We start from the raw sequence: 56672 nt of genomic DNA, 5'->3' as shown, positions 1-56672 counted from the left end.
ACTTGACCGACCCGGCTCCGGCGACCTCGTTCGCCCACCTCGACGCAACGACCGTTCTGTCGCGCTCGATTGCCGAAAAGGGCATTTACCCGGCCGTGGACCCGCTCGACTCGACCTCGCGCATGCTGGACCCGATGATCGTCGGCGAAGAGCACTACGAGGTTGCCCGCAAGGTCCAAGGCACGCTGCAGCGTTACAAGTCGCTCCAGGACATCATCGCCATCCTCGGCATGGACGAGCTTTCCGAAGAGGACAAGCTGACGGTTGCCCGCGCCCGCAAGATCGAGCGCTTCCTGTCGCAGCCGTTCTTCGTCGCCGAAGTCTTCACCGGCTCGCCGGGTAAGCTGGTGGCCCTCGAAGACACGATCAAGGGCTTCAAGGGTCTCGTCAACGGCGAGTACGACTACCTGCCGGAAGCTGCGTTCTACATGGTCGGCTCCATCGAGGAAGCCATCGAGAAGGCCAAGAAGCTGGCTGCCGAAGCCGCCTGATCTTGAGATCGTGAACCGTGGCGCCTGGCGCCACGGTTTTCATTCTGCCGCGGCGTCAGCGGTTGAGAACATGCACAGCCGCCGTTCGTCGCGGTGCGCTTACCAGAAGTGAATGGTCATGGCCGACAGTTTCAATTTCGAACTTGTTTCCCCGGAGCGCCTGCTGCTTTCCGCACAGGTGATCGAAGTCGTCATCCCGGCAACCGAGGGTGAAATGACCGTGATGGCCAATCACGCGCCGACCATGACGACCGTCAAGCCGGGTGTCGTCACCGTCAAGATGGCCGATGGGAAGAACGAGCGTTTCGCCGTGTTCGGCGGTTTCGCCGATATCCTGCCGACCGGTTGTACGCTGCTTGCCGAATCGGCGGTCCATGTCGACGAACTCGACCGCTCGGTGCTCGAGAATCGCATCGCCTCGGTTCGCGCCGAGCTCGAAGGTGCCGGCGACGAGAAGAAGACCCGTCTCGAACAGTTCATTGCGGAACTGACCAAGCTTGGCGAGGTCGTCATCCCCGCCTGAAAGGGTCATCCCGACAAGGGAAACGAAGAGTAGAACTTCAGACCCCGCCTCAGTTCGCAGGCGGGGTTTTTTGTGGGTCGGCGAAACCGCTTTAGCGCGGCGGAATTGCCCCTCACCCTGGCCCTCCCCGCCCGCGCGGGGAGAGGGGATGAGCACTGCCGCGACCGCCCTCTTCATGGCAGAGGAACGGGCGGGGCGTTGCGAGTCACCTTCGCCCCGCTTGGGGGGAGAAAGGTGGCCGGCAGGTCGGATGAGGGAGACGCCTGGCTCCAGGAGAGTTCGCCGTCAACGCAAATACCCGGACCATGTCCGGGCATTTTCCGTATTCTGTTCCGAGGACGCGCCGGGAATGCGCATCATTCGATCGCCCAAGGGGCACCGCTTCAGCTTGCAGCCCTTTCCGTGCCGTTCCGCTGCGCGTAGTAGTGGCCGAAGCGGTTGGCGAGGAAGGTGTCGAGCGCAATATCTTCCTGGCGAACGAAACCCCGGTTCGGGATCTTGTCCTCCGCCAGCAGGTCGAGCACGGCGCAGATGCTTCCGGCCGTGGTGATCTGGATGGCGCTCTGCATCCGCCCGGCGACGACACCGCTATAGACCTTGTTGGCATAGGTTTCCTGAACGAGGTGTCCGTCGCGGAAGCCAGAAACGGTTACGAAGATGACCACAACGTCCTGGGTGGTGGTCGGCAAGGCGTTTTCCAGAATGTCCTTCAGGACCTCGCGGCGATGGCGCAGGCCGAGATCGTTCAAGAGCGCCTTGAAGATCGCGGCATGGCCGGGGTAGCGGATCGTCTTGTAGTTCAGCGTGCGGACCTTGCCCTCGAGCGTTTCGCAGAGCGTGCCAAGTCCGCCCGATGTGTTGAATGCTTCGTAGGTAATACCGTCGAGCGAAAACTCCTCGCGCCCTTCCATGGCGGGGACTTCGACCAGCGTGCCTTCGACGATGGCCTCGCAGGGCTCGATATATTCGTTGATGACCCCGTCCGTGCTCCAGGTCAGGTTATAGTTGAGCGCGTTCGAAGGATATTGCGGCAAGGCGCCGACGCGCATGCGCACGCTTTCGAGCTTGTCGAAGCGCCCGGCGAGATCATTGGCGACGATCGAGATGAAGCCGGGCGCAAGCCCGCATTGCGGGATGAAGGCGGAGATGGCCTTTGCGGCGATCGCCTTGACCCGCCGGGTCGATTCGACGTCTTCCGTCAAGTCGAGATAATGTATTTCCGCCTCGGCGGCAGCCTCGGCGATCGCTACCGTCAGGTGAAACGGTGCGGCGCTCAAGACGGCAAACTTGCCCTTGAGCAGATCGATAAGCGCTTTTCTGTCGGTGATGTCGATGGCGGTTGACGAAATGGCGTCGTGCTTTTCGATTTCCTGCAGTTGCTCGGCGCTGCGGTCGACGACGCAGACACGATAATCGCCGGAGTGGGCGAGCATGCGCGCGATCGTCGATCCGATCTTGCCGGCACCGATGACAACGATCTCTTTCATTGTTCTTCCCCTGATATGAGCTCTTCAATGTCATTGTCCTCCTTTCGGCCATTGCTTTAAAGCGCCGAAATGACTAAATCGACGAACACATTCGGCATTTCGCCGATCAGGATCGACATTATGCAGGTTTCCGATAAGGACCGTGAACTTCTCGCCATCCTTAGCGACAACGCCCGCATGCCGACGGCGACGCTCGCGCGCCGGCTCGGCCTCTCGCGCACGACCGTGCAGGCGCGTATCGAACGGCTCGAACGCGACGGCGTGATCGCGGGCTACGGCGTGCGGCTTTCGGAGAATTACGAAAAGGGCCTGGTGAAGGCGCATATGCTGATCACCATCGCGCCGCGGGCGTTGAACCGCGTTACGCCCGAGCTTGCCGCTATCCGGGAAATCCGGACGCTGCATTCGGTCAGCGGCAGTTTCGATCTCATTGCAATCGTCGCGGCAAGCTCGATCGGCGAGCTGGATCTGTTGATCGACCGCATCGGCGAAATCGAAGGCGTAGAAAAGACGCTCTCCTCGATCATCCTCTCGACCCGCATCGATCGCTGAGATTCGCCCTCAGCGTCGATCGATCCCTTTGATGGCATCGGCATTCCAGGCCGTGGGGCCAAGGATAAAGGAAACCGGCAAGCCGTCGCCCGGGGTCAGCCATTTCTCGCGATCGAAATAGGCTGCAGCAATGGTCTTCGGCTGCGTTCTGGCTGCCCGATTGGCAAGAAAATTGTAACGCGGCGTCGCGCCGGATTCTTGGCTGAACCGGATTCGGCTGCCGAAGCGCTTGAGATCGAACTCGTCGAGCGCCTGGATCTTCAGCGCGATGCTCTCGCGGTCGGCCCAGCGGACATGCGTGAGAAACACCGATGCAGCTCTTGCCGCAGCGCTGGTCACGGCCTGGGCGTCTTGGGGGTGTTCGATGTTCAACTTCACGCGGAAAGAGGTGATTTCGTCCTCCCCGCTGCCTTTGACAAAGATGAAGATCGACGAGCTTTTCTCCTCCCCTGGCCGGGGGAAGGGGACGAGCGACGAGCACTCCCAGCGGCTGCTCTCGGCTGCTTTCCATTCGAGATCGCTGAAGCCGGCCTCGCGCAGGCCATCGCAAAGCGTGCGCGGATCGCTGCGGATCTGTCGGTGGAACTGCTGTCCCGGCGCGTCGAGGTCTGCGAAGATCCGCTCCGGGAGCATCACTTCCAGCGGCTGTGGCTCACGCGGCGGTGGCGCACGCGGCGGGGGGCGAGGCGACTCTTCCGGTTTCGGTGCGCTTTCCGGCAGTCCCAGTGCCGCCAGAAGCTGCTTCAGATTGCGATGCTCGTTTGCAAGAAGCACGGTGGCGAGGATCGCCGTGAAGATCAGCACGACGGTACCCATGAAGAAAGCAATGCCGGCGCGGCCCCTATGCTTGCTCTCCATCGACCTGCAACTCGCTTTCACCCAATTGGAAGGGCGCACAATACGGGACGAGGGTGCCGCTCTCCAAGAGGCTTCTCGCAGCTAGTGAATTCGACCGCGCTGCGCTTCTATCCGTGCTGTCTTCCAAGTGGAATAGCCGAAGGCGAGAAGAAATATCGCCGTCATCAGCAGCACGATGGTCGGCGCCGGTGCGCTGTCGATGAAGAAGGAGATGTATACGCCGGAGAAGGACGCGACGACGGCGATCAGGACCGCGGCAACGAGCATGCCGCTGAAGGTGCGTGTCAGGAGATAGGCAATCGCGCCGGGTGCGATCAGCATGGCGATTGCGAGGATCAGCCCGACGGCTTTCAGCGCGCCGACGATCGTCAACGACAGGATCGCAAGCAGGCCGTAATGCAGCCACGCGACCGGAAGCCCGACAGCACGCGCCTGGGCTGGATCGAAGGCGTGAAGCAGCAGGTCGCGCCATTTGAACGCGAGGACGCCGGCGGAAAAGACGGCTATCGCGCCCGTCTCCAGGATATCGCCCCAGCCGATGCCGAGCATATCGCCGAAGAGGATGTGATCGAGATGCACATCGCTCTGGATCTTCACGTAGAGCACGAGCCCGAAGCCGAACATGCCGGAAAAGACCACGCCCATCAACGTGTCCTGCTTGATGCGACTGTTTTCCTTGAGATAGCCGGTCAGGAGCGCGCAGCACATGCCGGCGGCGAAGGCGCCGACGGCGAGCGGCAGCCCGACGATGTAGGAGACGACGACGCCCGGGAAAACCGCATGCGAGATCGCGTCACCCATCAGCGACCAGCCCTTCAGCACGAGATAGCAGGAGAGCATGGCGGTGGGGATTGCCACCAGCACCGAGATGATCAGGGCGTTACGCATGAACTCGAATTCGAAGACGGCGGTCAGCATGTCGAGAGATATCATCGCTGAGCCTCCAGGGCTGCGGATGCGCGGCGGCGGGCGGCAATGAGGCCGTGCTTCGGCGCGAAGGCGAAAGCGAGAAAGAAGATCAGCGTTTGCAGCACGATGATGATGCCGCCGGTGGCGCCGTCGAGGAAATAGCTCGCATAGGCGCCGACGAAGCTGGTGAGCGCGCCGATGGCGATGCTGATCAGGATCAGCCGCGGGAATCGGTCCGTGAGCAGATAGCCAGTCGCGCCGGGCGTCACGACCATGGCTATGACGAGAAAGGCGCCGACGGTCTGTAGTGCGGCAACGGTGGAGGCGGACAGCAGGGTGAAGAACAGCACTTTCAGGAGTGTCGTGTTGATGCCGATCGAGCGGGCATGGCTCTCGTCGAAGAAGGTCACCATCAGATCCTTCCATTTCGCCGAGAGGATCGCGAGAGAGACGAAGCCGATGATCGCGAGCTGCAGCGTGTCGGCGGGGGTAATGGCGAGGATATTGCCGAGCACGATCGTCTGGATGTTCACTGAAGTCGGCGACAGCGAGACCATGAAAAGCCCGAGGCCGAAGAAGGAGGTGAAGATCAGGCCGATGATCGTATCCTCCTTGAGCCGCGTCCGCTGGTTGAGGAACAGCATGGCCCCGGCGGCAAGCGTGCCGGAGAAGAAGGCGCCCAGCGAGAAGGGGAGGCCGAGCATATAGGCGCCGGCGACGCCGGGCACGATCGAATGGGAGAGCGCGTCGCCGATGAGTGACCAGCCTTTCAGCATCAGATAGGCCGAGAGGAAGGCGCAGACGGCGCCGACCAGCGCGCTGACCCACATGGCGTTCACCATGTAGGAATAGGTGAACGGCTCCAGGAGCGTCACGATCATTCGGCGTCCGTCTCCGCTTCTGTTTCGGGCTTCGCCGGTTGCGGCACCATCTGGCCTTTCGCGCCATACATGACGAGCGGCCGCTCGTCGTCGCTGATGACCGAAAGCTGCCGCGGGTCCGCATCCTCATGCAGGCTTTCGCCGCCGAGCACGAAATGGCGCAGCACGCCGCCGAAGGCGAGTTCGAGATTGTCGCGGGTGAAGGTGGACTCGGTCGGGCCGTAGGCGAGCACGGTGTTCTTCAGGAGCACGGCCCGGTCGCAGAATTCCGGCACGCTGCCAAGATTGTGGGTGGAGACGAGCATCACCCGCCCCTCATCGCGCAGGTCGAGGAGCAGTCGGATGATCGCGTCCTCGGTCCTGACGTCGACGCCAGTGAAGGGCTCGTCGAGCAGGATGACCCGGCCATCCTGCGCGAGCGCCCGGGCGAGGAAGACGCGCTTCTTCTGCCCCCCGGAAAGCTCCCCAATCTGGCGCTTGCGGAAATCGCTCATGCCGACGCGTGCCAGAGCCGCTTCGACCGCTTCGTGGTCCGCCTTTTTCGCCATGCGCAGCATGTTCATATGGCCGTAGCGGCCCATCATGACGACGTCTTCGACGAGGACCGGGAAGTTCCAGTCGACTTCCTCGGCCTGCGGCACATAGGCGACAAGGTTCTTCTTGAGCGCCTGCGGCACGGTCAGGCCCAGAACGGAGATATCGCCCTTGGTGAGGCGGACGAAACCCATGATCGCCTTGAACATCGTCGACTTGCCGCTGCCATTGACCCCGACCAGGGCGGTGATCGTCCCGGTCGGAATCGCGAAGGAAGCATCGCTGAGCGCCCGGTGGCCATTGCGATAGATGACGGTCGCGTCGCGGACGCGAATGCCGCTTCCCTCGTCTTGGGGTGCCGGCCGCGTTAGCGGCCGAGCCTTTGTCTGAAGGTTCATTGCGAAAGACCTTTCGCGATGGTTTCGGAGGTGACGCGCAGCAGGTCGATATAGGTGGGAACGGGACCGCCGGCCTCACTCAGAGAATCCACATAGAGCACCCCGCCATATTTTGCACCCGTCTCGCGCGCCACCTGCATGGCCGGATCGGGCGAAATCGTGCTCTCGGAGAAGATCACCGGTATGTTGTTGGCCCTGACCGCGTCGATCACCTTGCGCACCTGCTGCGGCGTACCCTGCTGGTCGGCATTGATCGGCCAGAGATAGAGCTCCTTCAGGCCGAAATCGCGGGCGAGATAGCTGAATGCGCCCTCACTCGAGACGAGCCAACGCTTTTCGGCAGGAATCCTGTCCAACTCCGCGCGGATCGGCGCGATCGTCGCCTCGATCTCTTTCTTGTAGGCGTCGGCGTTCGCCTTGTAGGTCTCCGCGTTTTCGGGGTCATGTTCGACGAAGGCATCGCGGATGTTGTCGACATAGATCAGCGCCGCCGTCGGCGACATCCAGGCATGCGGGTTCGGCTTGCCGGTATAGGGGCCTTCGGCAATGCCCATGGGCTCGACCCCCTCGGAGACCACGACGCCCGGAATATTGTCGAGGTTCTGGAAGAACTTCTCGAACCAGAGTTCGAGGTTGAGCCCGTTCCAGAAGATCAGTTGCGCGTCGTGCGCCTTCAAGATGTCGCGCGGGGTCGGCTGATAGTTGTGGATCTCGGCGCCGGGCTTGGTGATCGATTCGACGATCGCCGCATCGCCCGCGACGTGCTGGGCCATGTCGGCGATGACCGTGAAGGTGGTGACGGCCTTGAATTTTTCCGCCGCCGTCGCGCTGGCGGGAGCGAGCGATAGGGTAGCAATTGCCGCGGCGGCCACCAGCGCCGCACGCCTCGTCAGATCGATCATTCGTATCTCCATTCGTTAGCTCCCATTATGGGTAGGCGAATAGCCTGAATAAGTCAATGCAAATGAGAACCATTTGCAACTAGCTATTTTCAATTTCGCGGCCCTTGGCTAGTGTCGGCGGATGACAAAGACGAAGAATAAGGTCGAGGAACTGGAGGGAATCCTGCGCGATGGGGGCGTGCGCGTGACACGCCAGCGGGCCGCCATCCTGAAGATCCTGGCCGAAGCCGAAGACCATCCGGACGCAAGCGAGTTGCACAGACGCGCCAAGGAGATCGATGCGACCGTGTCGCTCTCGACCGTCTACCGGACGCTTTCGGCGCTGGAGCAGCAGGGCGTCGTGCAGCGGCACGCCTTCGAGAATGCCACCGCTCGTTTCGAGACTGCCGACGCCCCGCATCACGACCACCTGATCGACATCGACACGGGCGCGGTGATCGAGTTCCGCTCCGACAAGATCGAGCAGTTGCAGGCGGAGATCGCCGCAGAACTCGGCTACGAGCTCGTGCGCCACCGGCTGGAGCTCTATTGCCGCAAGCGCAAGGATTGAGTTGGACGCTTCGTGGCGGCGATGCCTCGATCGCAAAGAAGGGCCTGCCTAATGGCTCTTGTAAGGGACGCACTCCGCCTCAATTCCGCCGTTTCCGATCGTTCCATACCAACGACGAAAACCGGGGCTGTTTCCAGCCCCGGCGCCGCATCTCCGCTTCTCTGGCGCCGCCCCAGAGCCCGGGCGGCGCCTTTGTCGTGGCTTAGTTGGTCTGCCAGCTCTTGACCAGCTCGTCGTAATTGACGGTGATCGGCTTTTCCTTCTCGTTCTCGATCTTCAGCTGCGGAGCGAGATTGCCGGCCTTGACGGCTTCCGCGTTCCAATATTCGAGATCGTGCTCTTCGGCGAGCTTCGGTCCGATATCACCCTGGATGCCGGCGCGTTCCAGGCGCTGCAGCACCTTCTCCTGCTCGGCGCAAAGCGAGTCCATCGCTTCCTGCGCGGACTTGGCGCCGGAAGAGGCATCACCGATCGCCTGCCACCACAGCTGCGCCAGCTTCGGATAGTCAGGCACGTTGGTGCCGGTCGGGGTCCACTGCACGCGGGCCGGCGAGCGATAGAACTCGATCAGGCCGCCGAGCTTCGGAGCGCGCTCGGTGAAGCTTGGATGGTCGAGCGTCGACTGGCGGATGAAGGTGAGGCCGACATGGCTCTTCTTCACGTCGACGGTCTTGGACGTCACGAACTGGGCATAGAGCCAAGCGGCCTTGGCGCGATCTTCCGGCGTGGACTTCAGCAGCGTCCAGGAGCCGGCGTCCTGATAGCCGAGCTTCATGCCGTCCTTCCAGTAGACGCCGTGCGGGGAGGGCGCCATGCGCCACTTCGGCGTGCCGTCGGCATTGACTACGGGCAGGCCGTCCTTGACCATATCGGCGGTAAAGGCCGTGTACCAGAACATCTGCTGGGCGATCGCACCCTGGGCCGGAACCGGGCCGGCTTCGGAGAAGGTCATGCCCTGGGCTTCCGGCGGCGCGTAGTTCTTGAGCCAGGTCAGGTACTTGTCGATCGAGTAGACTGCGGCCGGGCCGTTGGTGTCGCCGCCGCGGGCGACGCAGGAGCCGACGGGCCTGGAGTTCTCGTCGACCTTGATGCCCCACTCGTCGACCGGGCGGCCGTTCGGGATGCCCTTGTCGCCATTGCCGGCCATCGACAGCCAGGCGTCGGTGAATCGCCAGCCGAGCGACGGGTCCTTCTTGCCATAGTCCATATGGCCATAGACCTTCTTGCCGTCGATCTCGCGGCCGTTGAAGAACTCGGCGATATCCTCATAGGCCGACCAGTTGACCGGCACGCCGAGGTCGTAGCCGTACTTGGCCTTGAACTCTTCCTGAATCTTCGGATCGCTGAACCAGTCGTAGCGGAACCAATAGAGGTTGGCGAACTGCTGGTCGGGAAGTTGGTAGAGCTTGCCGTCCGGAGCGGTGGTGAAGGACTTGCCGATGAAATCGTCGACGTCGAGGTTGGGGTTGGTGACGTCCTTGCCTTCGTTTTCCATCCAGTCGGTGAGGTTACGGGCCTGCTGGTAACGCCAATGGGTGCCGATCAGGTCGGAGTCGTTGATATAGGCGTCGTAGACGTTTTCGCCGGATTGCATCTGCGTCTGCAACTTCTCGACGACGTCGCCTTCGCCGATCAAGTCGTGGGTGATCTTGATGCCGGTGATCGCGGTGAAGGCCGGCGCCAGCACTTTCGATTCGTATTCATGGGTGGTGATCGTTTCGGAGACGACCTTGATCTCCATGCCGGCGAAGGGTTTCGCCGCATCGACGAACCATTGCATTTCCGCTTCCTGGGCGCCGCGGTCGAGCGAAGAGAGGTCGCCGACCTCCTTGTCCAGGAACTGCTTTGCCTCATCCATGCCGGCAAAGGCCGAGCCGGTAATGGCCAGCAGCATGGCTGCCGTCGTTGTCAAAAGGTGCCTTCGCATTAAGTCCTCCCTTGGGTTTTGCGATTGCGTTGCCTTGCAGTTTCGAAGGGCGCCCCGAGGCCTACCCTTCATTCCGGTGCCTCAGACGTAGCGGAACACGCCGATGGCGTAGATCACCGAGAGGGCAATCGCCCACCAGAGATTTGCGCCGATCAGCCCCAGCCAGGCGAGGTGAATGAATGCGCTTCCGAGGAGCGACACGAAGAGACGGTCGCCGCGCGTCGTTTCGAAGCGCAGGATGCCGACGCGTGGGTTTCCGCCGGGCCGGGCATATTCCCAAACAGCCATCAGCGACAGCAGCGCGAAGATCGTCAGAAAGAACATGGCGGTCGGGAAGGACCAGGCCATCCAGCCGCCGGGGATCAGTGGGGCGAACCAGTCGCGCTCGCCGTCCTTGACCGGCAGAGCGGAAAGCAGCAGGCCCGCGGCGACGATATAGATGACGAGCACGGCGACGAGTGCGACGGGCCAGCGGTTCTTGCGAGTGGCGATGGTTGCCATCAGACCCTCCCCAGGGCAAAGCCCTTGGCGATGTAGTTGCGGACGAAATAGATCACGAGCGCGCCGGGAATGATCGTCAGCACGCCGGCGGCGGCGAGCACGCCCCAGTCGAGGCCGGAGGCCGAGACCGTGCGCGTCATCGTCGCGGCGATCGGCTTGGCGTCGGTCGTCGTCAGCGTACGGGCGATCAGGAGTTCGACCCACGAGAACATGAAGCAGAAGAAGGCGGCGACCCCGATGCCCGAGGCGATCAGCGGCACGAAGATCTTCGCGAAGAAGCGCGGGAAGGAATAGCCGTCGATATAGGCGGTCTCGTCGATCTCCTTCGGCACGCCGGACATGAAGCCTTCCAGGATCCAGACGGCGAGCGGCACGTTGAACAGGCAGTGCGCGATCGCGACCGCGATGTGGGTGTCGATCAGGCCGAAGGCGGAATAGAGCTGGAAGAAGGGCAGGGCGAAAACCGCGGGCGGCGCCATCCGGTTGGTCAAGAGCCAGAAGAACAGGTGCTTGTCGCCGAGGAAACGATAGCGCGAGAAGGCATAGGCCGCCGGTAGTGCCACGGACACCGAGATGATGGTGTTCAGGACCACATATGTGATCGAGTTGATGTAACCGTTGTACCAGGATGGGTCGGTGAAGATCACCGTGTAGTTGCGGAGCGTGGGGTTCTGCGGCCAAAGCGAGAACGTGCTCAGGATCTCGCTCGTTTCTTTGAAGCTCATATTGACGAGCCAGTAGATCGGCAGCAGCAGGAAGACGATGTAGAGCGTCGGCACCAGCCAGGAGAGGCGCTGCGACAGCGGTTGCTTGGTAGTGATCATGGTTTTCTCCTCCCTCCTTCGCTCAGCCCTTTGCGTCGCTCGTGGTCATCACCGTGTAGAAGATCCACGAGAGCAGCAGGATGATGAGGAAGTAGATGATCGAAAGGGCCGCGGCCGGGCCGAGGTCGAACTGGCCGATCGCCATTTTGACGAGATCGATCGACAAGAAGGTCGTCGAGTTGCCGGGACCGCCGCCGGTGACGACGAAGGGTTCCGTATAGATCATGAAGCTATCCATGAAGCGCAGCAGGAAGGCGATCAAAAGCACCCGCTTCATCTTCGGAAGCTGGATATAGCGGAACACGGACCAGCGTGATGCGCCGTCGATCTTGGCGGCCTGGTAATAGGCGTCCGGGATCGAGACGAGGCCGGCATAGCAGAGCAGCACGACGAGGCTCGTCCAGTGCCAGACATCCATGACGATCAGCGTCACCCAGGCATCGACCGGGTTCTGCACATAGTTGTAATTGATGCCGAGCGAGGCGAGCGTGCGTCCGAGCAGGCCGATATCGACGCGGCCGAAGACCTGCCAGATGGTGCCGACGACGTTCCACGGAATGAGCAGCGGCAGCGCCATCAAGACAAGGCAGATCGGCACGCCGATGCCCTTTTTCGGCATGTTGAGCGCTATGACGATACCAAGCGGGATTTCGATCGCAAGGATGATCGCCGAGAATATGAGGTTGCGGGTGAGGGCGTCCCAGAAGCGGCCGGATTCGAGCACGTCCTGGAACCAGTCGGTGCCAGCCCAGAAGAACTCGTTGTTGCCGAATGTATCCTGCACGGAATAGTTGACCACGGTCATCAGCGGGATCACCGCCGAAAAGGCGACGAGCACCAGCACCGGCAGGACCATGAACCAGGCCTTGTTGTTCCAGGTCTTTTCCATGTCAGGCCTCCTCGCCGACGCGCCAGGAATCGGCATAGATATTGATCGCCTTCTGATCGAAGGTGACGCGCGGCTCGGCGGGGATCTCGCCGTCCTCGTCGACGATGATCGAGATCGGCCGGTCGGCGAAGTGGGCGCGCACGACCTTGTGACGGCCGATGTCCTCGACCTTGGTGATCGCGACGGGCATGCCTTCGCGGCCGAGCGAAATGAATTCCGGGCGGATGCCGAGTTCGGTGGTGGCGCCGGCCTTGATCCTCGGCTGGAAGCCGAGGGCGATGCTTTCGCCGCCGACCGCCGCCGTGGCTCCATCGATCTGGGCCGGCAGCACGTTCATGCCCGGCGAGCCGATGAAATAGCCGACGAAGGTGTGGCTCGGCCGTTCGAAGAGCTCGGCCGGCGTACCGATCTGGACGATCTGTCCGTCATACATGACAACGACCTTGTCGGCGAAGGTCAGCGCTTCGGTCTGGTCGTGCGTGACGTAGACCATGGTGAAGCCGAAGCGTTTGTGCAGCCGCTTGATCTGCGAGCGCAGCACCCATTTCATTTCGGGATCGATGACGGTCAGCGGCTCGTCGAAGAGAATGGCGCTGACGTCGGAGCGCACGAGGCCCCGGCCGAGCGAGATTTTCTGCTTCTGATCGGCCGTCAGCCCCCGCGCGGTCTTCTTCGCCCAGCCGCCAAGGCCGATCATCTCGATGATCTCCTTGACCCGGCGATCGACCTCCGCCTCCGGCACATGGCGGTTGCGCAGCGGGAAGGCGAGATTGTCGTAGACCGTCATCGTGTCGTAGATGACCGGGAACTGGAACACCTGCGCGATGTTGCGGTGCTGGGTCGCGAGATGCGTCACATCTGTGCCGTCGAAAAGGATGCGGCCCTCCGACGGGTTGATGAGCCCGGAAATGATGTTGAGCAGCGTCGTCTTGCCGCAGCCCGAAGGACCGAGCAGCGCGTAGGCGCCGCCGTCGTTCCATTCGTGATGGACTTCCTTCAGCGCATAGTCGGCTTCCGATTTCGGCTTGGCTCCGTAGGCGTGACGGATATGCTCGAGATTGATACGTGCCATGGTCCCCTCCCCGCTCAGGCCCTGCCGCCGGTCGCCCGGCCGTCCGGCCCGAAGGCCATCAGATGGCGGGTGTCGACGAAGACCTCGAGGTCCGCATCCGGTTCGATATCGTGGACGCCCGGCGCCAACATCACCCAGCGAGCATCGGCAAAGCCGACGTGAATGAAACTCTCCGATCCGGCGATCTCCGATATCGCCGTCTTGACGGTGAGCGAATCCCCGCTGCCGTTCTGCCGCCTGAAGGAAATGTGGTGCGGCTGAAAAGCCACCGTGCAGGGCCCGTCCGCAACGGCCGCCAGATGCTGCGGAACGGAAAGCACCGGCTTACCGTCCAGCGTGAAATGCAACCCCGATTTGACAAGGTCGATCGTGTTCAGCGGCGGATCGGCGAAGGTCCGGGCGGTGACTATGTCGGCCGGGCGGCGATAGACGTCGATGGTGCGGCCGAACTGCGTGATGCGGCCCTTGCTGAGGGTGGCGGTATTGCCGCCGAGCAGCAGCGCCTCCGACGGCTCCGTCGTGGCATAGACGAAGATTGCGCCGGACGCGGCAAAGATCTTCGGCAATTCCTCCCGCAGCTCCTCGCGCAGCTTGTAGTCGAGATTGGCAAGCGGCTCGTCGAGCAGCACCAGATCCGCATTCTTGACGATGGCGCGGGCAAGCGCTGTGCGCTGCTGCTGGCCGCCGGAAAGGTTGAGGGGCGTGCGGTCGAGATAGGGGGTGAGCTTCAAGAGCTCGGCTGCCTTGCGCACGTCCCGGTCGATGGTGGCGTTGTCGAGGCCCTTGATCCGCATGGGCGAGGCAATGTTGTCGTAGACCGTCATCGCCGGATAGTTGATGAATTGCTGATAGACCATTGCCACCGAGCGCTTCTGCACGGGCAGGCCGGTGACATCGGCGCCGTCGAAATGGAGCGAACCGGAGGCGGGCTTGTCGAGACCGGCCATCAGCCGCATCAGCGAGGTCTTGCCGGAAAGCGTCGGGCCGAGCAGCACGTTGAGCGACCCCCTCTCCAAGGCAAGGTTGGTCGGGTAGATATGCGTCTCCCCGCCCACGACCTTGGATATGTTCTTCATTTCAAGCATTGAATTCTCCGGTGTTCCACCCAGCCATCGGCAGTTCAATTGCGGGATCGGCGGGATGGGGGAAGCAGTTGTGGGCTTCGTCCCGCCACTCTCCTCTAGGCGGCGGCGTTGACGGCGCCGCGCATGTAATCCTCCAGTTCCGCGGCTTCAGCCCGCGAGAGCTGCAATCCCAGCTTCGTGCGGCGCCACAGCACGTCCTCCGCGCGCCGCGCCCATTCCCGTTCGATCAGCCAGTCGACCTCGACCGCGTAAAGATCGCCGCCGAAGTGCTTGCCGAGGTCGGCCCTGCTTGCCGCTTTGCCGAGGAGCCGCGCCGCGAAAGTCCCATAAAGCCGGACAAGCCGGCGAGCGTGCGACGCGGTGAGAAAAGGGTAGCGTCGTTTCAGCTTCTCCACCTCCGCCTCGTAGGCGGTCGGAGGGAAGTCGCCGCCCGGCAGGTGCGACGAGGCGGTCCATTTCCCGCCCCTGACGCCGATCGCCTCGCCGATCTTGTCGAGCGCGGATTCGGCAAGCCGCCGATAGGTCGTGAGCTTGCCGCCGAAAACGTTGAGAAGCGGGGTCGCTCCGGGCTCGCCCTCGAGCCGCAGCACATAGTCGCGGGTTGCTTCCTGTGCCTTGCTCGCGCCGTCATCATAGAGCGGGCGCACGGCCGAATAGCTCCAGACGATGTCGTCGCGGGTCACCGGGCCGGCGAAGTACTCGCTCGCAGCCTTGCAGAGATAGTCGATCTCCGCATCGCTGATACGCGCTTCCGCCGGATTGCCGCCGAAGTCCCGGTCGGTCGTTCCGATCAGGGTGAAATCGCCCTGGTAAGGGATGGCGAACATGATGCGCCCGTCCGGATTCTGGAAGAAATAGGCGCGCGGGTCGTCAAACTTCTTCTTCACGACGATATGGCTACCCTGGACGAGGCGGACATTGTGCACGTCCTTCTTGTGCAGCGCGTCGCTAAGCACCCGGTCCACCCAGGGGCCGGTGGCATTGACGAGCATGCGGGCGCGGAGCGTTTCGCGGGTGCCGGTCACTGCGTTTTCGACCTCGATAGCCCAGACGCCTCCCTCGCGGCGGGCCGAGACGACGCGGGTGCGCGCCATGATGCGTGCGCCGCGGTCGGCAGCGTCACGCGCGTTGAGCACCACGAGGCGGGCGTCGTCCACCCAGCCGTCGGAATATTCGAAAGCCTTGGTGAAGAGGCGCTTCAACGGCTCGCCGGCGGGATCGCGGGTCATGTCCAGCGTGCTCGTTGCCGGCAGCAGCTTGCGGCCGCCGATATGGTCATAGAGAAACAGCCCCAGCCGTATCAGCCAGGCCGGGCGCGGTCCGCCCTTATGGTAGGGCAGCACGAATCGCATCGGCCAGATGACATGCGGCGCCATGGCCCAAAGCACTTCGCGCTCCATCAGCGCCTCGCGCACAAGGCGGAACTCGTAATATTCGAGATAGCGCAGGCCCCCATGGATGAGCTTGGTGGAGCCGGACGAGGTGCCGGAGGCGAAATCGTTCATCTCGGCCAGCGCGACGGAATAGCCCCGGCCGGCCGCATCACGCGCGATGCCGCATCCGTTGATGCCGCCGCCTATGACAAAGACGTCGAAGACTTTCTGGTCTGACACTGCGATTGCCCCTCCGCTTTTCGCGATGCACAAAGTGAGTGCTGATGCGAAAGTGATGGTAGTTAAAACGAAAATATTTCGAATGTCAAACGAATGTTCAGCGAAATCTTCGCGGAAGCGAAACTGTGTGCGCTCACGCCTCGGTCTCGATCAGTCTCACACCTTGTTCGGCGCAAATTTTTCGAACATTTTCAAGGAAACAGCGGTCGGTGATGAAGGTCTTGACTTGGGAGATATGGCCGATTCTAACCGGTGCGGTGCGTTCGAATTTGGTCGAGTCCGAGACCAGGATAACGTGCCGTGCATTGGCGATGATCGCCTGCGCCACCTTCACTTCGCGATAATCGAAATCGAGAAGCGCGCCATCGTTGTCGATTGCCGAGGCGCCGATCACGGCGAAATCCACCTTGAACTGCCGGATGAAATCGACGGCCGCCTCGCCGACGATACCGCCGTCCGAACCGCGCACGACGCCGCCGGCGATCACCACCTCGATCGACGGATATATCCGCAACCGGTTTGCAACATTGATGTTATTGGTGATGACCATCAGTTCCTTGTGGTCGAGCAGCGCCTCGCCGACCGCCTCCGTGGTGGTGCCGATATTAATGAAGAGCGAGGCGCTATCGGGGATCAGGGCCGCTGCCGCGCGGCCGATCGCCTGCTTCTCCGCAGCGGCAATCTGGCGCCGGGCATCGTATTTCACGTTCTCCTTGCCGCTCGGGAAGATGGCGCCGCCATGAATGCGATTGAGGACGCGTGCGTCGCAGAGGTCGTTCAGATCCTTGCGGATCGTCTGCGGCGTCACCGAAAAGCGCTGGGCGAGTTCCTCGACGAGCACCCGGCCTTCGGTCTTGGCGAGCGCAAGGATTTCCTCCTGCCTTCCGGTGAGATACATGTTTCGCTCCCTCTGTTTTCGTTTGCTTTCATAATATGCAAAAACGAAAACTGCGCAATTTCAGAATCGGCGCAATTGCGCAGAGTCCACTTTCGCTCGACATGGGCACCGATGTAGCCGTTGCAATCCGTCACGCGATGCGCCAGCCTCGCCTGCTATGGGAAGGGATGCGAGACAATGTATCATCCGGCCTTATTCAGGGGCATGAATGTGGTGGTGACCGGTGGCGGGCGCGGCATCGGTCTCGAGGTTGCACGGCAGTTCCTCGATTGCGGCGCAAGAGTGGTCGTTCACATGGGGCGGGCGATGCCCCGCGACCGTCCCGATTTCCTCGATCTCGCGACGAGCGAGGGCAGGGCCTTTCTCCATGAGGCGGATTTTCTCGAAGCCGGCAGCGTGGATGGTCTTGCGGACGAGGTGCGGAGCCGCTTCGACAGTCTCGATGTGCTTGTCAACAATGCCGGCACGATGGTCGGTCGCTTCCCGGCCGCGGAACTCACCGACAAGGAATACCGCACCATCCTTCAGCTCAACCAGACCTCGGTCGTCGAGATGACGCGCACCATGCTGCCGCTGTTGCGCAAGGGTCCGCATCCGGCGATCGTCAACACCGTGTCGATCTCTGCGCGCACGGGTGGCAGTGCCGGTTCGTCGATCTATTCTGCCACCAAGGCCTTCGTCGCCACCTATTCGAAGGCGCTGGCGCGCGAACTGGCGCCGGAAGGAATCCGGGTCAATTGCGTTTCGCCCGGCACGATCGCCACCGATTTCCATCAGCGCTATTCCACGCCGGAAAAGCTGGAGGCGACACGGAAATCGATTCCGCTCGGGCGGCTCGGGACAGCCGACGATTGCGCGCCTGCCTATCTCTTCCTCGCCTCGCATGCGCTTTCGGGCTATATCACCGGCCAGGTGCTGGAAGTAAACGGCGGTCAGCTGATCTGCTAGGGCGGCTGCCACCGGAAACTCTGTGCTGCTTCTGCCCCTCATCCGCCCGCTGGCACCTTCTCCCCGCAGGCGGGGATGCTGGCACCTTCTCCCCGCAGGCGGGGATAAGGAGGTTGGCTGCGGCGCTTCAATCCCTCTCCCGGCCTGCGGGGAGAGGGCCAGGGTGAGGGGCGAAATCTCCGCGTCAGGCGAGTGTTAGAGTGAGGGGGCGACACGAATTCGTCCTGAGGGGCTGAAACATGATCGACAAGCTGGAATTCTTTCTCGCGCTCGCCCGCGAGCGGCACTTCGGTCGGGCGGCCGAGGAATGCGGCGTGACGCAGCCGACGCTGTCGGCGGCGATCCGGCAGCTCGAGGATCAGCTCGGCGTGATGCTTGTCAATCGCGGCTCGCGCTTTCAGGGGCTGACGCCCGAGGGCCAGCGGGTGCTCGAATGGGCGAGACGGATCGTCGGCGACACCCGCACCATGCGCGAGGAGATGCGGGCGGCGCGCAAGGGATTGTCCGGGCATATCCGGCTTGCGGCGATCCCGACGACCCTTGCAATGGTGCCGATGATCACGGCTCCCTTTCAGGAGAAGCACCCGGACGTGACTTTCTCGGTTCTCTCGACGACGTCGCTGCAGATCCTGGCGCTTTTGGAGAATCTCGAGATCGATGCGGGGTTGACTTACCTGGAAAACGAGCCGCTCGGTCGCGTCACCAGCGTGCCGCTGCAGATGGAGCAATATCATCTGGTGACGGCCGCCGGGGCGCCGCTTGCGGATCGCGAAAGCGTGACATGGAAAGAAGTTAGCAACATTCGGCTTTGTCTGTTGACTGCCGACATGCAGAACCGGCGGATCATCAATCAGCACTTCGCCGAGGCGGGAGCCGTCGCCAGCCCGACGCTCGAGTCCAATTCGATGATCGTGCTTTTCTCCCATGTCCGCACCGGCCGCTGGGCGAGCATCATGCCCTATAACGTCGCGAAATCCTTCGGTTTTCACGAGGACATACGGATGATTCCGATCGTCGAGCCGGATGTGCGGCATACCGTCGGACTGGTCGCCACCTATCGCGAACCCTTTACGCCCTTGGTGTCGGCGCTGCTGCATGAGGCGCGCATCCTTGCCGAGCGCAACGCAGCTTGATAGGCTTTTTCTATCACCCAACGGAACAGCATTATTGACCCATTCGGCTATAAGCGCGAAGCTTGTCCGACGTGCAGGGCCGATGAGGCTCCGGCCCCTGCCGGAATGTGTTGGAGACATTCGGTGCGGAAAAGCGATCGGGCCTTAAGGTCTGGAGCGCGCCGCGCCGTGAGCCGGGAGGGCTCTTGGCGTGAATATCCATCTGCCGCGCGCGGACGTGGCCGAGCAAACGCTGGCGATCATCGACGAGCTGAAGGGGCTTGAAGGCCCGTTGCTCCCGATCCTGCACGCCCTGCAGGACGAGTTCGGCTATGTGCCGCAGGAATCCTTGCCGGTGATTGCGCGCGAGCTCAATCTCTCGCGCGCCGAGGTCTACGGCGTCGTCACCTTCTATCATGACTTCCGCGAGCACCCGGCCGGGCGCCACGTGCTGAAGCTCTGTCGCGCCGAAGCGTGCCAGTCGATGGGCGGGGACAGGCTGGCCGACCGGGCGAAGGCCCTGCTTGGCATCGATTTCCACGAAACGACACCCGACGGCGGGGTGACACTCGAACCCGTTTACTGTCTGGGGCTCTGTTCCTGTTCGCCATCGGCAATGCTCGATGGCGAGGTGCATGGCCGGCTCGATGATGCAGCGCTTGAGGCGCTGGTCGCGGAGGCACGCCGATGACCGTCAAGATCTATATTCCTCGCGATGCGGCCGCGCTGGCGCTTGGCGCCGAAAAAGTGGCGACGGTGATGGCCGAGGAACTGGCGGCCCGCGGTCTCGATGCGACGATCGTTCGCAACGGGTCGCGCGGCATGCATTGGCTGGAGCCGCTGGTCGAGGTCGAATCCCCCGAGGGCCGTATTGCCTATGGCCCGGTGAAGGCGCGCGATGTCGCATCACTCCTCGATGCCGGTCTCGTCACCGGCGGCCCGCACCCGCTCTGTCTCGGGAAGACGGAGGAAATTCCGTTCCTCAAGCGCCAGGTGCGGCTGACCTTTGCCCGTTGCGGCATTACGGATCCGCTGTCGCTTCACGACTATCGCGCCCATGGCGGCTTGCGCGGCCTTGAGAAGGCGGTCGTGATGGACCCTGCGGCAATCGTCGCCGAGGTCACTGAAAGCGGCCTGCGCGGCCGCGGCGGCGCGGGCTTCCCGACCGGCATCAAGTGGAAGACGGTGCTCGAAGCGCAGGGGCCGCAAAAATACATCGTCTGCAATGCCGACGAGGGTGACAGCGGCACTTTTGCAGACCGGATGATCATGGAAGGCGATCCCTTCGTGCTGATTGAAGGCATGGCGATCGCCGGCATCGCGACGGGCGCCACCAAGGGCTATATCTATACGCGCTCCGAGTATCCGCACGCGATCGCGGCGATGACGCAGGCGATCGAGGTTGCGCGGGCCGCCGGCGTGCTTGGCCGCTCTGTTCTCGGGTCCGCCCACGCCTTCGACATGGAAGTCCGCACCGGCGCCGGCGCCTATGTCTGCGGCGAGGAGACGTCGCTCCTGAACAGCCTCGAAGGCAAGCGCGGGCTCGTGCGCGCCAAGCCGCCGCTTCCCGCCCATAAGGGCCTGTTCGACCAGCCGACGGTGATCAACAACGTCATCTCGCTCGCCTCGGTGCCGGTGATCCTCGATCAGGGGGCCGCCTATTACCGCGATTTCGGCATGGGGCGCTCGCGCGGCACGATCCCGATCCAGATCGCGGGCAACGTCAAGCATGGCGGACTGTTCGAAATCGGCTTCGGCCTGACGCTCGGCGAGATCGTCGACGACATCGCCGGCGGCACTGCAAGCGGCCGGCCGGTCAAGGCCGTGCAGGTCGGCGGTCCGCTCGGTGCCTATTTCCCGCGGACGCTGTTCGACACGCCTTTCGACTACGAGGCCTTCGCGGCGAAGGACGGCCTCATCGGCCATGCCGGAATCGTCGTCTTCGACGATACGGCCGACATGCTGAAGCAGGCGCGGTTCGCCATGGAATTCTGCGCGGTCGAGAGCTGTGGCAAGTGCACGCCCTGCCGCCTCGGCTCGACGCGCGGGGTTGAAGTTGCGGACAAGATCAGAGACGGGATCGAGCCGGAGAAGAACCGCGAGCTGCTCGCCGATCTCTGCAACACGATGAAATTCGGCTCGCTCTGCGCCCTCGGCGGCTTCACGCCCTATCCGGTGGTGAGTGCCATGACTCACTTTCCGGAGGATTTCGAGCCGGCGCCGGTGAGGGAGGCGGCGGAATGACATTTACGCGTCGAGATTTGCCCCTCTCCTCGGGTTTAACCCGAGGACCACCAGCCCTCTCCCCTCGCGCGGGGAGAAGGTGGCGGCAGCCGGAGGGCCAGGCGCCGGCATCGAGGGCGAGGGGTAAATCAACCGCCCTGAACGCAAATTCCCAGGAGGCCCAGTAATGTCCCTCATTCATGAAATCGACTACGGCACTCCTGCTTCTAACTCCGAAAAGCTGGTGACGCTGACGATCGACGGGTGCGAGATCACCGTGCCGGAGGGCACCTCGATCATGCGCGCGGCGATGGAGGCGGGCATAGAAGTGCCGAAGCTCTGTGCCTCCGACATGATGGACGCGTTCGGCTCCTGCCGGCTGTGTCTCGTCGAGATCGAAGGGCGTGCCGGCATGCCCGCCTCTTGCACCACTCCGGTGGCACAAGGCATCAGCGTCTCCACGCAGACGCAGCGCCTCAAGGATGTCCGCCGCGGCGTGATGGAGCTCTATATCTCCGATCATCCGCTCGACTGCCTGACCTGTGCGGCCAACGGCGATTGCGAACTGCAGGACATGGCGGGCGCGGTTGGCCTACGCGACGTGCGCTACGGTTATGACGGCGCCAATCACGTCACGGCGCGCAACAATGGCGATATCAACGTCAACTGGGTGCCGAAGGACGAAACCAATCCCTATTTCACCTTCGATCCGGCGAAATGCATCGTCTGCTCGCGCTGCGTGCGCGCCTGCGAAGAGGTGCAGGGCACCTTTGCGCTGACGATTAGCGGCCGCGGCTTCGATTCGCGTGTCTCCGCCGGCATGAGCGAGGATTTCATCTCCTCCGAATGCGTCTCCTGCGGCGCCTGCGTGCAGGCCTGCCCGACGGCGACGCTGACTGAAAAATCGGTGATCGAAATCGGCCAGCCGGAGCATTCAGTCGTCACCACCTGCGCCTATTGCGGCGTCGGCTGTTCGTTCAAGGCGGAAATGCGCGGCGAGGAGCTGGTGCGCATGGTGCCGTGGAAGGACGGTCAGGCGAATCGCGGCCATTCCTGCGTCAAAGGCCGCTTCGCCTATGGCTATTCGACCCACAAGGACCGCATCCTCAATCCGATGATCCGCGAGAAGATCACCGATCCTTGGCGCGAGGTCACCTGGGAGGAGGCGTATGCGCATGTCGCTTCCGAGTTCCGCCGCATCCAGTATCAGTATGGCCGCGATTCGGTCGGCGGCATCACCTCGTCGCGCTGCACCAATGAGGAGACCTATCTGGTGCAGAAGCTGGTGCGCGCCGGCTTCGGCAACAACAATGTCGATACCTGCGCCCGCGTCTGCCATTCGCCGACCGGCTACGGCCTCAACCAGACCTTCGGCACTTCTGCCGGCACGCAGAATTTCGACAGCGTCGAACATACGGATGTCGCCGTCATCATCGGCGCCAATCCGACCGACGGCCACCCGGTCTTCGCCTCGCGGCTGAAGAAGCGGCTGCGCCAGGGCGCGAAGCTGATCGTCATCGATCCGCGGCGGATCGACCTCGTCCGCTCGGCCCATGTCGAAGCCGCCTACCACCTGCCGATCAAGCCGGGCACCAACGTCGCCATCCTCACGGCGCTCGCCCACGTTATCGTCACAGAGGGACTGGCAAACGAGGCCTTCATCCGCGAGCGCTGCGACTGGTCGGAATTCGAGGATTGGGCGGCCTTCGTTTCCGAGCCCTATCACAGCCCGGAGGCGACCGAATCCTATACCGGCGTTCCGGCGGAACTGGTCCGCGGCGCGGCGCGGCTCTATGCCACCGGCGGCAACGGCGCGATCTATTACGGCCTCGGCGTCACCGAGCACAGCCAGGGCTCGACCACTGTCATGGCGATCGCCAACCTCGCGATGGCCACCGGCAACATCGGCCGGCCGGGCGTCGGCGTCAATCCGCTACGCGGCCAAAACAACGTGCAGGGCTCCTGCGACATGGGCTCCTTCCCGCACGAGCTGCCCGGCTACCGGCATATCTCGGACGACGCCACGCGCGAGACCTTCGAGAAGCTCTGGGGCGTGACGCTCAACAACGAGCCGGGCCTGCGTATCCCCAACATGCTCGATGCTGCCGTCGACGGCACCTTCAAGGGCCTCTACATCCAGGGCGAGGACATCCTGCAGTCCGACCCGGATACGAAGCACGTGGCCGCCGGACTTGCCGCGATGGAATGCGTCGTCGTGCAGGATCTCTTCCTCAACGAGACGGCCAACTACGCCCATGTCTTCCTTCCGGGCTCGACCTTCCTGGAAAAGGACGGCACCTTCACCAATGCCGAGCGGCGCATCAACCGTGTGCGCCGCGTGATGCGGCCGAAGAACGGCTATGCCGACTGGGAGGTGACGCAGAAGCTCGCCCAGGCGATGGGGCTCGACTGGAACTATGGGCATCCGTCCGAGATCATGGATGAGATCGCAGCGACGACGCCGACCTTCGCCATGGTTTCCTATGATTATCTCGACAAGATGGGCTCCGTGCAGTGGCCCTGCAACGAGAAGGCGCCGCTCGGTTCGCCGATCATGCATGTCGACGGCTTCGTGCGCGGCAAGGGCAAGTTCATCCGCACGGAATATGTGGCGACCGACGAGAAGACCGGCCCGCGCTTCCCGCTGCTTTTGACGACGGGCCGAATCCTCAGCCACTACAATGTGGGCGCACAGACGCGGCGTACGGAAAACGTCGCCTGGCATCCCGAAGACCTGCTGGAGATCCATCCTCACGATGCCGAACAGCGCGGCATCCGCGACGGAGACTGGGTGAAGCTTGCCAGCCGTTCGGGCGAAACGACGCTTCGGGCGCTGATCACCGATCGCGTCGCGCCAGGTGTCGTCTACACCACCTTCCATCACCCGACGACGCAGGCCAACGTCATTACCACCGATTTCTCGGACTGGGCGACGAACTGCCCGGAATACAAGGTGACGGCGGTGCAGGTAGCGCCCTCTAACGGCCCGACCGACTGGCAGCGCGACTATGACGAGCAGGCCCGCCAGTCGCGGCGCATTGCCGGCAAGCTGGAGGCGGCGGAATAGGGGGCGGGATGGCGGACAAGCAATCTACCCCCTTTCCGGCCGCCCCGATCAGGGCGGCCGACATGACCCGCTTCCGCACGACGCAGACGGTTCCCGAGAGCGCGCGGCGTGTTGGCGTGCGGGTCGGTCAATCGCGCGTGGTGCCGGAAGAAGTGCCGGTAGCCCTGACCTATGGCGGTTCCACGCATGCGGTGATGATGGCGACGCCCGCCGATCTCGAGGATTTCGCCGTCGGCTTCAGCCTGACGGAGGGCATCATCTCCGATCCTGATCAGATCGACGCAATCGATGTCGTGGCCGAGGAGAAGGGCATCGATCTGCAGATCACTCTCAAGGACGAGGTGAACGAAGCGTTGCGGCTGCGCCGCCGCCACATGGCCGGGCCGGTCGGCTGCGGCCTTTGCGGTATCGAATCGATCGAGGAGGCCGTGCGCTCCACGCCGAGTGTTTCGGCTTCGCCGCTAAGACTCACCGATGAGGACGTCGTACAGGCCGTCGCGCTTCTCGACGGCAAGCAGCCTCTGCACAGCGAAACGCGCGCCGTGCATGGCGCGGCATTCTATGTGCCGGGAAGCGGATTGATCGCCGTCCGCGAGGATGTCGGTCGACACAATGCTTTGGACAAACTGACGGGGGCGGCCGCGCGGGCCGGTTTCAAGGGCGTCCAAGGCGCCGTCGTCGTCACCTCGCGCGTCTCCCTCGAGATGGTCCAGAAGACGGCGATCACCGGCAGTCCGGTGATCATCGCCATTTCCGCCCCGACGGCTCTTGCGATCCGCACCGCTGAAGAGGCGGGGATAACGCTGGTCGCGCTCGTGCGCGGCGACGAATTCGAAATCTTCACCCACGCCGAACGCATAGAGTGGGACGGGGGTAGCGCTCGGCTTTCCGCCCGCATGCCGCTCTGATTCTGGAAACCGGAGTTTTCCGATGTCGACTGAAAGCACCAATGCCAAGCTCATCTATATGGCGAACCAGATCGCCACGTTTTTCCAGAGCCAGCCGGCAAACGAGGCGGCGCAAGGCGTCGCCACTCACATCAACAAATATTGGGAACCACGCATGCGTCGCAAGCTGTTCGAGCATATCGACCACGGCGGCGAGGGGCTGAAGCCTCTGGTGCTGGAAGCGGCCTCGAAGATCAGGCGGCCGGAAGCGGCCATAGATCCCGCAGCATGCCTTTAATCTCAGAAAATGCCGGCGCGAGGGAGAGCGGCCATCGCCGTCCTCCCTCGGTCCTACTTTATGGCGTGCCGTAAGGGCTCAGAAATCCGCCCACTGGTTGCCGGCCGGAACGAGGGCAAGGTTCGATCTTGTCCCGCTGCGCGCCGCCTTGCCGGTGGCGTGCAGGGGTGCGGCCGGCTGGTATGCTTCTGCTGTAGCCGGTCCGATCCGGAACTGGCGAAGCAGGGTGTGCAATGCATCAGCCTCCAGCGACATCCTGTGGCTCGCGGCAGTGCTTTCCTCCACCATGGCCGCGTTCTGCTGCGTCGTCTGGTCCATGGCATTGACGGCCTGGTTGATCTCCCGCAGACCTGTTGCCTGCTCACGCGCCGCTTCGACGATCGCCGAGACGTTGACATCGATATCATTGACCTGGGCGATGATTGCTTCCAGTTCGGTACCCGTCTGGCCGACCAGCGAAGCGCCGCTCTTCACATGCTCGCCGGAGGTCGTGATCAGCGTCTTGATTTCCTTCGCCGCGTTTGCCGAACGCTGTGCCAGTTCGCGCACCTCCTGTGCCACGACGGCGAAGCCCTTGCCGGCCTCGCCTGCGCGGGCCGCCTCGACCCCTGCATTGAGCGCCAGGAGGTTGGTCTGAAAGGCGATCGAATCGATCACGTTGATGATGTTGCTGATCTCGCGGGAGGATTGCTCGATCTGGCCCATCGCGTTGATCGCGCTCTTGACGACGAGACCGGAGCGTTCCGCGCCCTCCTTGGTCTTGGCGACCAGATTGCCCGCATCCTCCGCTCGGCGGCTCGTGTCGGTGACGGTGGTGGTGATCTGGTCAAGTGCCGCCGCCGTTTCCTCGACCGAAGCCGCCTGTTGTTCGGTTCGTTTTGAAAGATCGTCGGCGGCCGATCGGATCTCGCGCGCTCCGCCTGCGATGCCGCTGGCGTTTTCACCGACCGTCTGCATGGCCCGACGGAGGCGGGCCAACGCCTCGTTGAAGTCCTTGCGCACCAGTTCCATACTGGGCACGAAGGGTGCATCGAGCGACAGTGTCAGATCGCCCTCGGCAAGGGCCCGTAAGCCGGCCCCGAGTGCGTTGATCGCGCCCATCCGTTCGGTGACGTCGGTCGCATACTTCACGACCTTGTATACGCGGCCATTCGGATCGCGAAGGGGGTTGTAGGCTGCCTGAATCCAGACCTCCTTGCCTCTCTTCCCGTAACGGACGAACTCGTTGGCAATGAATTCGCCCTGAGCCAGCCTCTTCCAGAAATCCGCGTATTCGGCCGTGCCCGCATAACCGGGCTCGCAGAACATGCTGTGGTGCCGACCGACGATTTCGGTGAGTTCGTAGCCAAGCGCATTGCAGAAGTTTTCATTGGCCGCGAGCACCTCGCCCGTCGGGGTAAATTCGATCACAGCCTGGGAGCGGGAAATGGCATCGAGCTTGCCGGCATCTTCCGTGGCCCTCATCTTTGCGGCGGTGATGTCCGTCGCAAATTTCACGATCTTGCATGGCTTGCCGTTGCGGAAGACCGGGTTGTAGGTCGCCTGGATCCATATCTCCCGGCCCCCCTTGGCAATGCGCCTGAAGGTGTCGCTCTCGAACTCGCCGCGGCCAAGTCGCAACCAGAAATCGCGATATTCATCGGTCGAGACGTATTCGGGGGCGCAGAACAAACGATGGTGCCGGCCGGTGATTTCCTCCGGGCGGTAGCCGAGCGCCTTGCAGAAGTTGTCGTTCGCGCCGAGGACATTGCCGGCGAGATCGAACTGAACGATTGCTTGCGACTTGGACAATGCTTCAATGATGTGGTGCGCATCCGCGCTTTTCGCGAAAGAAAACATGATTCTCCTCTGAAATCCGTTGCTTGAAAAAGAGGCTGGTCATTGGCAGCGGAGTACGGGATACGACTCAACTCAGCGGGACCAAGGCCAAGCGGTCGACTCGTGGATGCTTTCTGTTCTATTGCGCCGCCCTTGAGGAGGCAGTTATGCTCATATGGAAGATATCGAACTCGGAGACGTCAAATCCGAGTACAACCTAAATTAGAGCTATACTCTTAATGACGCATTAAAATAGCAGTGGCGTACATTGAACGCCAGGGTTGTCTCCGAACAACGCAGCGTCCACGGTTCAGTCCGCACAAAAAAGCCGCCATGACGAGGCGGCTTTTTCTCATCCTGCATCGAAGCACCGCGCATCTTCTGCCATTGGCACTACAGCGCCGTGCGTCCTTCAGGCGATTCAGGCCGCACAAAGGGCGCTGCAAGACCTTGAATCTGCGCATCTTGCTTTCCACAGCGACATCCTGTGGCTCGCGGCAGTGCGTTCCTCCGAAAATCGGTTCTGATTTTCGGGCCGATGCACTATGCCGCGAGGTCCTCGATCTCGCGCTCCTTGAACATGCGCGACAGGTTGAGGAAGCAGATCATGCCGGTCTCGTTGGCGATGATGCCTTCGGCGAAGCTCTTATCGAAGGAGGCGGTTACTTCCGGCACCGGCTGCACCTGGCTGCCCTGGACGGTCAGGATGTCGGAGACGCGATCGACGACGAGGCCGATTACCATATTGTGGACTTCCGCGACGACGATGGCGCTGCGCTCGTTGGCGACGGTCGATTTCATGCCGAGCTTGTGGGCAAGGTCGATGATCGGGATCACCGTGCCGCGCAGGTTCATGACGCCGATCACTTCCGGCGGCGAATGCGGAATGGGCGTCGACGGCGCCCAGCCGCGGATCTCGCGGATCGTCGTCGTCTTGACGCAAAATTCCTGGTCGTGGAGGCGGAACGCGATGATTTCCAGCGTTTCGCCGTCGAAGCCAGCCGTTTTCAATGTGCCTGTCATCGAAGGTCCTTCAAACTTTTCGGTCGACGCCGCCGGCGCCGACTTCGCCAAATCCGTGAGGCTCCCTTCGACTGCGCGCCGCGCCGGTTCGGTCGGGAACCATGGTCCGCCGATGGCATTCGGCCAAGCGCAAGCTGCATCATGCGCGGTAATCCGCTTTGCGCGTCAGAGATTACTCTAGCGCGGGAATCGTTAAGACTTGCTTTTTCCGTAATCGGGATCCGTTCGGATCTGTGGCTGCGGCCGCCGCGGCCGGCGTTGCACCGCCCTCAGGCGCCGCGGGTTGGGCGGTCGAGGACGCGGCGGCCGAACAGGCTTGCCGTAAGTTCCACCAGAATGCGGGCGCTCTTGCCGCGGTCGTCGAGGAAGGGATTGAGCTCGACCAGGTCAAGCGAGGAGACGAGGTCGCTGTCGTAGAGCATCTCCATGATCAGATGGGCTTCGCGGAAGGTGGCGCCGCCCGGAACCGTGGTGCCCACACCCGGCGCGAGCTCCGGATCCATGAAATCGACATCGAGGCTCACATGCAGGAGGCCGTTTGCAGCGCGCACCTCATCGAGGATCTGGCGCATGATGTAAGCCATGCCCAGTTCGTCGACGGTCCGCATATCATAGACGTTTACCCCATGTTCGGCGATTTCGTCGCGTTCGCGCGCATCCACCGAGCGGATGCCCACCTGGAAGACCCGCTTCGGATCGACCAAGGGCCGGTCTTTCGGGAGGATAGGAGCGAATTCAGCCTCACCGCAGAAGAATGCGACAGGCATGCCATGCATGTTACCCGAGGGAGAGGTGGCCGGCGAATTGAAGTCGGCATGGGCGTCGAGCCAGAGCACGAAGAGGGCTCGGCCGACTTCGTCGGCATAACGCGCCATGCCGGAGACGCTGCCCATCGAGAGCGCATGGTCGCCGCCGAGAATTATCGGGACATGCCCCTTGCGGGCGGTGTCGCGCACCGCGTCGTTGAGCGCACGGGTGAAGGCGGCAACCATCTGCAGGTTGTTGGCGCCCGGGTGGTTGGCGAGATCGCTCGCCGCCGAAGGCCGGAGATCGCCTTCGTCCTCAACCCCGTGGCCGAGTCCCGCAAGAACCGTATCGATGCCAGCGATCCGGAGCGCCGTCGGCCCCATGGCCGCGCCGCGGCGGCCGGAGCCTTCCTCGATGGGTGCGCCGATCAATGCGATGGTTTTCATCTCCGCCTCTTCCTCTATTCGGTTCCCTGGAGTCGCGCGGATTATCCTCAAAAGCGACGACGGCAAAAAGATGGAAAACTGTCGATCAGAAAGCTATTCTTTACAGATTGGCAACCTCGCTTTACAAAGTGATGTGTATGGACGATCTCGATCAGACGCTCATCAGCGCGCTGCGACAAAATTCGCGAATACCGGTGTCGACGCTTTCCGCCTTGACCGGCGTTTCGCGAGCGACGATTGCCGCACGGATAGAACGGCTGGTGGCAAATGGCACGATCGCCGCCTTCACCATCCGCACCGGATCGGAAATCCCCGCTTCCGGCGTTCGCGCGGTGGTCATGATCGAGGTGCACGGCAAGATGGCCGACCGCGTGGCCGAGCAATTGCGCGGTCTGCCGCAGGTGCGGGCGCTGCACAGCACCAATGGTCGGTGGGACTTCATTGCCGAACTCCAGGATCGCGATCTTGCTAGCTTCGACGAGACCTTGCGGCGCATCCGGCTGATCGACGGCATCACGGTCACGGAATCGAACATCCTGCTCAAGACAAGCAAGATGGCCGGGCCCTTTTGAGGCGTTGGCGGTCCAGCGTTCGGGGTGGCTTTTTGTTCTTGCTTTGTTCCAATCCTGGTATATTATAGCTGCCTCAGCACAAAGAGAGGCACAAGGAACGACGCGGTCTTCGGCCGCTATTCCGTTTCAACCGTCAGAACAGTCGCGCTTACGGTCTTGGGTCAAGCCGATCCGGACGGCCGCGACCCATGGAGGATGTCATGGTCAGTTTTCGTGGGGACCCGATGGCGCGGCAGATCTGTATCAAGCTGTTCGTCAGGCACGGTGAAGTGGAAAGCGCGATCGCCTTTTATCGTGAGGTCTTCGGTGCCGAACTCCTCCGTCGCCACGAGTGGAGTGGGATTCTGACGAGCGCCGATCTCTGCATCGGCGATTCCGTTTTCAGGGTGGCAGGCGCCAATCCGCGCCGGGATGCGGAACCGCGGCTTGGCGGTCCGCGCTCGCCGCACGCTCTCGGCACCACAGCGGCAATTCTGGAACTCCATGTCGACAACGTGGACCGGGTGCTCGAACGCGCGATCGGCGCCGGTGCGAGCCTGCGCAACGGAGCCGAGACGCTGCCGACGGGAGATCGCGTCGGCGCGCTGATCGATCCGTTCGGTCATATCTGGGCACTGTTCACCGCCATCGACGAGGGCGAGATCGTTGACGCATTCAGCGTCGAGCGGAATGCCGCTTAAATGGAGTTCGCCGTTCGGCAGCTCCTCGAAACCCCTCCCCAACCCTTCCCACCTGTGGGGAGGGGTTCCGGGGAGAACGCTACAGCGCGGGGAAAATCGTCGCTCAGTACTCCCGCTCAAAGAAGACGCCGCCGGATGCCGAGCCGTCGCCGGCGGCCGAGCCTTTCAGCTTCACGCCGCGGCCGATGTCGAGATTGATGGTCGCCTTGGTGGACGCCGTGTCGGAGCCCTGCTGCAGTTCTATATAGGTTCGATCGTTGATGTACTTGCCGGCGCGCAACTGTGCGCCGCCGCTTTCGTCGGTGGTGATGTCGAGGTCGTCGACGCCGAGCCTGTTGCGCAAGCCGCCGAGCAGCGACGTCGAGCCGCCGCCCGCGAGCTGGCTGACGGCGGTAGCAAGTTGCGCGATCTGGAATGCCGATAGGTTGTTGAGCGATCGGTTGAAGATCAGTTGCGCCAGGATCTCGTCCTGCGGCAGCGCCGGGGAGGAGGAGAAGGTCACCGTCGGATTGTTGGCGGCGCCGGCGATGTTGACGGTAATGGTCGTGGAGCCCGCACTCGAGGTTGCGTCGAGGTCGAGGGTCGGAACGAGGTCGCCGCCAAAGCCGATATGGCCTTCCGTGAAGGTCAGGCGCCTGCCGAGAATTTCGAGGCGGCCACGCCGCATGTCGAAGCCGCCGGAGACGATCGGTCGGTTGGCGGTGCCGCGGATCGTGAGATTCCCGCCGAGTTCGGCATTGATGCCGCGTCCGCGCACGAAGAACTGCCCGGGGGACCGAACGTCGAGATTGAAGGCAATGATGCCGTTGCCGTTGACGCCGGCATCGATCGGCGTGTCCTGGAGCACTTCATTCGCCATCTGACGGACCCCGGCCGGCGCGTTCCTGTGCTCGATGTTGATCGCAGCCAGCGAGGCCGGCAACTTCTCAGGAATCGTGATTGCCGCCCTGCGGACCGTCAACTGGCCGCCGAGCACCGGAGTTGCGGTGAGCGGACCGGTGAGCGTGAGATCCCCCGCCAGGTCGGCCATGAAAAGCGTGCCGTCGATGTAAGTGGCATTGTTCAGGCGGATCCTGAGGTCCGCCGGGAAGCCGGAGCCGGGCGCTACGCCGACAGTGCCGCTTGCCTCGATGGATCCACCGGTCGCGAGATTGGCCGAGAGATTCGAGATCGTTGCCTGCTGTCCGTCGAGTCTGACATTGGCCGCAAGGTCGTTCAAGGCGAGATTACGCCGGACGTCGACGAGGCGGCCGCCTGTCGTCGAGATGGTACCGGCGATCCGCGGTGCCCGTGCGGAGCCCGAGAGCGAAAGATTGACATCGGCCGATCCGGTGAGCGTGAAACCCTGTTCCGCCATGGCGCCGGCAATCAGCGCGAAGGGCACGTCTCCTGTGAAGCTCATTTCGATCGGCATGGTGCCGCCGAGATCGACATGGCCGCCGCCCCGGAAAGACAGCTCTCCTGGTCCGGACACCGTCGCCTCGACCGTGACGCGATTGCCGGCGTATCGGCCGGTGGCGGAAACGTCGAGTGCAGCCACACCGGCGCCGCGGGTGGTCGCGACCGAGGCATCGCTCCAACTGAGGTCATAGGTGATCACGGGTTCGCCCGCGCTTCCCCTGACCTCGACCGTGCCGTTGATCGCGCCGGCGGCCTCCAGCGTCGGGGCGAAGGTATTGATAAGGCCGGCCGGCAGCGCGTTCAGCCTTGCCGAAATGTCCAGCATTTCGCCCGCAGTGCCATTAACGTCAATGGTGCCACGCGACGCCCGCACGGTCAGTTCGCCGAGGCGGACGACGCCGTCCTCGATGGTGATCACGGCCGGTTCGGCAAGGCTCAAGGGGATGTTCCGCGGAGCGGCTGTAAAGGAGGTGAGGCGAATTTCCGTGCGGTCGCCCGCTCTCGCCAGATCGCCTTCGGCGGCAAGCCGACTGCCGTCATATCTTCCGTCGACCGCGAAGCCCGTCCTGTCGCCCTGCTGGTCGAAGGTGAGGCTGACGTCGGTCACGCGGTTTTGACCTTGAGCGACGCTTTCGGCCCTGACGCTGCCCCGGATCGCCAATTCGCTGACATCGGCGATGCTGATGTCCACGACCGGATTGGCAATCGTCAGTGCGCCGCGCCTGATGGCGCTGCCGGAGGCGTTCAGCGAAACCGAGGTCGTGCCATTGGCGGTGCGCACGGATGCCGAGCCGGAAAGGTCGCCGGAGGCCTGCTGCCCGGCAATTGCGGCGATCAGGCCGAGATCGGGCAGGTTGAAATTGATCGTGCCTTCGGGCCTGAAATCCTGTGTGAGGTCGAGGGCGCCCGTCACGCGGTTGTCACCGATCGTCGCCTCGAGCGTGGGAATGGACGTGCGGCCCTCCCTCGAAACCACTTCGGCCCGGACGTCGATCGCCTGCCCGTCGAGTGCACCCGTGGCGGTGAGATTTGCCTGGGGACTGCCCGGTGCAAGCGTCGCATCGGCGGTGATCGTCAGGTCCGTCAGCGAGCGGCCGGCGAGTGTGGCACCGCTCGAGGTCATCTCCCCCTTCAGGTTCAGCGCGTCGAGCGGGCCGGAAATATCCGCGTTGAAGGACGCCTCACCCTGCGCATCGCCCAGCAGCTTGCCGAGGTCCGGCAGGGTGCCCTCGAACTCTGCCGTGAGCGCGCCTTCGGCAAGGGTGGCGGAACCGATGGCGGTGACCGTCTCAGAGGTGATCTCGAGCGCGCTCAACCTCGTGGCCTCGCCGCCGGTCTCGATCTTGCCCGAAACGGTGACGGGTGCGTCGAAACGGGCCGCCAGCCCGGCGGGCAGCGCATCCGGTTCGGCGGTGAACTCGAAGTCGGCCTCGGCTGTCGTGCCGGTCCGGTCGAGGGTGCCGGTAACGCTGCCGCGGAATCCCGCACCTTCGATCGCCGTCGGATCGAAGCGAATGGTCTCTTCGGCGACGGTGACCCTGCCATTGGCATTCAGGTCGCGCACGGCAATCTCGATCGATCGCGTCGATGCGACGGAAGCTTCGCTCCAGGCGAGGTCGTAATCGACGACCGGCGCTTGAGCCTCGCCGCTGACATCGACGCTGCCCGAGATCGTCCCCTGCGCCCCAAGCGTCGGGGCGAAGCGATCGATCAGGCTGGCGGGCAGCGCATCGAGTCGCGCCGTCAGATCAAGCGTGTCGCCGGCGGTGCCGGTGATGGTGACGGTGCCGCTCGCGGCGCGGATCGTCAGGCCGTCGAGACGGGCCGCGCCCCCTTCGATCGCCACGACCGCCGGGGCAGCGAGCTCGAGCGGCACGCCTCTCGGCGCGGCGGAGACGGAGGAAAGGCTGATTTCGGTGCGATCCGCATCCTGGGTCAATTCGCCCGATGCGGTCAGCGGCGCCCCGTCAAAGCTGCCCTGCAGCGAAAAGCCGGTTGCGGCCTGCCGCTGTTCGAGGGTGATGCCGAGGTCCGACACGCGGTTTTCCCCGATCGCCAAGCTCTCCGCCTGAATTTGGCCGCTCATGATTGCCGGCCTGGCCATGTCGGCAATGTTGATGTCCACCTCCGGCCTGGCGACCGTAACCGCGCCGAAGCCGATATGGGTGCCCTCTGCCTCGATGGCGACGGATGTCGTGCCGTCGGTCGTCTCTAACGTCGCGGTGCCGGAAAGATCGCCGGAGACCTGCTGGCCCTGCATGCGTGTGATGAGGCTGAGGTCCGACAGGTCGAAATTGATCGTGCCGCTCGGCCTGAATCCGGAGCTGAGATCTAGCCTGCCGGTCAAACGGTTGCCGCCGACCGTTCCTTCGATCGTCGGTACCGAGGTGCGGCCGTATTGCGAAACCACGTCAGCGCGCAGGTCGATCGGCTGACCGTTGAGCGTGCCGCTGGCAGTGACCTTCGCCTGGGGAGCGCCGGATATCACCGTTCCATCGGCGTTGATCGTAAGATCGCTGAGCGTCCGGCCGCCAAGCGTGGCGCCGGTGGACGTTACCTCCGCCATAATATCCGGCTTGGCGAGCGGACCCTCGATGGCTGCGTGGAAGGCGGCAGGCCCTTCGGCATCGTCAATGAGCCTGCCGAGATCCGGTAGCCGGCCGGAGAGGTCGGCCGTCAGGGTCTCGCCGGCAAAGGCGAGCGAGCCGGAGGCGTTGACCGTTTCCGACTTTACCTCAAGATTGCTCAGTTCGATCCGGCCGTCCGCCTCGGTCGAGAGATTGCCGGAAAGGGCAATCGTGCCGTCGAACTTGCCGGCGATCGCGGGCGGCAGAACCTCGGGGACCGCGAAAAGGTTCAATGCAGCATCGATCAGCCCGCTGGAGCGGTCAAGCGTGCCGATGACGGTGCCGCCAATGCTAGGGCTTTCGATCGTCAGCGGATCGAAACGAATCGTCTCCGGGGCGACGGCAAGCATGCCTTCGGCGTTGATCGGCGCCTGTATCGCCCGGTCGAGCTCCGCGCTCGCAAAGCGGCTTTCGCCGATTTCCACGGTCGTCTTCAGCACTCCCGTCTGCGCTTGAAGATCGAATGCGTCGCTTTGTGCGGAAAGCCGTATGTCGCCAAGAGTTCCCTGCGGAAATTCGACGGAAGCTGCATCGGCGGAGATATCGAGGTTTGCCGATTGCCCCTCGCCGACCAGCGACAGATTGGCCCTGTTGATCAGCGTCCGCAGATCTTCTTCCCCGATCGGCCAGCGAAAGTCGACCGGGCCGTCCGTGCCGGCGAGGCTTGCCTGCAGATTGTTCTTGCCGCGGCTGTCGATCGTTCCCGAGGCATTGAGCGTCATCGCGCCGGTGGAAAGCCTGCCGGAGTCGATGCGGACCATGCTCTCGCCGTCGAAGGCAGCGGCAATGTCGATATCGGTCGTGCCCTCGAAGAGCGATTTGAAAGCAGGGGGCATAAGCGGCGCGAAGGCGCCGCCGCCCGAAACCGTGAGATTGTGCATGCCGTCGGCGGTCAGGAGGTGGCGCCCTCGGAGTTGAAGAATTTCGTCGCCGGCGAGCCTGGCCGTACCCGATCCTGTCCAGTCGGACAGCGGACCCTCGCCGGTCAACGCGATATCGACGGCCGGTTCGCCCGGCAGACGCAGCAGCTTCGCCAGCAGCCCGCCTTTCGGTTCGGAAAGCTCTGCTTCGATCTTCAACTGGTTGCCGGCCGGATCGAACACTAGATCGACCACGGCGCGCGCCTCGGGCCGGTCGCGCTCGGATGCCTCGAAGGCAAGCGCCACGCTCGAATCGGTGGCGTGAACCCTTCCGGTCGCCGTCAGGACCTGGTCCTCACCCGCGATCGCCTCGCCGATCACGATTTCACTCAGGTCGAAGGCGTCGATTTTTACATCGAGCGGCGGCGTCAAGGTCGAGCGTACCTCCCGCGTCTCCTGCGATGGAATCGGCATTCGTTCCAGCCGAACGGAGCCGGCCGAGACCTTCGACGCATCGAAGCGCTGGGAAAGCAGTTCCGCCGGCGACCAGTCGATTGCCAAGTCCCGTACCTCCGCATAGACGCCCTCGCCATCGAAGAGCGTCACGCTGCCGGCGGTAAAGTGCCCCGTCAGCAAAGCGCTCGGGTCGGAGATGCGGACAATCTGGTCGGGCGTTGCCGCGTATTTCTCGATCGCCCAGGCGACCACTCGCGCGCCGGGGGCCGTGAATCCGAGAAAGCCGATGGCGAGGAGCAGCGCCACCAGCGCAGCCGCGAAGACGGCGGATAGATAGCGCAATGCGACCCGAAGAAAGCGGATGACCTGATTCATATCCTATCCATAGCCCATGTTGCGCCGCTCTGGAATCGGCAGGACGGAAGCGGGGTGCCGCGAATAGCCATTATAACAGGCCGGCCGGCATAAATCAGAAAGATTGGCCGATGCCTGCATAAATCCCGTAATCGGTGCCGCCGGGATACTTGTTGAGCGGGACTGCGAAATCGAGCCGGATCGGTCCGAAGGGCGTCGCATAGCGCAGGCCGATACCGGCGCCGGCGCGGACGTCCGAGAAATCCGGCAGCTCGTCCGCCGAGACGCTGCCGGCATCGATGAAGGGTACGATGCCGATCGTGTCGGTGATAGCAATGCGCGCCTCAAGCGAGCCGCTCACATAGGATCGGCCGCCGGTCTCCTCGTTGTCGGCATTGCGCGGACCGATCTCCTGGAAGGCGAAGCCGCGCACCGATCCACCACCGCCGAGATAGAAGCGTCGGGGCGCGGGAATGTCGGCGAGTTCGTCGCCGCCGACAAGCGTGCCGGCGCCGATCCTGCCGGCAAGCACGACTCCGTCCTCGGGCCCGAGCGCCTGATAGCCGGAAACCGTGGCCTCGAAGGAGCTGAAGAAGGTCTTGCCGTCGATCTCATAGCTTGGCGTGGCGCCGATCAGCGCGCGATAGCCTTCCGTTGCGTTCAGCTTGTTGTCGCGGGTATCGCGGACGTATTCGAACGGGAGGGCGGCGGTGAGATAACTGTTGGAGCCGAACGCATCGTCCACATCGGCGATGCTCAACTCCGCGCCGACCGAGACCGTATCTTCCGGTGAGAGCTCGAAACCGGCGCCCGCAGCCGCGGTGATGGTCTTGGCGCGATAGGCATCCGGGTCGTCGATGGCCGCCTTGATGCTCGCCGTGAAGGTCGATGCCGGCCCGAAGGCGCCGGGTTTTGCAAAAAGGATGCTGGCGGAATAGTCGAGCCCGCCGATATCTGTGGTCTCGCCGATACGGTCCACGGAGCCCTCGATGCGGATCGATTCGGCGCGCCCGAAGAGATTGCGGTGACCCCAATAGCCCTGCAGTCCGAGGCCGTCGGTCGTCGAAACCTGGCCGCCGAAGCCGAAATAGCGATGCTTGCCCTCGGAGACCTGAATGGTCATCGGGATGGTGCCGTCCGGCGCCAGCTGATCGGCTTCCGTGATGGTGACGCTCGAGAAGACATTCAGCTGCCGCAGACGCTCCGCGGCCCTGCGGATGTTTTCCGGCGAGTAGGGCCGACCCTCGTTGAGGCGCGAGTAGTCGCGGACGAATGTCGGATCAACTGTTCTTGTGCCGGTGACCGTGAGATCGCCGACGGGGGCGACCGGGCCGCCCGCGGCGGCGATCGTGACTTCGACAGTCGAAGTGGCGTGATCGGCTACGACGCTGCGTTCGGTGAGGCTTGCAAGCGGCCGACTCTGTTCCTTCAGATCGGCGACGATCTGCTCGCCCGCCCGGATGATCAGCGTCGAGTCGGCGCGGGCGCCCGGCGTAAGCCCATAGGCGGACGGGGCGAACTGCGTGGCATCGCCTTGGAAGGTTACCCTACCCAATGTAAAGACCGGCCCAGGGGCGACCCGCACCGTGACCGGCACAGGCGCGCCCTCCGGGAAAGACGGATCCGGCGGCAGGGTGTCGATGTCCTGTCCATTGATCAGGACGCTGACAACACCGCCATAGCGCGCGTTTTCATAGAGCGCCGCGAGCAGGCGCTCCCGGTCGTCGCGCGCCTTGATCAAGAGGCCGAGGTCGCCGGAAACCGGTTCCTCGCTATCCTGGTAAAGCGCGGATGCGTTCTGGAGCGCCTCTCGCAGGTCCGCGTCAGCCGTGCCGGTTTCGAAGGTGAGCGCATAGCGGACCGGGTCAATGACCTGAATCTCCTCCTCCGCGCTTTCGAACAGCCGCAGACCGAAGATGTTGATTGCAAGCGCGTTGCCGGCGGACAACGGACCGAGCGCGGTCGAAGCTGCAAGGACAAGCGCCGCTGCAGCCTTCCAGTACGCAGTACTCGACTGTGGTGGCGACATCCCCTCCGCATCCCGTTTCAGGCGACTCTTTACTCACTGCCTGCCTGTGCGGCAATGGGCAGTTTAGCATTGCTTGGTTCTCTATCTGTTAACGGTGACGGCGTGCCACATCCACCCCGGATCCGAGATCCGGTGGCGATTCCGGCAAAAAGGACTGGCTTTGTTGTCCGTCAGACACAAAAAAGCCCCGGAAGGCGGCGATCGCCGCCTAGATGCTTATCCACGCGGGTGTTCTCACGACCTGGCGCGTTCACGTCTTGAAGCGTGCCGCCTCTTCGGACCCGCGCGTCGCATCTCCTGCGCTGTAGGAGTGCGCGCCGGCGCCGGCGAGCTTGCCACCGGCGACGATCAGATACTCCTCGCGGATCGGTCTGCCTTCGAACCAGCATTCGAGAATCTCTCGCGTGCCCGCCGCATAGCGCGTCTGGGCAGAGAGCGAGGAACCCGAGATATGCGGCGTCATGCCGTGATGGGGCATCGATCGCCAGGGATGATCCTTGGGCGGCGGTTGCGGGAACCATACATCACCCGCATAGCCGGCGAGTTGGCCGGTCTCGAGCGCCCGTGCGATGGCATCGCGATTGCAGATCTTGCCGCGAGCGGTATTCACCAGATAGGCGCCGCGCCTCATCTTGCCGATCATCACCTCGTCGAAGAGGTTTTCCGTCTCGGGGTGGAGGGGCGCGTTGATCGTGACGACGTCGCAGACGGGCACCATCTCCTCCGCGGTTTTATGAAAAGTGACGCCGAGTTCCTTCTCGACGGCGTCGGGGAGCCGGTGCCGGTCCGTGTAGTGCAGCTTGACGTCGAAGGGTTTCAACCGCCGCAGTACCGCCGTGCCGATCCGCCCGGCGCCCACCGTACCGATGTCCATGCCTTCGATATCATAGGAGCGGGCGACGCAGTCGGCGATGTTCCAGCCGCCCTTCACGACCCATTCATAGGAGGGGATATAGTTGCGTGCGAGGCTGAGGATCATCATCACAACATGTTCGGACACGCTGATCGAGTTGCAATAGGTCACTTCGGCGACGGTGATGCCGCGCTCGATCGCGGCCTGGAGATCCACGTGGTCCGAGCCGATCCCGGCAGTAATCGCGAGCTTCAGCTTGCCTGCCTTGGAAATCCGTTCGGCAGTCAGGTAGGCAGGCCAGAAGGGTTGCGAGATGACGATATCGGCGTCGGCGAGTTCCCGTTCGAAGACGCTGTCGGGACCGTCCTTGTCCGAGGTCACCACAAGGCTATGCCCTTGGCTTTCGAGAAACTTCCTCAAGCCTAGCTCGCCGGAGACGCTGCCGAGCAGGACTCCCGGCTGAAAATCGATGGCCTTCGGGCTGGGAAGCGTCTGTCCGTCGGGGTAATGCTCGAGCTTCGGCAAGCCATCCCGCGCATAGGTGGTCGGATAACCATCGACAGGATCGTCGTAGAGGACGCAAACGACCTTTGCCATTTCCATCTCCCTTCACTGGAACGAAGGGGAAGGCCTCAGCTTCTTGATGCTGCCGGTCAATACGGACGAACAGCAGGGCGATGTGCTCTGTTGAATAATCTGCGGCCAGCAGGCTCGCTTCTGGCGTTCCCACGTTCGTAGAGTTGGTATCACCTTAAAAGGTGGAGGAGCCGGACGGTGTTTCAAGTGGTCCGCGTCGTCACCTGCCGGTCCCGGGCTCCCACCGATGGCATGGGAGCGCACGAAAAAGCCCCGGATCGCTCCGGGGCCCCGTCTTAGCCTAACGGCGCTGCAATCAGCAGGCGTCGATATAGCGGCGGCCGTAGCGGTCGCGGTAATAGCATTGGCCCGGCTGCTCCGTGACATGGCCGATCAACGCACCGGAAACGCCGCCGATGGCCGCGCCGACGGCCGCGCCGCGTACGTTGCCGGTTACGGCGCCGCCGATAATCGCGCCCGATGCGGCACCGATTCCGGCACCCTTTTCGGTTTGCGTGCAGCTTGCGACCGACAGGGCGACCAGCACAAGTGCGATGGCTTTTTTCATCTTGTCCTCTCCGAACTCTACGGATCTCAGCCTGTCGCCTCGTCCGTCTCCTGGGTGATGGGAGGGCAGCACAACCGCCTGCTTCCCTTGAATTTGCAACCTGAAAGATAATCCACTGTCCGGCAATGTCTACTGGAGGCGGCGAATCTTCCGCGGCAAGATAATGCGATCTTTCCTGAACAGAAGATGAAGGCGTTCGCCTTTGCGGAAGAGACTACGGCGGATTTTTTGCCGTCCCGTGGCTGCAAACGGTTGCGGCATTTGAAAAAAAGACAAATGATACAGCGTGCCAGGCCGGCCCGGGAGGAGCGGGCCGCTGGCAGAGGGCATTGATTTCAGTGGGCGCGTTCCGTCGCGTGAACAGATCTCACCCGACCTAGCCGCGCTCGAGTTGGCACCGACCGACCTCCGGAGGAGCGAAATGGCGAAAATAACGATGACGGTCAACGGCCGCCAGGTGACGGGCACCTGCGACGACCGGACGCTGCTGGTGCACTTTATCCGCGAAAACCTCGGACTGACGGGGACGCATGTCGGCTGCGACACCACGCAATGCGGCACTTGCGTCGTCCTGATGGATGGCCAATCGGTCAAGAGCTGTTCGATCCTCGTCGCCCAGGCGGAGGGCTCGGCGATTACGACCATCGAAGGGGTGGCGCAATATGGCGAGCTTCATCCGGTTCAGGCGGCGTTCAAAGCGCATCACGGCCTGCAATGCGGCTTCTGCACGCCGGGCATGGTCATGACCGCCGTCGATATGATCCGCCGTCACGGCGGCAATCTAGACGAGGCGACGGTGCGCGCCGAGCTCGAGGGCAATATCTGTCGCTGCACCGGCTACCACAACATCGTCAAGGCGATCCTGGCCGCGGCTGCCGAGATGGGCGGCGGCGCACGCCAGGCCGCGGAATGAGCGGCAATTGCCCGACGGAAATCCAGAACTGCGCTGAATATCTCGGAAGGAGATAGGCAATGGGTGTTGAAGGGATTGGCGCGCCGGTCGCGCGCAAGGAAGACAGGCGGTTCCTCACCGGCAAGGGACGCTATACGGACGATATGACGGTGCCGGGAATGAAATATGCGGTCTTTGTGCGCAGCCCGCATGCGCATGCCAGGATCGCAGGAATCGACGCGGCGGAGGCGAAGGCCATGCCCGGCGTCATCGACGTGCTCGACGGAGAGCAATTGCTGGCGGACGGAATCGGCAATCTCATCTGCGGCTGGATGATCCATTCGAAGGACGGCTCACCGATGAGGATGGGCGTCTGGCGGCCGCTTGCGGACAAGACGGTGCGCTATGTGGGCGATGCGGTCGCGGTCGTCGTGGCCGACAGCGTTGCCGAAGCACGCGACGCGGCGGAAGCGGTGATCGTCGATTATGATCCGCTGCCGGTGGTCGCCGATCCGTTGCAGGCGCTGAGTGACGGCCAGCCGCAGATCCATCCGGAAGCCCCCGGCAACCTGATCTTCGACTGGGAGATCGGCGACGCCGCCGCGGTCGACCGGGCGATTGCCGGCGCGGCGCATGTGACGGAACTGAAGCTCTTCAACAACCGCCTGTCGCCCAATCCGATGGAGCCGCGCGCTACCCTCGGCATCTACGATCCGGGCGATGACCATTACACCTGTTACACGACCAGCCAGAACCCGCATCTGGCGCGTCTGGTGATGAGCGCCTTCTACAACGTCGCTCCGGAGAACAAGCTGAGGGTGATCGCGCCCGATGTCGGCGGCGGCTTCGGCTCCAAGATCTATATCTATCCGGAGGAGATCGTCTGTCTCTGGGCTTCGAAGCGCACCGGTGTGCCGGTCAAGTGGACGTCGGACCGCACCGAGGCGTTCCTCACCGACGCGCATGGCCGTGACCATGTGTCGACGGTCAAGATGGCCTTCGACGCCAACCATCGGATCACGGCGCTCGAGGTCGATACGATCGCCAATCTCGGTGCCTATATGTCGCTCTTTTCCTCGGCCGTGCCGACCTATCTCTATGCGACGCTGCTCTCCGGGCAATATGACATCCCGGCGATACACGCCAATGTCCGCACCGTCTATACAAATACCGCTCCGGTCGATGCCTATCGCGGCGCCGGGCGCCCGGAAGCGACCTATCTCCTGGAGCGGACGATGGAAACGGCGGCGCGCGAGCTCGGCATTTCGCCCGCCGAGCTCCGGCGCATCAATTTCATCCGGTCCTTCCCACACCAGACGCCGGTCATCATGAATTACGACGCCGGCGATTACGAGGCGTCGCTCAATGCGGCGATGGCAGCCGCCGATGTGGACGGCTTTGCCGCGCGCAGGGCGGAATCGGAGCGGCGCGGCATGAAACGCGGCGTTGGCATGAGCTGCTATATCGAGGCCTGCGGCATTGCACCGTCGGCTGCGGTCGGCTCGCTCGGCGCCGGCGTCGGCTTATGGGAATCGGCCGAGGTCCGGGTCAATGCGGTCGGCACGATCGAGGTGATGACTGGATCGCACAGCCATGGCCAGGGGCATGAGACGACCTTTGCCCAGCTCGTCGCCGAACGACTGGGCGTGCCGATCGACAGCATCAATATCGTGCATGGCGACACGGACAAGGTGCAGATGGGCATGGGCACCTACGGCTCGCGTTCCGGCGCCGTCGGCATGTCGGCGATCGTCAAGGCGCTCGACAAGGTCGAAAGCAAGGCGAAGAAGATCGCGGCGCACATCATGGAGGCCGACGAGAGCGACATCGTCCTCGAGGACGGCGCCCTCAAGGTCGCCGGCACCGACAAGGCTCTACCCTGGTCGCAGGTGGCGCTTGCCGCCTATACCGCACACAACCTGCCCGCCGGCATGGAGCCTGGCCTCAAGGAGGGCGCTTTCTATGATCCGGCGAATTTCACCTTCCCGGCCGGCTGCTACATCTGCGAGGTGGAAGTCGATCCGGAAACGGGCAAGACGAATATCGTTCAATTCGTCGCAGCGGACGATTTCGGCAATATAATCAATCCGATGATCGTCGAGGGGCAGGTGCATGGCGGCCTTGCGCAGGGAATCGGCCAGGCGCTGCTCGAAGGCGTGCATTACGATCCCGACAGCGGACAACTGCTGACGGCGAGCTACATGGATTATGCCATGCCGCGCGCCGACGACCTGCCGTCCTTCAAGGTGTCGACGACGAATACGCCATGCCCCAACAATCCGCTCGGCATCAAGGGATGCGGTGAGGCGGGGGCGATCGGCTCGCCGCCGGCACTGATCAACGCGATCACGGACGCAATCGGCAACAACGCGCTCACCATGCCGGCAACGCCCGAAAAGGTTTGGGCCGCCGCGCAAGCCGCCAATTGATCGGGAGGAACGAGAATGTACGAGACCAATTATCATCGCGCCTCTTCGATCGGTGAGGCACTGAAGCTGATGGGGTCCTCTGCGGAGGGAAAATATCTTTCCGGCGGCATGACGCTTATTCCCACCATGAAGCAGCGGCTCGCCGCGCCGAGCGACCTCATCGATCTGCGACACATCGCGGAAATGAAGGGCATCGCAGTCGACGGGCGGACGGTCACGATCGGGGCGGCGTCGACGCATGAGGAGGTCGCAACCTGCGATCGGGTGAAGGCAGTCTGTCCCGCCCTTTGCGTGCTTGCGAGCCACATCGGCGATCCGCATGTCCGTCACATGGGCACGATCGGCGGTTCCGTCGCCAATAATGACCCGGCGGCGGACTATCCGGCCGCCATCCTGGCGCTCGACGCGACGGTGGTCACGGACAGGCGGGAAATCAAGGCGGGCGATTTCTTCACCGGATTATTCGAGACGGCACTGGACGGCGGCGAAATCATCATCGCGCTCCGCTTCGAAGCCCCCGAAAAGGCGAGCTACCAGAAGTTCGCCAACCCGGCCTCCCGTTATGCGATGGCCGGCGTGTTCGTCGCCCGTCGCGACAATGGCGACGTACGCGTCGCGGTGACCGGGGCCGGCTCCGACGGGGTGTTCCGCCACGCGGGCATCGAATCGGCGCTCGCCGGCAACTGGTCGCCGGACGCGGTGACAAGTGTGGCGGTCAATCCCTCGGACCTGCTTTCCGACCTTCATGCGACCGCGCCCTATCGCGCCAATCTCATCAAGGTGATGGCCAGACGCGCCGTGGCGGCCGCGTGAGAGGGGAGACTTTAGCATCGAAAAAGGGCGGCAACGGCCGTCCTCTTTCGTAAATGCTTGACTTCGATCAAAGTTGAGGGAATTGAGTTCGACTAGCTATCTTGGAATAGTTCAAAACTAGGGGCCTTTTGCCGCAGGCATGGGGGGCTTTCCGGGGTTGACCCCCTGGCCGCTTTCAAGGAACAAGGCGGGCAGGGCACTGGAGATGATGATGGATTTCGAGAGTTTCTTCAAAGCCGAGCTGGACGGGCTGCATCAGGAAGGTCGCTACCGCATTTTCGCCGATCTTGCCCGCCACCGTGGCGAATTCCCGAAGGCGACGCGCTACACGACCGACGGCAGCCAGGAAGTCACGGTCTGGTGCTCGAACGACTATCTCGGCATGGGCCAGTCTCCGGTGGTCGTCGAAGCGATGAAGCAGGCGATCGACGAGTGCGGCGCCGGCGCTGGCGGCACCCGCAACATCTCCGGCACCAACCACTATCACGTGCTGCTCGAGCGCGAGCTTGCCGACCTGCACGGCAAGGAATCCGCGCTGTTGTTCACCTCGGGATACGTGTCGAACTTGGCCGCGCTTGGGACGCTCTGTTCCAAGATCCCCGGCATCATCTGCTTCTCGGATGCCGGAAATCACGCTTCGATGATCGAGGGCATTCGTCACTCGAAATGCGAGCGCGTCATCTTCAAGCACAATTCGGTGGCCGATCTTGAAGCCAAGCTTGCGGCGGCCGATCCGCGCGCGCCGAAGATCATCGCCTTCGAATCGGTCTATTCGATGGATGGCGATATCGCGCCGATCAAGGAAATTTGCGATCTTGCCGACAAATACGGCGCCATGACCTATCTCGACGAGGTCCATGCGGTCGGCATGTACGGTCCGCGCGGCGGCGGCATCGCCGAGCGCGAGGGACTGATGCACCGCCTGACGGTGATCGAGGGCACGCTCGGAAAGGCCTTCGGCGTCATGGGCGGCTATATTACCGGTTCGGCAGCACTCTGCGATTTCATTCGCTCCTTTGCCTCCGGCTTCATCTTCACGACCGCGTTGCCGCCGGCACTCGCCGCGGGCGCGCTCGCTTCGATCCGCCATCTGAAGGAAAGCCAGGTCGAACGCTTTGCCCATCAGGAGCGCGTGCGGCGGTTGCGTTCGCTGCTCGACAAGCGCGGCATTCCGCACATGGTCAATCCGAGCCATATCGTACCGGTCATCGTCGGCGATGCCGCCAAGTGTAAATGGATCTCGGACCTGCTGCTCGACAATTTCGGCGTCTATGTGCAGCCGATCAACTATCCGACCGTGCCGAAGAAGACCGAGCGCCTGCGCATCACACCGACGCCGCTGCATTCGGATGCCGATATCGATCGCTTGGTCGGCGCCCTGCATTCGCTCTGGTCGCGCTGCGCGCTAGCAAGGGCGGTGGCGTAAGCTCGCACGAACCGAAGCCCCTCACCCTAGCCCTCTCCCCGCAGCGGGGAGAGGGGGCGGATCTTGCGCCTGCCCTTTTCCTCATCTGTGGGTGAATGGGGGGTGGGAAGCACGCCGCGAGTCTCCCGCTTGCGAGGAGAAGGTGCCCGGCAGGGCGGATCAGGGCAGATCGAACCGAAAATCGCGTGTTACTTAATCAACCCGGCAGCCGTATGCCGGGCCTTTTCATCCGCCGCGAAGACATCGTCCATGGTGACGGCCGCCGGAAGGTCCGCCAATGCATCCATCACCTTCTCGACGATTTCCGCCATCGCCAGGAAGCCGATCCTTCCCTTGATGAAGGCTTCGAGCGCGGTTTCCTTCGAGCCGTTCAGCACTGCGCCCTGCACGCCGCCCGCTTCCATCGCCCGGCGCGCCAGGCCGATCGCCGGGAAGCGGTTTTCGTCCGGCGCCTCGAAATCGAGCCGCGCCAGTTTCGCAAAATCCAGCCGATCGATCGGCAGCGCGCAGCGCTTCGGATAGGAAAGCGCATAGCCGATCGCCGTGCGCATGTCCGGACAGCCGAGCTGCGCCAGCACCGATCCATCGCTGTAGCCGACCATCGAGTGAATCACCGATTGCGGATGGACGATCACCTCGATCTGATCCGGACGCAGTCCGAAGAGGTGGCGCGCCTCGACCATTTCCAGCGCCTTGTTGAACATGGAGGCGCTGTCGATCGAAATCTTCAGGCCCATCGACCAGTTGGGATGGGCGCGGGCGATGTCGGCCGTGACATGCCGCATCTCCTCGAGAGATTTGGTGCGGAAGGGGCCGCCGGAGGCCGTCAGGATGATGCGTTCGACGGCGTGTCGCTGCTCGTTTTCGAGCACCTGAAAGATGGCGTTATGTTCGCTGTCGACGGGCAGCAGCCGCCCGCCGCCCTTGCGGATTGCTTCCAGGAAGAGGCTGCCGGCGGAGACGAGGCACTCCTTGTTGGCAAGCGCGATATCGGCGCCACGCCGCGCGGCCGCGAGTGTCGGAGCAAGCCCGGCATTGCCGACAATTGCCGCCATCACCCAGCCGGCGTCGCGCTCGGCCGCCTCGATAAGGCCGCTTCGGCCGGCCGCCACCGCAATGCCGCTGCCGCCGAGCGCGTCCTTCAATTCGCGGAAACGCTCCTCGTCGGCGGTGACCGCGAACTCGGCGCCCAGGCGGCGCGCCTGTTCAGCGAGCAGGGATATGTTGCCGTTCCCGGTGAGCGCCGCAATCTCGAAATTCGTACGGCCGCCGAGTCGCTCGATGACGTCGAGCGTGTTGGTGCCGATCGAACCGGTAGAGCCCAGTATCGTCAGGCGGCGCTTCTCCTCGCCGGATGCCATTGCCAATTCCCGTATTCTTCTAGTTCTGGAGTTTGTCATAGGCTCTACAGCCGAAAGCCTTCGGCAACAAGGGCAGAAGCCGCGGCTCTTCTCTTTCCGGTACCGCTGGGCTTACAGCGCCGCGCGTCTTTTCAGACGCGCAAAGGCTGCAACTCTTTGAATCTGCGGATCGAGCTTTCCGAAAATCGGTTCCGATTTGCGGGCCGATGCGCTAAGAATCCGCTTGGCTGCGACCATGCGTCGTTCTGCGCGAGGAGCTTCCCATGTCAAAGACCCTGACCGCTGCCGCCTGCGCCTGCCTTCTGATCGAACTTGCCTCCATCAACACGGTCGCTGCCGAGAGCGTGCCGCAGGAGCTTGTCGGTTCCTGGCGTGCCGAGGCGATCGTCGGCGAAGGTGTCGTGGACGAATTCGAGACTGTGCTGGAGATCCGGGAGGACGGCACCTATGGCGGCATGGGCGGCTGCAACATCTTCACCGGTGCCTTCACCCTCTCGGGCAGGGCCATCACCTTCGGACCAACCGCCGCGGCGCGCAAGATGTGCGAACCGGCCGTCATGGAGCAGGAGCAGAAATTCTTCGACGCTCTGCGAAACGGGCTCGATTGGAGTGTCGACGGCACAAGGCTCACGCTCGCGGGCCCCGACGGCACCCCGGTTATGCGGCTCGTCTCGACGGAGGCTGCGGCCGCGGGCGGGGCGGAGGTCATCCTGCATGTGCCCGGCGCCGGCGCGGTCGATCGGCAGACGGTGCGGTACGATTGCGGCGGGGAGGGCGTCGAAGCCGAATATATCAATGCCGGCCCCCTGTCGCTCGTCACTTTTTCGGTCGGCGGCCACTACATCGCCGCGTCGGGCATAATCTCCGGCTCGGGCGCGCGCTATGCCGGCGGCCGCTACATCTGGTGGACCGAAGGCGAGGAGGCGACGCTATTCGACGTTACGAAGGGCGAGGATGATCCGGGAGTGGTTTGCGTCAGAAGGGGATAGAAGTGCGACCGAAAAGGTGATCCCGGCCCGCTTCGAACGCGCGACCCTCAGAAAAATTCGCCTTTCAGTCGCTAAATCCACGTGCAATTCTGCTGTGGCGCAACTGACTGATTTATCGTAGAAACTAGTCGTGTTAACCGGATGCTGGCCGGTGCTTCTACCCAGTTTTGCCTAATATTTGGGCCTTCCTCAACTTGTGTGGACGTGAGGCGGTGGCTCTACACGCCCGCAGTTCGCTCATCCGATGTTGACCATCAGATGCGCGACATGGTCTGGGTGTTGTGACCTTGCCCCGCCGCAAGACTCTCTATCGAAGGGTTCGCGTTGCCCTTGTGCGAGAACCGCGAGCGCTCTAAAGGAGAAGCGGCTTCGCTTTCATACTTGCCGGCACAGGCACGCCGATGCGTGAAAGCACAGTTGGCGCCACTTGCAACTGGTCGAGGAGAGTGTCCGCCGGAGGGCCATCGCCACCACCGAACCAGTAGAAGGCGAAGTCCTGCATCTCCTCATCGTGGCCGCCATGATGGCCGCGATTGGTCTGGCCATGATCTGCCGTTACGATGACCTCATAGCCGTTCTTGCGCCAGCGCGGCAGGAAGGTCGCGAGCTGGGCGTCGATGGTAAAGCAGGCGACATCCATCTGCGAGCAGTCATGGCCATATCGATGCCCCATGCTGTCGAGTGTGCAGGTATGCAGGACGCCATAGTCAATGGAGAAGCGCTCGGTCAGAATGGTCAGCGTGGCGAAGAGATCGAGATCACTTGGCGTCATCTGGTTTTGGTGATTGTAGCCCGCCATGGTGTGGAAACGACCGTGATGGATCGGCCCTTCCGGTTCGTCGTACTCTATGTCGCGCACCATGTCGAAGGGCGCGCGCTGGAAGAAGATCGACCAGAAGGAATGGGTGACGGCGCCGGTCTTGCCGCCGGCTCTGGCGACTTCGGAGAAGATGTCGGGCTGCTCGACGCGAAACAGCGTCTCGTTCGAGAGAACGCCGTGAACCTGCGGCGGTACGCCGGTGTGGATCGACGCGTAGCAGGAGGCCGAGGTAGACGGAAGAACGGAACGCATCCTCCAAACCCGCGCGTCGCCGGCCTGCACCCAGCCTTCCAGGTTGCCCATCAGCCGGCGCGCGTTTCGCCATGGCTGACCGTCGAGAATGATGAGCAGAAGTTTGTTGCGAAGAGGCATTGCTTCGTCCATGGCGTGCAGTGAGATGATGCGCCGCCGGACAAGGCGGCGCATGTGCGATGGTGGTTTCGGGAAGCGAGGCCGGAGAGATAGTTGAGTTCATCCATGATGGTCCCCGATCCGGCCGAAATGGCCTGGCCCGCGGCTTGGTCGGCGGCGCCGTTGTTTGATCCGGGATGGATCTTAGTCGGCAAGAGTGCTGTATACATGTCCAGAAATCGTAAAAATGACCAGTCCACTTGTCGTGGCTGGACACACCTTATGGAGGTGCACCATCGCGCGCACGAAATCCTTGCGCGTCGGCTACATGATCATGCCTAGGGCGCTTCCGGAAAAGTGTCGCCGGCTGATCCAGGTTCGGTACAGGGCATTGCCCCAGTTTACCGAACAGATCGTCGACCGCCTCATCGAGGACGGCCACTATGTTCGTCATCTTCACCGGATGCGCCGGAGTCTACGCCAAGCGGCAGAACCGGCTCCTGCAAATCTTGCGTTCCGATTTTGCCGACATCTTCGAGCCGCCCGAATTCGCGTCGGGGTTCTACAATCTCTGCTATTACAGGGATCAGTCGGTGGATGAGGATGCGGTCCTGATACGCTGCCGGCAAAACAATCTTGGTGTCGAACAGCTATCCTACTACTACGCGAACCGAAAATCGCCGCGAAAGGCGCTTCTTGTCGGATTCGCAGCTTCTAACGAGGGCGAAATCGAACTCGGAACCAACTGGCTTAGGAAGTCTGTGGAGCAGGGGTGATGTTTGTCTCTCGGCCACTCATTGGCTGAATGTGCTAAAGTGGTGCCTAGGATAAAACAGGCCAAACGCGCCGCCAGGGAGAGAAACCGCCAGCAGCGCGTTCGTATCTCCTCAAGGCGAAGGGATGAACAATCGCCTCGGGTCGAGGCTGTCGATCTTGCCAACCTGCTTAGACGCCCTCGAGCCGGCTGAACCGAACCGGAATGAGTTGCCGCGCCTCGATCTGTCCTGCTGAATACTTGTCGATGACAGTCAGCAACTGTTCTTCAGAGCCCACAGAATGAACCAGAGCCAAACGGGCCATTGGCCTGAGCTTCAAGCAAAGCCGGCGGCGGCGCCTCGGCCGCCGCCGTGACCAGGATTTTGTCGAGCGGGGCGCGCTCAGGCCAGCCGCGAGACCCGCCGCCGATACGAATGATAAGCAAAGGGCCCAGCCGGGGCGGGCGCGAAGAGATGCCGGGGCACCCGCAGCATCGCTGCCATTACCCGTTCATCGAGTGCCGCCTTGCCCAGTTCTTCGCTTGCAAGTCGGCATGGATTGCGCTCACCTCGACCGGCGCCAGCGACTTCTTCAGCGACGGCTTCATGCCACGATAGAGGCCGGGTTACCCCTACGACTTCCATGTGCATTCGATCCGGTGTTTGATACGGGTGCCAACCAATACTGACATTCGGGGCTTCTTCATGCCGCTGCTTCTGGTTCTTTTAGTCGTTCTGCTGATAGCTCAAATCGGCTTTTGGGACACTCTCGGGGCTCTTCTCGGCGCCGCCGCGATGATCGTTTTGTTCATTCTGATTGCCGTTACGGCTGTCGCGGTAGCCGGCTACGTGGTGTTGCGCCGTTTTCGACGGCGGCCCTAGGGTCCAAAGGACTCAGAGCGCGCCGTGACTCGCCCCCATAGCCAGATGACCTGGGCACTCACGCTTGTCCGGGTGCTGCTCGCTACGTCCGCACATTGCCCTTGCAGCGGTCCTTCGCTGATCGGACACTCATCTGCCCCTTTAAGGGTTCTCACCTCCGGAACGATTGTTCGGTTCTGAAGTTTGAATCGCAGCGAATCATGCGTGGCGGTCAATGAATCGGCGCTTGGAAGGGAGCGGGAACATGAGCGATTACTCCGAAGGGCCTTCGGCCAGAGATGAGGCCGTTCATACGGACATCACGGCGGTTGAGAGCGCACATACCATTATCGTCAACAAAGTGTCATGGGGAGCAATCTTCGCGGGGGTGGTTGTGGCCCTTGTCTTTCAAGTCCTGCTGACGATGTTGGGGGTGGGGATCGGCGTAGCAACTCTTGATCCGCGTACGGGCGACAACCCCGCGGCAAGCACGTTCTCGATCGTCGCGGGCATCTGGTATTTGCTTTCCGGGATCGTTTCGGCATTTGCTGGCGGCTATATTGCCGCCCGTATGTCGGGAAAGACTGATGAAATCACTGGAGCACTCCACGGTCTTACAGCATGGGCGTTCACCACGTTACTCGTTCTCTACCTCCTGACTACCGCTGTCGGGAGCATCGTGGGGGGGGCATTCAGCGGTGTTGTCAGCGCGGTTGGAGGGCTCGGTCAGACCATTGCACAGACCGCGGCGCCTGTGATCGCGGAGGCAAACCCGCTCGACGCCATTGAACGGCAGGTTCGTTCGACTGGCACCGACCCGGAAGCCCTCAACAACGCCGCAATCAACTCGATTCGCGCTCTAGTGACGGGTGACGAAAACGAGGCAGAGGCTGCACGGGACAATGCCGCACAGGCTCTAGCTAGCGCGCGCAACATTCCGGTCGAAGAAGCGCGCGCACAGGTTGTCCAGATCGAGGAGCAATATACTCGGGCGGTTGAGCGAAGCAAGGAGGAGGCAATCGAAGTCGCCGATGCTGCGGCATCGGCTGTCTCAACCGGTGCGTTAGTGGCTTTCCTCGCCCTCGTGTTGGGCGCAGTCGCAGGGTGGTTTGGAGGTCGTTCGGGTGTCGCCCATCCGGTGATAGTGGATCGGTTGCTTCCAGGTCGACTGCGGCTTTGACGTTGTGGCGCAGGTCGCGGCGGCCGTAAGTGGGCGAAGCCCCGCTTGTGGACGTCCCCTCGATGGAAGGGCTGGGCCTCAGGTTCGTGGCAAACCGCTTCGATGTTGTGCCCGTCCGGACCAATGACGAAAGCTGCATAGTAGTTCGCATGGTAGTGCGGGTGCAGACGAGGCACCATCGTATTGCCACCCGCCTCCAGAGCCGCGCAATTGAAAGCTTCGACTTGCTGGCGGGCATCGACTTGCGTGGGCCGCGGTTTGCCCTGCGCGCGCGCCGTGCGCGGGATGATCCGGCGTATACGGCCCAATGAGCACGCGGAAAAAGCAACACAGACGCGTGCCGGGATTAAGCGCTCACGCCCTTTGTTGGCCGAAGCATCTTGCGGCTTTTTCGGTCCCGGCATAAGTAGTTGGAAATAAATGGTGATCCCGACGCGATTCGAACGCGTGACCCTCAGATTAGGAATTTGGGTCATGTGTTTGAAATCGTGTCGGGACGTTCCCCGGTTCCCCTCAATCTCCGGATATGATGGGGAACGTCAGGCCGCTATCGAGCGGATCACCAGAGCGTCGCAGGCCAGCGTCCCACCAGCATAGTTATTCGCGGTGTGGAAATTGCGGAATCGGACCTGCACCGTATCGACCGCCGAGACGCGCACCGACGTAATGCCGAGATCGGCCGGCAATGCATCCCGCATGTTGAAGACGACGTGATCGCCGACGGCTGCACCAGCAACGGTGATGGCCGCCGATCCTTCCGTCGCGGCGTTGATGGCCGGGATGACGATCGTCGACTCGTACCGCAGATAGTGCGTGATCTTGGAGCCGGCCGGTCGCAGCTTCAACCCTAGCATCTTCTTGTCTGGCGTGCTCGGAGTGCTCGCATCCCAAACGTACAGAATATCCTCATCGGCCAGCGCGTCTATTTCCGTGAGAGATGGGACCTTTGTCATGGTGACCTCACAGGCGCGGTTGCATAGGAATGGAAGCTCCCTGACGGGGCTTGTCAATGATGGAATCCATCTTGCTATCGAGGACTTCGACCTTCGTGCTCAGGCCGGAAAAGTCCTTGCGGATCACCTCGACGGCAGAATTGAAGTCCTTTCGCAGCGCTTCCTGATTGGCCAGGATCGCATCTGCCAACCGGTCGACACGATCGCTCAGAGAGGCCGTCTTCGCCTCCTGCGCGCCCATTCGGAAAGGCAGATCCTGCATCTGCTTCACCTGGGCGTTCAGGTCCGCAAAGTTCTTGTCGGTCATTTGGCTACGAACACCGGCATATCGTTCCTGCTCGGTGAGCTGGCTTTTGATGTTGGCGTTGTCCTGTGCCATGTACCAAAACAGCGAGCCTACCGCGATGATCGTTGGCACGTTGACATTTGACCAATTGATAGCCATCGATCTTGCCTCTTTCGCCGCAGGCCTAGCGTCCACATCTGCCATTTCGCTCGAGCTACTTCCAGCAATTCTGACGTCTGCCAAAGGCATCGGTCGACACGACCCATCGGGCCAATTGTTCTTCCCTATCGACTAAGCTGACGGGGTCATTCACCTGCGGCGGCTTCGTCCATCCGGCGCAGTTCGTCGCACTGCTCTGGCACCCCGCCAAGGCGACGACACACAGCGCTGCGATTAAGAGCGTTCGTCTCATTGTCGATTTTGCCCCTATTCTGGAATGCCTCGACGCTATCCCGCAGCTGCCCGACACGCCCGTCGCGCCGCCCCTTGACATATGCGATCACTGCCACAGCAATCAGGATTGCGATGAGAGTCGCTGCAAAGTAGCGTCCAATCATGCGGGCACCGCATCGATCGCGTCTGCGATCTCCTTTGCCCTGCGTGCGGCCCATACGCGGTAGGCTATGCCGCCGACGGCAACGATGACGCTCGCGAGCGTCAGAGCGGCCGAGACCTTAGCGACAAAATCAATGGTGATATACGGAGCGAGCTCCTGCTGCGCTTGCGTCAAGATCGCACCGATGCTGCCGGCGCCAGCAGCCGTGTCGCCCGGGGCGGTTGAAGGCGCCTTCTTGGCATCCTCGACATAGGCCTTGGCCTCGCCACCAGGCGCGTAGTCGATCGCGGGACCGACAGAACCACTCGCCCAAGCTTGACCGGTCGAAAGAACACCGTTGACGCGCCGGGTCCAACCTTTGCCAAAGGTCTTCCACGTCTTCAGCGCTTTGAGGAACTTCATGCGCCGCTCGACGATCTTCGAGATCAGAGCGTCATGATCGTTGACCGCCTGAACGGCGGTGAGCGTGGCGGGACCGACGACGCCATCTGATTTGACGCCGAGTGCGCGCTGCAGCCACTTGACCGACTGAGAGACACCGGAGTTCACGGCACCGTCGAAGACGACATAGGAAACGCCGACGGGCAGCAGGTCGCCCTTGATTAGATTCCAGTAGCGCTGGCGGTAGATCGTGTCGCGCTCGGCCGAGGTCATTCCCTTCACCGGCCGCGTGGTCAGCTTCATCTGGCGGCGGAAGTCATCGTAGACCCGCTGTGTGACGCCCTGGTTGGTCGCGCCGCCCGGGTCCTTCGGGTGATTGACGTATCCGCCTTCATGAATCAGCGTTTTCGTCAGTGCCCTCTCGAATTCGTTGCTCATGACCATCGCCCCTGCAGAAGATGTGGGGATAATCGGCGGTGGGGAGGGGAGGCGCAAAGCACACCAACAAGGGCAATAAAAACGCACTCAATGGCAGGCTGTTGTCGTCAGAACTGGGTTGTAAACGAGCGCAACTTTTCCTAGTGTCCCGCTCCGTTGAACCAAGGAGGGGAAATATGAGTGTTGCGGATTCAGGATGGACAAACAGGATACCGAAGCCGGTATCGACGTTGGATTTTCTCGGCAACGATGCGATCGAAAAACTGGTGAAGGATTTCGATTTCCAGACCGTCCTTGATATTGGCTGCGGCGCAGGGAACCACGCAGAATTCCTAGCCTCAAAGGGAAAGACGGTCACGACCCTGGACGCCGGCCATTTTTACAAGTTCAAGCCAGACATCCTTGGAGATTACGAGACAATCGACCTCGGCCGAAAATTCGACTGCATTTGGGCCAGCCACATTCTGGAACACATTCGCAATCTTGGTTCATTCCTTGAGAAGATGTATTCCGACCTCAACGACGGCGGCGTTTTGGCGGTCTCTGTCCCGCCTCTTAAGCACGACTTGGTGAGCGGACACATCAATCTCTTTAATCCAGGAACGTTGATCTACAACCTCATTCAGGCAGGCTTCGATTGCAGCAAGGCTTCCGTGAAGGTCTACGGCTACAATATCAGCGTGATCGTCAAGAAGGTTCCGACAGGGATCCCGTTGGGTTCGTGGAGCTTTGCTGACGTGAGCCGGTTTTTCCCGTTCCACGTCTACAAGGATTGCGACGGGCGTATCATCTCGGCGAATTGGTAATCGTTACCCAGTCACCATGACCGGCGATATTTGACGCCACAGACTGCCATCGCAGAAAAGCTCTATATAGCTTCCGGTTGTGGCTATAGCCTTGTCCGTTGAGCCATCTAAACGGATGTTTCCGGTTCGGCGCAGTGTAATCGTTTGGCCCGAATTAGAGCAGCGCAGTAAGAGCCGCATGCCGGCGACCCCGCCGTTGATGTTGACCAAATCGTCGGTAGACGCACCGCCTTCGGTCGCGATGAGATGGTACGAGCGAGTGACTGTTATGGCATCCCCGCTGATGGTGAGCGCGCCCGGCACTTCGTGAATTAGCCTGCGTTCACCTGCCGCCGGGACGCGAACGCCGGTTGTATTGATGTCGAATACAGATGACCCCGCGTAACGAAATTGAATTGGATCTCCCGCCGAAACATCCATAAGGATCTTCCAGCCTGCCGATTGATTGTTCGCATCCTTCGTAAACTGCACCGATGGGTCGCCAACGTTCCCATCTCCACCGACAATCGTTGCGGCATAGCCGCCGACAACATTTGGATCAGAATAGACCCAACCCGCACGAGACTGGATCGGATCTCCCTGTACGAACACGCCAATACCGGCTGCCAATGCGCCGACGAAATCCGCGTGGAAGATCATCGTCAGGTAGTTGATGCGACAACCCAGGAATTGAACGCCCTTCTTTGTGTTCGCAGAGGCAATGAACGTCGGCGTCGAAGTCGAGTTCGGGACACTATAGAAATTGTGCTCAAAGATGCAGCCGGCGAAAACAACGTTGGAAGCGTGGTCAAGCTCTATCAGGCGATCGGACGCGGTCCTGAACACGCAGTTTGTGAAGTAGTGACCGTTGATTTCCGCCGTTGAGCCGTCTGTGTCGCCATCAATGTAGAGGCAACGCCAATCTGCGGCGCCAGAGTAATGCGCAGTTGCACTATC

At 62.4% G+C, this 56672-nt stretch carries 50 protein-coding genes and 2 pseudogenes (2 of these 52 cut by a window edge); 22 read left to right on the top strand and 30 right to left on the bottom strand.

Annotated elements, in window-relative coordinates; genetic code table 11:
- Together atpD and SJ05684_RS14915 are read left to right on the top strand one after the other, a co-directional pair.
- Positions 1-491, top strand: partial view of a F0F1 ATP synthase subunit beta gene (gene atpD / locus SJ05684_RS14920; RefSeq protein ID WP_034853045.1) — the final stretch only. It extends 1024 nt beyond the left edge of the window; 491 of the gene's 1515 nt are visible here — the last part of the coding sequence; its start codon lies beyond the left edge, outside the window; the stop codon is at positions 489-491.
- 118 nt (positions 492-609) lie between these two features.
- On the top strand, positions 610-1014 hold the full coding sequence (locus tag SJ05684_RS14915; protein WP_034853118.1) for a F0F1 ATP synthase subunit epsilon: 405 nt from the start codon (positions 610-612) through the stop codon (positions 1012-1014).
- 383 nt (positions 1015-1397) lie between these two features.
- Here the strand turns inward: SJ05684_RS14915 and SJ05684_RS14910 are convergent, their stop codons facing one another.
- A complete protein-coding gene (locus SJ05684_RS14910; RefSeq protein WP_034853047.1) occupies positions 1398-2501 on the bottom strand; it encodes a saccharopine dehydrogenase family protein in 1104 nt (367 codons plus the stop codon).
- Between the two features lie 120 nt (positions 2502-2621).
- Between SJ05684_RS14910 and SJ05684_RS14905 the strand changes: the two genes are divergently transcribed.
- On the top strand, positions 2622-3053 hold the full coding sequence (locus SJ05684_RS14905; protein WP_034853120.1) for an Lrp/AsnC family transcriptional regulator: 432 nt from the start codon (positions 2622-2624) through the stop codon (positions 3051-3053).
- Between the two features lie 9 nt (positions 3054-3062).
- Here the strand turns inward: SJ05684_RS14905 and SJ05684_RS14900 are convergent, their stop codons facing one another.
- From SJ05684_RS14900 to SJ05684_RS14880, 5 genes are all read right to left on the bottom strand, one after another.
- Positions 3063-3911: a DUF6030 family protein gene (locus tag SJ05684_RS14900; protein ID WP_034853049.1), complete on the bottom strand. Its 849-nt coding sequence runs from the start codon at positions 3909-3911 to the stop codon at positions 3063-3065.
- A gap of 81 nt (positions 3912-3992) precedes the next feature.
- Positions 3993-4844 (bottom strand): metal ABC transporter permease, encoded by an 852-nt coding sequence (locus SJ05684_RS14895; RefSeq protein WP_034853051.1) that lies wholly within the window; start codon positions 4842-4844, stop codon positions 3993-3995.
- Complete coding sequence (locus tag SJ05684_RS14890; protein ID WP_095694283.1) at positions 4841-5701, bottom strand: metal ABC transporter permease; 861 nt, start codon at positions 5699-5701, stop codon at positions 4841-4843. Before SJ05684_RS14890 ends, SJ05684_RS14895 begins: the two co-directional genes overlap by 4 nt.
- Positions 5698-6633: a manganese/iron ABC transporter ATP-binding protein gene (locus tag SJ05684_RS14885; protein WP_034853058.1), complete on the bottom strand. Its 936-nt coding sequence runs from the start codon at positions 6631-6633 to the stop codon at positions 5698-5700. The genes SJ05684_RS14890 and SJ05684_RS14885 overlap by 4 nt, the downstream gene beginning before the upstream one ends.
- On the bottom strand, positions 6630-7535 hold the full coding sequence (locus tag SJ05684_RS14880) for a metal ABC transporter substrate-binding protein (RefSeq protein ID WP_034853060.1): 906 nt from the start codon (positions 7533-7535) through the stop codon (positions 6630-6632). The genes SJ05684_RS14885 and SJ05684_RS14880 overlap by 4 nt, the downstream gene beginning before the upstream one ends.
- A 121-nt stretch (positions 7536-7656) precedes the next feature.
- Here SJ05684_RS14880 and SJ05684_RS14875 point away from each other — a divergent pair, with 121 nt between their 5' ends.
- Positions 7657-8085: a Fur family transcriptional regulator gene (locus tag SJ05684_RS14875; RefSeq protein ID WP_034853062.1), complete on the top strand. Its 429-nt coding sequence runs from the start codon at positions 7657-7659 to the stop codon at positions 8083-8085.
- A 202-nt stretch (positions 8086-8287) separates the two neighbouring features.
- On the opposite strand, the gene SJ05684_RS14870 is transcribed toward SJ05684_RS14875, so the two are convergent.
- From SJ05684_RS14870 to SJ05684_RS14835, 8 genes are all read right to left on the bottom strand, one after another.
- Positions 8288-10012 carry an ABC transporter substrate-binding protein gene (locus tag SJ05684_RS14870; RefSeq protein WP_034853064.1) on the bottom strand — a complete coding sequence of 575 codons (1725 nt, stop codon included), beginning with the start codon at positions 10010-10012 and terminating at the stop codon, positions 8288-8290.
- An 81-nt stretch (positions 10013-10093) separates the two neighbouring features.
- Positions 10094-10513 carry a DUF2160 domain-containing protein gene (locus SJ05684_RS14865; RefSeq protein ID WP_034853066.1) on the bottom strand — a complete coding sequence of 140 codons (420 nt, stop codon included), beginning with the start codon at positions 10511-10513 and terminating at the stop codon, positions 10094-10096.
- Positions 10513-11337, bottom strand: coding sequence for a carbohydrate ABC transporter permease (locus tag SJ05684_RS14860; protein ID WP_034853068.1), 825 nt, complete (start codon positions 11335-11337; stop codon positions 10513-10515). Before SJ05684_RS14860 ends, SJ05684_RS14865 begins: the two co-directional genes overlap by 1 nt.
- Positions 11338-11359: 22 nt before the next feature.
- Positions 11360-12226, bottom strand: a complete 867-nt coding sequence (locus tag SJ05684_RS14855) for a carbohydrate ABC transporter permease (RefSeq protein WP_034853070.1) — start codon at positions 12224-12226, stop codon at positions 11360-11362.
- A gap of 1 nt (position 12227) precedes the next feature.
- The gene (locus tag SJ05684_RS14850; protein WP_095694282.1) at positions 12228-13298 is read right to left on the bottom strand and encodes an ABC transporter ATP-binding protein; all 1071 of its coding nucleotides are present in this window, start codon (positions 13296-13298) and stop codon (positions 12228-12230) included.
- Positions 13299-13312: 14 nt separating this feature from the next.
- Positions 13313-14383: an ABC transporter ATP-binding protein gene (locus SJ05684_RS14845; protein ID WP_034853073.1), complete on the bottom strand. Its 1071-nt coding sequence runs from the start codon at positions 14381-14383 to the stop codon at positions 13313-13315.
- A 95-nt stretch (positions 14384-14478) separates the two neighbouring features.
- The gene (glpD, locus tag SJ05684_RS14840) at positions 14479-15996 is read right to left on the bottom strand and encodes a glycerol-3-phosphate dehydrogenase (protein ID WP_034853074.1); all 1518 of its coding nucleotides are present in this window, start codon (positions 15994-15996) and stop codon (positions 14479-14481) included.
- A 133-nt stretch (positions 15997-16129) separates the two neighbouring features.
- Positions 16130-16894: a DeoR/GlpR family DNA-binding transcription regulator gene (locus SJ05684_RS14835; protein ID WP_034853075.1), complete on the bottom strand. Its 765-nt coding sequence runs from the start codon at positions 16892-16894 to the stop codon at positions 16130-16132.
- A 177-nt stretch (positions 16895-17071) separates the two neighbouring features.
- Here SJ05684_RS14835 and SJ05684_RS14830 point away from each other — a divergent pair, with 177 nt between their 5' ends.
- The 7 genes from SJ05684_RS14830 to SJ05684_RS14800 all read left to right on the top strand — a co-directional run bounded on the left by SJ05684_RS14830 (position 17072) and on the right by SJ05684_RS14800 (position 25429).
- On the top strand, positions 17072-17842 hold the full coding sequence (locus tag SJ05684_RS14830; protein ID WP_034853076.1) for an SDR family NAD(P)-dependent oxidoreductase: 771 nt from the start codon (positions 17072-17074) through the stop codon (positions 17840-17842).
- 239 nt (positions 17843-18081) lie between these two features.
- Positions 18082-18975: a LysR family transcriptional regulator gene (locus SJ05684_RS14825; protein WP_034853077.1), complete on the top strand. Its 894-nt coding sequence runs from the start codon at positions 18082-18084 to the stop codon at positions 18973-18975.
- Between the two features lie 190 nt (positions 18976-19165).
- Entirely contained in the window at positions 19166-19645 is a 480-nt protein-coding gene (locus SJ05684_RS14820; RefSeq protein ID WP_034853079.1) for a formate dehydrogenase subunit gamma, read from the top strand.
- Positions 19642-21198, top strand: coding sequence for a formate dehydrogenase beta subunit (locus SJ05684_RS14815; RefSeq protein WP_034853080.1), 1557 nt, complete (start codon positions 19642-19644; stop codon positions 21196-21198). Before SJ05684_RS14820 ends, SJ05684_RS14815 begins: the two co-directional genes overlap by 4 nt.
- A 166-nt stretch (positions 21199-21364) precedes the next feature.
- Positions 21365-24244 carry a formate dehydrogenase subunit alpha gene (gene fdhF / locus SJ05684_RS14810; RefSeq protein ID WP_034853081.1) on the top strand — a complete coding sequence of 960 codons (2880 nt, stop codon included), beginning with the start codon at positions 21365-21367 and terminating at the stop codon, positions 24242-24244.
- Positions 24245-24306: 62 nt separating this feature from the next.
- Positions 24307-25152, top strand: coding sequence for a formate dehydrogenase accessory sulfurtransferase FdhD (gene fdhD, locus SJ05684_RS14805; protein WP_034853122.1), 846 nt, complete (start codon positions 24307-24309; stop codon positions 25150-25152).
- A 22-nt stretch (positions 25153-25174) separates the two neighbouring features.
- Positions 25175-25429, top strand: a complete 255-nt coding sequence (locus SJ05684_RS14800; protein ID WP_034853082.1) for a formate dehydrogenase subunit delta — start codon at positions 25175-25177, stop codon at positions 25427-25429.
- 78 nt (positions 25430-25507) lie between these two features.
- On the opposite strand, the gene SJ05684_RS14795 is transcribed toward SJ05684_RS14800, so the two are convergent.
- The 3 genes from SJ05684_RS14795 to rocF form a co-directional block, all read right to left on the bottom strand.
- Entirely contained in the window at positions 25508-27268 is a 1761-nt protein-coding gene (locus SJ05684_RS14795; protein ID WP_034853084.1) for a methyl-accepting chemotaxis protein, read from the bottom strand.
- A 522-nt stretch (positions 27269-27790) separates the two neighbouring features.
- Positions 27791-28270, bottom strand: a complete 480-nt coding sequence (locus SJ05684_RS14790) for a chemotaxis protein CheW (protein WP_034853124.1) — start codon at positions 28268-28270, stop codon at positions 27791-27793.
- A gap of 269 nt (positions 28271-28539) precedes the next feature.
- On the bottom strand, positions 28540-29463 hold the full coding sequence (rocF, locus tag SJ05684_RS14785) for an arginase (RefSeq protein ID WP_034853086.1): 924 nt from the start codon (positions 29461-29463) through the stop codon (positions 28540-28542).
- 137 nt (positions 29464-29600) lie between these two features.
- Here rocF and SJ05684_RS14780 point away from each other — a divergent pair, with 137 nt between their 5' ends.
- Both SJ05684_RS14780 and SJ05684_RS14775 read left to right on the top strand, forming a co-directional pair.
- The gene (locus tag SJ05684_RS14780; RefSeq protein ID WP_034853126.1) at positions 29601-30035 is read left to right on the top strand and encodes an Lrp/AsnC family transcriptional regulator; all 435 of its coding nucleotides are present in this window, start codon (positions 29601-29603) and stop codon (positions 30033-30035) included.
- A 200-nt stretch (positions 30036-30235) separates the two neighbouring features.
- Positions 30236-30715, top strand: a complete 480-nt coding sequence (locus SJ05684_RS14775; RefSeq protein ID WP_034853088.1) for a VOC family protein — start codon at positions 30236-30238, stop codon at positions 30713-30715.
- A gap of 103 nt (positions 30716-30818) precedes the next feature.
- Here SJ05684_RS14775 and SJ05684_RS14770 read toward each other — a convergent pair whose 3' ends face one another.
- From SJ05684_RS14770 to SJ05684_RS14755, 4 genes are all read right to left on the bottom strand, one after another.
- Positions 30819-36434, bottom strand: a complete 5616-nt coding sequence (locus SJ05684_RS14770; protein WP_034853090.1) for a translocation/assembly module TamB domain-containing protein — start codon at positions 36432-36434, stop codon at positions 30819-30821.
- Between the two features lie 94 nt (positions 36435-36528).
- On the bottom strand, positions 36529-38442 hold the full coding sequence (locus SJ05684_RS14765) for an autotransporter assembly complex protein TamA (RefSeq protein ID WP_095694281.1): 1914 nt from the start codon (positions 38440-38442) through the stop codon (positions 36529-36531).
- A 250-nt stretch (positions 38443-38692) separates the two neighbouring features.
- Entirely contained in the window at positions 38693-39892 is a 1200-nt protein-coding gene (locus SJ05684_RS14760; protein WP_034853130.1) for an NAD-dependent formate dehydrogenase, read from the bottom strand.
- Positions 39893-40187: 295 nt separating this feature from the next.
- Positions 40188-40439, bottom strand: coding sequence for a YMGG-like glycine zipper-containing protein (locus SJ05684_RS14755; RefSeq protein WP_034853131.1), 252 nt, complete (start codon positions 40437-40439; stop codon positions 40188-40190).
- 421 nt (positions 40440-40860) lie between these two features.
- On the opposite strand from SJ05684_RS14755, the gene SJ05684_RS14750 reads away from it, so the two are divergent.
- The 4 genes from SJ05684_RS14750 (at position 40861) to hemA (ending at position 45999) form a co-directional block, all read left to right on the top strand.
- Entirely contained in the window at positions 40861-41352 is a 492-nt protein-coding gene (locus tag SJ05684_RS14750) for a (2Fe-2S)-binding protein (RefSeq protein ID WP_034853133.1), read from the top strand.
- Between the two features lie 59 nt (positions 41353-41411).
- Positions 41412-43760 (top strand): xanthine dehydrogenase family protein molybdopterin-binding subunit, encoded by a 2349-nt coding sequence (locus SJ05684_RS14745; RefSeq protein WP_034853135.1) that lies wholly within the window; start codon positions 41412-41414, stop codon positions 43758-43760.
- Between the two features lie 15 nt (positions 43761-43775).
- Complete coding sequence (locus SJ05684_RS14740; protein WP_034853137.1) at positions 43776-44573, top strand: FAD binding domain-containing protein; 798 nt, start codon at positions 43776-43778, stop codon at positions 44571-44573.
- A 211-nt stretch (positions 44574-44784) separates the two neighbouring features.
- Complete coding sequence (gene hemA, locus SJ05684_RS14735; RefSeq protein ID WP_034853176.1) at positions 44785-45999, top strand: 5-aminolevulinate synthase; 1215 nt, start codon at positions 44785-44787, stop codon at positions 45997-45999.
- A 188-nt stretch (positions 46000-46187) separates the two neighbouring features.
- Here the strand turns inward: hemA and dxr are convergent, their stop codons facing one another.
- Entirely contained in the window at positions 46188-47360 is a 1173-nt protein-coding gene (gene dxr / locus SJ05684_RS14730; protein ID WP_034853139.1) for a 1-deoxy-D-xylulose-5-phosphate reductoisomerase, read from the bottom strand.
- A gap of 263 nt (positions 47361-47623) precedes the next feature.
- On the opposite strand from dxr, the gene SJ05684_RS14725 reads away from it, so the two are divergent.
- On the top strand, positions 47624-48349 hold the full coding sequence (locus SJ05684_RS14725) for an META domain-containing protein (RefSeq protein ID WP_034853141.1): 726 nt from the start codon (positions 47624-47626) through the stop codon (positions 48347-48349).
- 352 nt (positions 48350-48701) lie between these two features.
- Here the strand turns inward: SJ05684_RS14725 and SJ05684_RS14720 are convergent, their stop codons facing one another.
- Positions 48702-49541 carry an alkaline phosphatase family protein gene (locus SJ05684_RS14720; RefSeq protein WP_034853177.1) on the bottom strand — a complete coding sequence of 280 codons (840 nt, stop codon included), beginning with the start codon at positions 49539-49541 and terminating at the stop codon, positions 48702-48704.
- Between the two features lie 422 nt (positions 49542-49963).
- On the opposite strand from SJ05684_RS14720, the gene SJ05684_RS14715 reads away from it, so the two are divergent.
- On the top strand, positions 49964-50296 hold the full coding sequence (locus tag SJ05684_RS14715; protein ID WP_034853144.1) for a hypothetical protein: 333 nt from the start codon (positions 49964-49966) through the stop codon (positions 50294-50296).
- A 169-nt stretch (positions 50297-50465) separates the two neighbouring features.
- Here SJ05684_RS14715 and SJ05684_RS30925 read toward each other — a convergent pair.
- A pseudogene (locus SJ05684_RS30925) lies at positions 50466-50883 on the bottom strand (protein-L-isoaspartate O-methyltransferase family protein).
- Between the two features lie 97 nt (positions 50884-50980).
- Here SJ05684_RS30925 and SJ05684_RS30030 point away from each other — a divergent pair.
- Positions 50981-51157 (top strand): hypothetical protein, encoded by a 177-nt coding sequence (locus tag SJ05684_RS30030; protein WP_172901122.1) that lies wholly within the window; start codon positions 50981-50983, stop codon positions 51155-51157.
- A 244-nt stretch (positions 51158-51401) separates the two neighbouring features.
- Positions 51402-52316 (top strand): hypothetical protein, encoded by a 915-nt coding sequence (locus SJ05684_RS14705; protein ID WP_034853149.1) that lies wholly within the window; start codon positions 51402-51404, stop codon positions 52314-52316.
- 74 nt (positions 52317-52390) lie between these two features.
- Here SJ05684_RS14705 and SJ05684_RS30415 read toward each other — a convergent pair.
- The 5 genes and pseudogenes from SJ05684_RS30415 to SJ05684_RS14680 form a co-directional block, all read right to left on the bottom strand.
- Positions 52391-52555: pseudogene (locus SJ05684_RS30415) on the bottom strand (VOC family protein); the annotation flags it as partial.
- A gap of 300 nt (positions 52556-52855) precedes the next feature.
- A complete protein-coding gene (locus SJ05684_RS14695) occupies positions 52856-53269 on the bottom strand; it encodes a hypothetical protein (RefSeq protein WP_034853153.1) in 414 nt (137 codons plus the stop codon).
- A 7-nt stretch (positions 53270-53276) separates the two neighbouring features.
- The gene (locus SJ05684_RS14690) at positions 53277-53714 is read right to left on the bottom strand and encodes a hypothetical protein (protein WP_034853155.1); all 438 of its coding nucleotides are present in this window, start codon (positions 53712-53714) and stop codon (positions 53277-53279) included.
- A gap of 146 nt (positions 53715-53860) precedes the next feature.
- Positions 53861-54112 (bottom strand): hypothetical protein, encoded by a 252-nt coding sequence (locus tag SJ05684_RS14685; RefSeq protein ID WP_034853157.1) that lies wholly within the window; start codon positions 54110-54112, stop codon positions 53861-53863.
- Positions 54109-54930 carry a glycoside hydrolase family 108 protein gene (locus SJ05684_RS14680; protein WP_244426608.1) on the bottom strand — a complete coding sequence of 274 codons (822 nt, stop codon included), beginning with the start codon at positions 54928-54930 and terminating at the stop codon, positions 54109-54111. Before SJ05684_RS14680 ends, SJ05684_RS14685 begins: the two co-directional genes overlap by 4 nt.
- A 176-nt stretch (positions 54931-55106) precedes the next feature.
- Here SJ05684_RS14680 and SJ05684_RS14675 point away from each other — a divergent pair, with 176 nt between their 5' ends.
- On the top strand, positions 55107-55736 hold the full coding sequence (locus SJ05684_RS14675) for a class I SAM-dependent methyltransferase (RefSeq protein ID WP_083846088.1): 630 nt from the start codon (positions 55107-55109) through the stop codon (positions 55734-55736).
- A 3-nt stretch (positions 55737-55739) separates the two neighbouring features.
- On the opposite strand, the gene SJ05684_RS14670 is transcribed toward SJ05684_RS14675, so the two are convergent.
- A protein-coding gene (locus SJ05684_RS14670; protein ID WP_034853164.1) for a hypothetical protein crosses the window boundary here: on the bottom strand, positions 55740-56672 show its 3' end. The gene runs 1440 nt beyond the window's last position; the window shows 933 of its 2373 coding nt (coding positions 1441-2373); the start codon falls outside the window, past its right edge — the gene reads right to left on this strand; its stop codon occupies positions 55740-55742.

The organism is Sinorhizobium sojae CCBAU 05684 (assembly GCF_002288525.1).
Classification (GTDB): Bacteria; Pseudomonadota; Alphaproteobacteria; order Rhizobiales; family Rhizobiaceae; genus Sinorhizobium; species Sinorhizobium sojae.
The sequence above is the reverse complement of the archived record's forward strand: the minus strand, read 5'-3'. Positions and strand labels throughout refer to the sequence as shown.

Bases quoted from the DNA above. Each gene is read 5' to 3' on its own strand.
- SJ05684_RS14915 (WP_034853118.1), top strand. From the start codon at position 610: ATGGCCGACAGTTTCAATTTCGAACTTGTTTCCCCGGAGCGCCTGCTG.
- SJ05684_RS14910 (WP_034853047.1), bottom strand. From the start codon at position 2,501: ATGAAAGAGATCGTTGTCATCGGTGCCGGCAAGATCGGATCGACGATC.
- SJ05684_RS14905 (WP_034853120.1), top strand. From the start codon at position 2,622: ATGCAGGTTTCCGATAAGGACCGTGAACTTCTCGCCATCCTTAGCGAC.
- SJ05684_RS14900 (WP_034853049.1), bottom strand. From the start codon at position 3,911: ATGGAGAGCAAGCATAGGGGCCGCGCCGGCATTGCTTTCTTCATGGGT.
- SJ05684_RS14895 (WP_034853051.1), bottom strand. From the start codon at position 4,844: ATGATATCTCTCGACATGCTGACCGCCGTCTTCGAATTCGAGTTCATG.
- SJ05684_RS14890 (WP_095694283.1), bottom strand. From the start codon at position 5,701: ATGATCGTGACGCTCCTGGAGCCGTTCACCTATTCCTACATGGTGAAC.
- SJ05684_RS14885 (WP_034853058.1), bottom strand. From the start codon at position 6,633: ATGAACCTTCAGACAAAGGCTCGGCCGCTAACGCGGCCGGCACCCCAA.
- SJ05684_RS14880 (WP_034853060.1), bottom strand. From the start codon at position 7,535: ATGATCGATCTGACGAGGCGTGCGGCGCTGGTGGCCGCCGCGGCAATT.
- SJ05684_RS14875 (WP_034853062.1), top strand. From the start codon at position 7,657: ATGACAAAGACGAAGAATAAGGTCGAGGAACTGGAGGGAATCCTGCGC.
- SJ05684_RS14870 (WP_034853064.1), bottom strand. From the start codon at position 10,012: ATGCGAAGGCACCTTTTGACAACGACGGCAGCCATGCTGCTGGCCATT.
- SJ05684_RS14865 (WP_034853066.1), bottom strand. From the start codon at position 10,513: ATGGCAACCATCGCCACTCGCAAGAACCGCTGGCCCGTCGCACTCGTC.
- SJ05684_RS14860 (WP_034853068.1), bottom strand. From the start codon at position 11,337: ATGATCACTACCAAGCAACCGCTGTCGCAGCGCCTCTCCTGGCTGGTG.
- SJ05684_RS14855 (WP_034853070.1), bottom strand. From the start codon at position 12,226: ATGGAAAAGACCTGGAACAACAAGGCCTGGTTCATGGTCCTGCCGGTG.
- SJ05684_RS14850 (WP_095694282.1), bottom strand. From the start codon at position 13,298: ATGGCACGTATCAATCTCGAGCATATCCGTCACGCCTACGGAGCCAAG.
- SJ05684_RS14845 (WP_034853073.1), bottom strand. From the start codon at position 14,383: ATGCTTGAAATGAAGAACATATCCAAGGTCGTGGGCGGGGAGACGCAT.
- SJ05684_RS14835 (WP_034853075.1), bottom strand. From the start codon at position 16,894: ATGTATCTCACCGGAAGGCAGGAGGAAATCCTTGCGCTCGCCAAGACC.
- SJ05684_RS14830 (WP_034853076.1), top strand. From the start codon at position 17,072: ATGTATCATCCGGCCTTATTCAGGGGCATGAATGTGGTGGTGACCGGT.
- SJ05684_RS14825 (WP_034853077.1), top strand. From the start codon at position 18,082: ATGATCGACAAGCTGGAATTCTTTCTCGCGCTCGCCCGCGAGCGGCAC.
- SJ05684_RS14815 (WP_034853080.1), top strand. From the start codon at position 19,642: ATGACCGTCAAGATCTATATTCCTCGCGATGCGGCCGCGCTGGCGCTT.
- fdhF (WP_034853081.1), top strand. From the start codon at position 21,365: ATGTCCCTCATTCATGAAATCGACTACGGCACTCCTGCTTCTAACTCC.
- fdhD (WP_034853122.1), top strand. From the start codon at position 24,307: ATGACCCGCTTCCGCACGACGCAGACGGTTCCCGAGAGCGCGCGGCGT.
- SJ05684_RS14800 (WP_034853082.1), top strand. From the start codon at position 25,175: ATGTCGACTGAAAGCACCAATGCCAAGCTCATCTATATGGCGAACCAG.
- SJ05684_RS14795 (WP_034853084.1), bottom strand. From the start codon at position 27,268: ATGTTTTCTTTCGCGAAAAGCGCGGATGCGCACCACATCATTGAAGCA.
- SJ05684_RS14790 (WP_034853124.1), bottom strand. From the start codon at position 28,270: ATGACAGGCACATTGAAAACGGCTGGCTTCGACGGCGAAACGCTGGAA.
- rocF (WP_034853086.1), bottom strand. From the start codon at position 29,463: ATGAAAACCATCGCATTGATCGGCGCACCCATCGAGGAAGGCTCCGGC.
- SJ05684_RS14780 (WP_034853126.1), top strand. From the start codon at position 29,601: ATGGACGATCTCGATCAGACGCTCATCAGCGCGCTGCGACAAAATTCG.
- SJ05684_RS14775 (WP_034853088.1), top strand. From the start codon at position 30,236: ATGGTCAGTTTTCGTGGGGACCCGATGGCGCGGCAGATCTGTATCAAG.
- SJ05684_RS14770 (WP_034853090.1), bottom strand. From the start codon at position 36,434: ATGAATCAGGTCATCCGCTTTCTTCGGGTCGCATTGCGCTATCTATCC.
- SJ05684_RS14765 (WP_095694281.1), bottom strand. From the start codon at position 38,442: ATGTCGCCACCACAGTCGAGTACTGCGTACTGGAAGGCTGCAGCGGCG.
- SJ05684_RS14760 (WP_034853130.1), bottom strand. From the start codon at position 39,892: ATGGCAAAGGTCGTTTGCGTCCTCTACGACGATCCTGTCGATGGTTAT.
- SJ05684_RS14755 (WP_034853131.1), bottom strand. From the start codon at position 40,439: ATGAAAAAAGCCATCGCACTTGTGCTGGTCGCCCTGTCGGTCGCAAGC.
- SJ05684_RS14750 (WP_034853133.1), top strand. From the start codon at position 40,861: ATGGCGAAAATAACGATGACGGTCAACGGCCGCCAGGTGACGGGCACC.
- SJ05684_RS14745 (WP_034853135.1), top strand. From the start codon at position 41,412: ATGGGTGTTGAAGGGATTGGCGCGCCGGTCGCGCGCAAGGAAGACAGG.
- SJ05684_RS14740 (WP_034853137.1), top strand. From the start codon at position 43,776: ATGTACGAGACCAATTATCATCGCGCCTCTTCGATCGGTGAGGCACTG.
- hemA (WP_034853176.1), top strand. From the start codon at position 44,785: ATGGATTTCGAGAGTTTCTTCAAAGCCGAGCTGGACGGGCTGCATCAG.
- dxr (WP_034853139.1), bottom strand. From the start codon at position 47,360: ATGGCATCCGGCGAGGAGAAGCGCCGCCTGACGATACTGGGCTCTACC.
- SJ05684_RS14725 (WP_034853141.1), top strand. From the start codon at position 47,624: ATGTCAAAGACCCTGACCGCTGCCGCCTGCGCCTGCCTTCTGATCGAA.
- SJ05684_RS14720 (WP_034853177.1), bottom strand. From the start codon at position 49,541: ATGCCTCTTCGCAACAAACTTCTGCTCATCATTCTCGACGGTCAGCCA.
- SJ05684_RS14715 (WP_034853144.1), top strand. From the start codon at position 49,964: ATGTTCGTCATCTTCACCGGATGCGCCGGAGTCTACGCCAAGCGGCAG.
- SJ05684_RS30030 (WP_172901122.1), top strand. From the start codon at position 50,981: ATGCCGCTGCTTCTGGTTCTTTTAGTCGTTCTGCTGATAGCTCAAATC.
- SJ05684_RS14705 (WP_034853149.1), top strand. From the start codon at position 51,402: ATGAGCGATTACTCCGAAGGGCCTTCGGCCAGAGATGAGGCCGTTCAT.
- SJ05684_RS14695 (WP_034853153.1), bottom strand. From the start codon at position 53,269: ATGACAAAGGTCCCATCTCTCACGGAAATAGACGCGCTGGCCGATGAG.
- SJ05684_RS14690 (WP_034853155.1), bottom strand. From the start codon at position 53,714: ATGGCTATCAATTGGTCAAATGTCAACGTGCCAACGATCATCGCGGTA.
- SJ05684_RS14685 (WP_034853157.1), bottom strand. From the start codon at position 54,112: ATGATTGGACGCTACTTTGCAGCGACTCTCATCGCAATCCTGATTGCT.
- SJ05684_RS14680 (WP_244426608.1), bottom strand. From the start codon at position 54,930: ATGAGCAACGAATTCGAGAGGGCACTGACGAAAACGCTGATTCATGAA.
- SJ05684_RS14675 (WP_083846088.1), top strand. From the start codon at position 55,107: ATGAGTGTTGCGGATTCAGGATGGACAAACAGGATACCGAAGCCGGTA.